Here is a 55247-nt window from a genome sequence, read left to right as displayed (position 1 = left end):
TTTGGCATTTTCCCATACTGAGTAATAAGAACCCCAGGGAGAAGTTAAAAGTTAAAAGTCATTAGCGGATCCGTAAGGTAGCGTAGCTATAGCGTGTCCGTAGTACATAATTCATTAGCACCTAGCGTAAGCGTACCGTAGGTTATGACGCTGTAGACACTGAAGTGCCTCACTTTGTGAACGCGTCACGCTGCGTTAATGCGTGTCCGCAGGACATAAGTCATTACCATACTGTGTCCCTAGGACATAAGTCATTAGCGGATCCGTAGAACATAAATTAAACAACTCCCGACTCCTGAACTCTTCACTCCTTACTTATTACTCCTTACTTATTACTTGTTACTTATTACTTGTTACTTATTACTCATTACTCATTACTTATTACTCATTCCTTCTGCACACCGACAACAAAATTCACAGTATAAGGTTCTTTTAAGGATTGCTGAGTACTTGCTTGAATTACATCTAAGTAGCGACGCAGACGCTCCAACTGTCCTAAATTTGGACGATAGGTAAGACTACCTTGTTTTTCAAACAAAGGTGCGGTCGCAATTGCTTTGTAATAAGGGTTTTGTATAGAACCTTGGGTAATCCATTGGGAGTTTTCTGCTTCCGGTATCAAACCTTGGGGTAATTCACCTTCAAGAAAAGCTAATAAACGTTGCTGACAACTACGAGTGTTAATTCCACGACCTTCAAATAACTGAATTAATTCGCCAAATGATACCGCTCGTTGGGGTAGTAACTGTAATAATTCTGTAAAGAGAAAATAATCGGTGTATTGTTGTCTGGGAATTTCCAATACTTGGGGATGTAAGGTTAATAAAGCTAAACCGTAAGCTACACGAGTACATTTAGGAGTATTATCTTCCCCAAGATAGGAATCTTGGATAATTTTGGCATTGGGAAGTTTTTGGCGCAACCAACGACTTACAGAACCCAATGAAGCAACACCACCAGTTAGAATTGCTTGGTCAACAGCTTCTGTGGGAATTCCACGAGCTACGAGCAATCGATTAATTTCCCGATTCAGACGTCTAACAAAAGGAACAAAGACTTGAGATTCTAAATCTCTACGCTGTAAAACCCATCTTTGGTCTGCTAATTCAATCTGAAAAGATTCTTGTTGTTGCAAAATTAATTTTAAAGCACCAGCAGCGTTAAGTATCGCTTGTCCTAATACAGAACTTTCTAATCGTTGTTGCAAACGAATCCGAGCTTTGATATCCGCTTCTCCAGGACGCGGTAACTCCAACTTATCCAGTCCTAAACTAGATAAGCGCATTTGCTCTAATCCAGGAACCGATGGTTTCCATGAAGTATTACTTTGGGTGCTTGCACTTTCTGGCTTGCTAAAACGAGATTCCCGCCATTTTTCCGGAACTAGTAACTGACAAACAATATCTTGCTCGATCGCTTTTCCTGCATAGAAGAAATTATGCAACATGAACTTGTTATGAGTTAACTCATGCAGGTTTTGGGGTATATCAACAAGTCCCATTTCTGTCGCACTAGCCCCGATATTAACGATTAAGGTGTTACCGATAAAAGTTTGGGAATTGCTTTTGGGGAACAAGGAGCGTTTAGAACCCTTAAATTTAACGGTTTCACCCCTTGCACCATCTAATTCACTTAGTAAACCAGCAACAGCTTCTTCCACAAAAAATACTTGTTGGGGGTGCTGTACCAGTTTACTCGTAAGTAAAGCTTCTCGAACATTGAAGCGATATTGTTCTGAGGAATTAGACGGACAGGTACAAATAACACCCGCAAGATTATTGATAACTAAATCGAAAGTTTCTGCATTTAAGCCATCTGCTGCTGCGGTTAAACCCAAAGTTGTACTTTTGCGATCTGACTTCAAAGTTAACAATAATTTCGAAAGCGATCGCACCACCCAAACCAAAGGAATGGTAGACAGTTCATTGAGTTGTAATAAGGGTTCCCATTTTTGTCGCCCTTTATTCAAAGAAATTTCGGAATGATTTTTGTAAGGTAAAGCGACCTGTAAATAAGGTTTTAAATGGGCTGAAAATAGATTGCGATCGAGGAGTGGCGATCTAGGTTGTTTCTCAGCAGCTTCATCTGGAGAACTTACTGAATTTTGTTCGGAAGCAGCGATTGAGGAAGGTAAATAAACTTCAGCAGGTAAACGAAAAGAACGTTGAACGGAATTTAGTGGGGGTTGGCTTGGAGCAGACCAATATAAAGGATAAACTTCTTGGGTCGAACGGTTTAATATTACAGCAGAAATACCCGTAGTACCCAAATCGATTCCCAAGTACCAAACTGAATTCCTGACTTTATCATCCACTTGAGCCTGATCTATATTTCCTGTACTGGAAGATAAATAATTGGCTTGTAAATCGCTACTTTGAGTATCGCTATTAGTAACATTCTGGGTGGAAATTTCCTCAGTAAGTCCTAGAGTAGGGCTTAAGTCTAACTGAGTATCAGCGCACTTTTCCGTAGGATTTGAGCCTGAATCTGGATCTGAATATTCAGGAGGTGTTTCCCAAGCAGAAATTTCTAATTTGGGTAGATCCTTTGCACTTGTGCTGACAGGAGCATTACTTTCAGGGTGGTTTTCTACTTGAGGTTGTGGAGCTTGCTCCGCATCAAAATTATTTAAATCCCGATCTAATTGTTGTCGCTGTTCGGGATTTAAGGAAATTTCAAGATTTGACCGATCAATTGCAGCTTGTTCTTGTGCTAGCAAATCTTCTTCTGGTGAAGCAGGAAGATAGTCATCTGACTTCTCCACTTCTTCTGAAATACTTGATGAGGTTTGTTCTTGATTGTCTGCTAAATTGACTGCATCAAGGGCACCGTGACTTCCTTGCTCCTGTATACTTTGCTTCTGAGTGAAAGTTTCAACCTCAAACATATCCCCTTGAATACCCAGTTCTGGCAGTAAGTCTGTCAAAGCTGTGATCATATCCCCGTCATTGGGAGCATTTTCCGGTTCTGGAAGTAATTTCGATTCAGGAAGTTGGGTTGAGTCTGGAATTATATCAGATTTCAAAGAACTATCGGAATTCAAAGTATCAGTATTTACAGCTTCCCCTGTGACAATACTTCCCTCACTTTCCTTCGTTTTTTCTACCTCAGTACCTATATTCTCTTCCAAGGGAAATGTATTCCACATATCCTCCATGACTTCTTCAGCGGTAACAATATCTGGGAGAATCTTACCCATATTTGGACTTTCGTACCGCTCGGTATCTGTGTTGGAGATAGCAGATTCTATACTTGATAGAGGAAAATCTTCTTCCGTATCAGAATTCAGGAATGTTTCGTCAGGTTCAGACGGTAACTCAATTTTGGGTGTAGAGGTTAGTAAATTTTCTTCTACCGTTAATTGTTCTGTTACGTTAGCAACATTTTGCCCATCAGAACTATTAAAATTTGTTTCTGTGATTGTTTTACTATCTTTTTCTTCACTACTTACTGCAGGAGTTTCACTAGAATAAGTATCAGTTTCAGAAGTAGCATAGGCGTCAAAATTAGCACCTTCTATCCTGCTTTCTTCATCTGTAATATTATCCAGAGATCGCGCACTATCTTGTGAATTAATATTCTCAGTAGTATCAACTAGGTCACCAGCACCGAATAAACTGGCATAGAGTTCATCAACATCATTGCTTGCAGATATCTGATTTTCTAGCTTATCTTGTGGCTCATACTGTACAGTTTGGGTATCTTCAAAGTCCAAACTTACTGGTTTTTCATGTATCTTATTACCCGAAGCCTTATCTATCGTATCATTTTTCATGCTATCCAGATTTAAAAGTATAGAATCTAAATCTGGTATAGAATCTGTACTATCAACAATATCTGTACCAGTATAATTACTAGTCATCAAAGTAGATGATTGAATATCTTCAGTTGGCGACACCAAAGAATCTACATTTGTAAAATTATTGCGATCTTCAAGTTTAGTTTCGTTTTGAGACCCATTTTGAATGGTATTATCAGAGCGCAGATGCTGACTTAAGTTATCAATTAAATTGGTCAGTAATGTCTCACCTTGCACTCCTTTAGAATGCATTCTGGAGAGTGATTGAGATAAGGAATCATGATAGGTGAGAATATTACGCTCTAAAGCGTTAAACACCGCATTGACGGTGCTGTCTAGCGCTAACAAGCGATGGTCTAAATCGCCAGTAAGTCTTGTTAGCTGCTGTAACTGATCGAGAGAATCTGATAAAGCCGGAGCGGATGAAACTATCAATGCTTCTGGATTTAAGTCACTGCTAGCCGTAGAGGAACTAGCAGCACCAAACTCAGGTAAAGCTTTTTGTTCTACTTCTTGTCCTACTTGTCTGCCGAAATCTTGTTGTGGTGCATCCGCTTTATAATTAACGCCTGGGCGAATACGATTCATCAGCACCTGCAAAAATTCGGAAATCATTCTTTCTTGATTTGCAACTTGCTGCGCTAACGAGTAGTTTTGTAATCGTTTTTGCTCTAAATGTCTAATTTCCTCAACCAGCTTAGCCCTTTCTTGTAACAAGGTTTGCATTTCTAACTTTAATGGCTCGAGCACAGTTCTCAACTCTGTCCTTGGCGATATTCCCAACTCACCTGATGTTTGGGCTTCTTCTCCAGGAGATAGTTGACTGCTTTGATTCACAAACCTTGATAATAATGGAGATAATTGTTGCTCGCCATCAGATTCTCCCGGGCTTCTAACTGCATTGCTTTCTTGTAAACTGACAAGAAAAGCACGAATTTTTTCTAAAATTTCTCGTGCGTCCTGCTCTTGAGCCAGAACTCGATGTAAGCGCTTGCCTTTATGGGCAAGTAAACCTTCAATATCTGCAATCAGCCTTTGGATGTCGGTTGTGCGGGAAGTCACAGTGGTGTACCGTTTTTTAAACTTTACGTCTGAGGATGTGGAAATTACTTTAACAATTACGACCTTTAACGACTACTACAGGTAAAACGATCGAATTGAACGCGTTAATTTAGTTGCCGATGATTCTGTTTTATATGCCTTAACTTTTCTTTTGGGTCACAACCATTTCCGGGGATACAGCAAAAGTTAATTTCAAGTTCTCGACACACAGTTGAGAATATTAGATAGCAACTGTTGTCAAGTCTTTATTTTGCAAAAGTTAATTACTCTGAGGAATGTAAACTTTATGTATTTATGTTACGAATCACTTAAACATGTATTTTCTTTAGTACAAGATAACGGAAGTAAACCAATTGTTGATATTAAGTTTCAAGGGAAAAATACAAAACTTATGTCCTAATAAATACCAAAAGGAAAAATAATGGATGATTTCTGTTGATACAGGTAGTCTGGGGCGTGAGCACTGTGATAGTAAAGGTTTAATCCCCTTTGAGGATCCTAATGTTTGTTTTGTTGTAACTCTCATGTCGGAAATAGGATATCAAAAACAGTATTATGCCGTGCAGCACTTATTCCGTCTACTAGATGAGGCAAAGTCTACTAGATGAGGCAAGATATGTTAACCGATTGGATACGTTTTGTTAAATATGGGTTGATGTAAAACATTTACTCAGTTTAAACCCATAAGTAAATATTTTTGAGTATTGAAAAAAATACCTTGCTTGTGAAAGTTATGTAACATAGTTTAGCTTTCTATTTAGACAACGCTGTGCTTTGATAGCTTAGGCTGAAAGTAGCTTTTTGTTTGTTGTGTATATTGCAGCTTTAGTAAAGACGCCGTAATGGATGACTCTTGGATTCGCCATGCTCCTTTCTTTGAAGGACTATCAGAGGAAGTTATAGGACCAGCACTCATACATCTTGTTAGTCGCACTCATCCATCAAACCAAGTAATTTTATTGGAAAATGATTGGGGCGGCTCCGTATATTTTATTGTGGATGGATATGTCAAAATTCGTACTTACAACTTAGAAGGTAGAGAAGTAACCCTTAATATTTTAGGTAAGGGAGAATTATTTGGTGAGATGGCCGCACTCGATGAAGTGCCCCGTTCTACTGATGTGATAACTCTTACACCAACCGTAATTGGTAGTATGCCATCCCAGGATTTTGTCACATTGCTGCATACAGAACCCCTTGCTGGAGTCAGGTTATCGCAGTTGATGGCAAGACGTTTGCGCCAAGTTAATCGGAGATTGCGCTTGCGAGAGTCTGACAGTCAGTCGCGAGTTGCAGATACATTACTATTTTTAGCCGAGGGTCAGGGTAAACAAGGAACATCAGGAACTGAAATTCCGAATTTACCCCACCGGGAATTAAGTAGTTTGAGTGGCTTGGCGCGGGAAACAGTTACACGAGTTTTAACCAGGTTGGAAAAGAAAGGTTTGATTAAACGGGATCATGACTTCATCTGCATTCCCAATATATCGGCACTAGAAAAAATGATCGTGTAGCAATTATTTTTGAGGTCACAAATTAAGGTGGTAAATTGAGGTAACAAATGAAAAATGACAAATGAAATTCAAACAGTTTGGTATGAGAAACAGTTACACAAGCTTTAACTAAGCTAGAAAAGAAAGGGTTGATCGAACAGAATTATGATTTTAATTTGATTCTTGATACATCAACCTTAGAAAAAATCATAGTGTAACAATTGTTCGGATATGAGCATTTCGGATTCTCTACCAGATGAAACCGAAGGTAATTCCAGGGGATCGTCCTCCGGAGATTATCTCCAGTCACAAATCAATTTGAATAAAAAGCTAAACAAACCAACCAACTTGATTCAACCGCAGTTATCCGTTGGAGCCCCGTTGCGGATGGTAGAAACTGCCTTTTTAGCTAGTACTGCTAGCTTGATTTGGTATCTCAACTACTACATTCCCTTGGGGCTATTACGGATGTTTTTCCCCTTGCCAATCGCCTTAGTTTATCTCCGTTGGGGTAAGCGAGCTTCGTGGATTTCAGCAGTAGTTTCGGGATTGTTGCTGTTGGTTTTAATGGGACCGACCCGTAGCTTATTATTTCTGATCCCTTATGGCTTAATGGGCGTACTGCTAGGGGTTACCTGGAATCGTCGTGTACCTTGGAGTGTTTCTATTCCTCTCGGTGCAATGTTGGGAGCCTTGGGAACCTTTTTCCGTTTGTGGCTACTATCCGTTTTAGCTGGTCAAGACTTGTGGATCTACACCATATCCCAGGTGACAAATTTGCTGGAATGGTTATTTTTGAAACTGGGTATTCTAGCAACTCCTTCAGAATTAATAATTCAAATTGGAGTTATGGGACTAATTATGACCAGTAATCTTGTGTATTTATTTGTAGTGCATATTGCAGCTTGGTTACTTTTCGACCGTCTGGGAAATTCTATACCCCGTCCACCTCGCTGGGTACAAATACTCATGGATTATGAGTAACCGGGAAATAAGGAAGGGGCCTCTTTTGACTTGTGACTTACCCGTAGCGCTATAAATATCAGTGATTCGTATTTATACTCAAACAGAACAAGCTAAAACATGGCTGCAACAATATCGCAACTGTCAGCCTACTTTTGCTTGTATTTTAGGATTTACGGAAACAGCTTTAATTCCGGGTATTTCTGCTGCGGGTAAAACCCCAGAAAGTCGAAAATATACAGCTTGTGCAGATGCTGAATTTTTATATTACGGCGCAAATCACCAACCTAAATACCCTTTACCGCCTTTAATTGCAGGAGCTTCTCCCGCACTTATTTCCAGGGCAATAATAGAATCACTAAATATACCGCTTCATATATTTAATACGGGATTACCTCAACCCCCCGCAGTGCCAGTAATTAATGTGTATGGCGTACCAGCAAGATGCTTGAGTCAAGGAAATGCAATGGAACTATCCAAGGTACGGCATTTACTAGAAAGAGGTTTAGTTTGGGGAGAACGCCTAAGTAAACAAATTCACAACAAGTATTTGATTATTGGTGAATGTGTTGTTGGTGGTACTACCACGGCATTAGCTATTCTAACAGCTTTGGGTGTTAATGCTGCTGGCAAGGTAAACAGCAGTCATCCAGTCTGTAATCACGAACAAAAATTACAGCTAGTGCAAACAGGTTTGGAGATGATGAATCAGAGAATATTCCCAGGAAGACAATTCTCTGACTTCCTTACTGATATTTTGGATCGCCCATTACAATTGGTTGCTGCGGTTGGCGATCCCATGCAGGTTTTTGCTGCAGGAATGACAATTGCTGCTAGTCGTAATTGTGGCGTGTTGCTAGCAGGAGGTACACAAATGCTGGCTGTTTATGCTTTAGCAAGCGCGATCGCTCGCGAAGATAATCTTGATTGGGAACCCAAACAAGTAGTAGTAGGTACAACACGTTGGGTTGCAGAAGATCCTACAGGGGGAACAGTTGAATTAGCAAAACAAATTGGTGTTCGCGAAGAAATTTATATTCGCGAACACCAAAATAAATACCAACATAAATTTATTCAAGAAACTATTGAAGAAACTATTAAAGAAATAGACTACAGCGAACAAACACCAGCACTTCTTGCAACTCAACTCTATTTTACTAATTCTCGTTATTCTCAACTGCAAATCTACGAACAAGGTTTTGTTAAAGAAGGTGTAGGTGCTGGAGGTCTTTGTATTGCTGCTTCTCTAGGTCATAATTGGCAACAAAAGCAATTTTTACAAGCAATAGAAGAACAACTTGAACGTTACTACGATCATCCCTGGAAAAATCACTAATTTACACAATCTTTTACACCTCAAATTTCTAATATCTCCAAGAAAAAATACTCTGCTAAAGTCTGCACTTGTCTTACACTCCTCTGGAATAGGATTTAGGCGTTTAGCAGAAATAATCTTTTAGGCTCATAGCTTCAATAATTGTTCACTTTTCTGATGCAGAATTCTATTGGGAAATACCTGTCTGTCAAATCCTATTTTGCTTGTAATCAAAAGAGAGTATGACGACCTAGACGAGATACATAAATCTCTATGAATATCAAATTCAAGGAATTAAAATTCAAATGCTAGAGACTTGGATTTATCTCCCCATATCCAATGTATCTAGCAACTTGCTTCATAAATATTTGGCGTTTATCTTAACCTGCACCAGATTGACTATCAAAATGTAAAAGATTTAGCATATTGGCTTTGTCATCCTTATTTCTAGACAATCTCTGGCTTAAAACCATGGAGCTTAAATTATTTTGTTTTTGTAAAGTCCTTTTAACTAAATTTACTTGTAATCGTTCACTATCTTTATAGTGACAAAGAAAAAATAATTTCTCTATTGTCCTACTTACAGATAAATACTTGAGATTTCTAGAAAAAATATATGCTATTGCTGTATTTCAAGATTTAATCCTCTTGAGCAATAATTGCTCTTCTAAAGCTGCAATACGGTTATATGCAGCAGTTAACTGAGCTGTTAGCCGTTGAATTTGAATCTCTGGAGTTAATTGCTTTTCTCCACCATCTAGATTTCCTTCAAGATACATACCATCAGTCAATACATCTTTGTGTTCCAGTTCTGGCTCAGTGTTAAAGCGTACATTGGATTGATGATAGTTTTCAACATCGATGTTTTCCCACAGTTTTTGTATTGATTGTTTTTGTTCTAAATCACAACCAGATATAACTTGAGAAAGCTTTCTATCTAGTACTTCAATTTTTTGACAGAGAGCGTCTAGTTTATAACTCAAAGTCAGAATTTGTTTTTCTACTGATTCCATCTAATACACCAGATTAAATTGATTTGTTTCTATGTTATTCAATTAACTGCTTAAATTAACTATACTTACGATTTTTTTAACTTTTAAAATTTTTTTTTGGATTTGATAATTTAAATCAGTAATTAGTGATATAAATTAATATTTTTCTTATCCTTTACTTTTATAAGTACTAAGCAAGATTAATTAAAGGATATTTCTTCAAAAAAACGAAAGATTATTTAACAAAGTTTTAAGATTTAATCATTATCTTTGAAAAAAAGCTTTACAACCTCCTAATAGAAAGCATTTTCAATTAATATCCACTATTTATAACCGAATATAGCTTTGGTTTATAAACCATGACAAATACAGCAACTTGTTCCACTCCTTCAAGTTCAAGCATAAGTAAATTAGATGTTGAAAGCTTTTAGCTTTCATAAAGCTTCCATAACAAAGTTTCTTGATTCTTAATAAATACACAAGTATTTTGAAATTAACTTTGGCATTCAATTATTTGATATTTGGGCTATAATTATGGATTGACAAGTTTTGAATTTTCACGTTTTTTCAAAACCAAATAAAATATGTACCGGTCTATGAAATTATAGTTAAGATATTTTTTGTCAAGATTTCATTAAGTTGTAATTAGATGAAATCAAGATTAATATTCCGACATTAAGACTCTGGACCCTACAAAGTCCTTGTTCTTGTCAAGAAAATATATTTAATTGAATACTGAGATTTCAAAATACTGAGTTTTAAGTATTAAGTAAAACTTAAGTAGTATGTTATTTTTATTGCAAACAGGTTGTTGTCCTCGCATAGAGACAATAAGTGCAATTCATCATTAAGAATGCAAAATTTATGCAAGGAGACTGAAAGAAGAATCTTAAATTTTAAACTATATTGTTATATAGTTTAAACCACTGACAATGCGATTAACATACAGAATTAATATTGTGTCGAAACTTAATGTTTTCTTAATTTCACTTCATGTCTAATATTATTTTTATAAATAATATTTGGTTGATGTGTATTACAGTTTTTTGTGCTTGCTAACTTTAGACTTAGTTATAAATTGATTTTCATAAATTTATTGCTGATAATTACCGCTCGGAAGAACTGTTGACTGAAAGCACACTTTATTGAGCGAGTTTTATTGTCTTTTATGTCAGATCCACTTTGGGATTAAACCTACGTATTAGGAAGTTATAAGTTTCTTAAAAGTCTTCCCACCACAGGGAAGTCAAATATTTTGACTTCAAAATTTCAAGCTTAGACTTTAAGACTTGAAGACACGTCTATACAAATCAAGTTCTATTGGTGAATTGGTAGTTTTTTCTACTAATGCTGACAAAATATAAAAACTGATAGGAATTTTCGCTAAACTACACAATTGGGAAACATAAATTATTGTTTATCTTTCCCACTGTCAGCTCCTCCACAACTATTAGCCTATATGAGAAAAATGCGTTTTATTGGTATGCTTCCACATCGAAGTTACCTCAAAAATTCAACATTCAAATTTATCAGTATTGCTTTCGTTGGTTTTTTGCTTTCTTTATGTTTCCTATCCAACCCAGCTTCGGCTTTATTGAATAACGATAAAACTGCTCCTGTTGTCGTTGATGGGAATAAACTTTTTAGACTTGCGGGTAGTGAGAATTTAGAACCCAAAGAAAGGGCTGAAGCAGTAAATCGGAAACTAGAAGAGTTTATTCAATCAGAGGAAGCACCAAGAGTTGAGGTTGAAACAAAAGATAGATCTCCCGTAATCACGATCAACGGCAAAGATTTATTTACAGTTACTGATAATGATACAGTTCCACCTTATAACGCAGATCGTAAGGCACAAGCCGATTCTTGGCGAAGAGAAATAGCTCAAGCAATTTATTCTGCTCGAAAAGAAAGAAGTGCAAGTTTTATTCGTGACGCCTCAATTATAAGTGCAGTAATTATAGTTTTGGGGGTTGTATGTCATAAACTTTTGGGTGGTTTATGGCAAATAATACGTAACAGGGTAACTCCACTATTAGGCTCAAATCAATCAGCTGATGGTGAATCATCTAATGATGAAAATGATGAGCAGCAGCACAAAACATTCAATTTTCTTTTAAAGTCCACCCTGCTGTTGGTACGAACAACTTTATGGGTCGGCATAATACTTTATATTAGCAACCTGTTCCCATTAACTCGTCGGTGGAGTTTCAATATCACTAACCAGATAATATATAGCCTTACAGCAAAGATTTTACCTTTTGGAGGAAAATCTTCTTCAGTTATTGAGATACTGATTCTGGTTTGCTTATTTTGTGGACTATTTATTGTCGCAGGTGCGGTTACTAATATATTACGCTCTCGGGTTTTACGATTATTGCGAATTAGTCGAGGAGCACAAGAAGCTACTGCAGTTGTATTTAAGTATTTGGTAATTGCAATTGGAGGAATTATTCTTCTCCAAATATGGGGTGTAGATTTAAGTTCTCTAGCAATTTTGGCGAGTGCTTTGGGTGTAGGTATCGGTTTTGGTTTCCAAGATATTGCCAAAAACTTTGGTAGTGGCATTGTATTAATTTTTGAACGTCCCATTCAAGTGGGGGACTTTATTAAAGTAGGAGATCACACAGGGACAGTAGAACAGATTGGTGCTCGTAGCGTGACAATTCGCACCTTAGATCGCGTTTCTATTATTGTTCCTAATTCTCGCTTTTTGGAATCAGAAGTTATTAACTGGAGTCATGGTAATCCTATTTCCCGCATCCACTTACCAGTAGGAGTATCTTATAGTTCTAATACCCGTGTTGTAAGAACAGCTTTATTAGAAGCTGCAGCGAAACACTCAGAAGTTCTCAAGGTTCCACAACCACAAGTGTTTTTTAAGGGATTTGGGGATAGTGCTTTAAATTTTGAATTACTTGTCTGGATAGATCAACCTCCCAGTCAAGAGTACATTAAAAGCGACCTCAATTTTTATGTAGAAGCTGCGCTAAACAGACATGACATTGAAATACCATTTCCGCAAACAGATGTACATGTTCGTTCGGGAGAGTTACCAGTTAAAGTATCCCCAGAAGTAGAACAACTTTTGAAGCGTTTATCACTGAATGTTAATAACGGCAATTCTACTGATAATCACAGAGATTCTGGATATTAAAGGATATATCTTCGAACAGCATCTAATTAGTTGGTACTTCTACGGAGGAAGAATTGAAATCTGAGTCTGATTTGGTTTGGGTGTTGGATGGTAGCGTTGGTACAACTACAGCATTAGAACCTGTTGTTTTGGATTTGACTTGGAACTTGGAATTTACATTTTTTTCCGGAGATGCTGATTTTTCTTGAGCAGATGGAGATTGACGAGATTCTCTGATTTGTCGCAGTCTTTCTATTAAGGATGGGGAAGGGGATGTTTTTGGTTGAATTGGGGACTGATAAGAACTACGAGGTTTGATATTTTTTGCTTCTGAATCTGTTGACCGAGATGAAGCATTTGTAGTGTTGTTGTAACTCGATTTTTCTGATGCTTCTGAAGTAACCTTATTAATTTGCAACTCTTGTTGGCTACTATTTGCAGTTTTTGTTGAACTTCTATTTGGCTTTGAGTTTCCTTCGTTATTAGTATTCCGTGTAACCTTTGTAGTGGGTTTTGTTTTCTTTGCTGGTAAATCTTTAATTTCTGGCTTTGATAATTTCGTTACATTTTTATGATTATTTTCTGATTCTCCTACCATTGGATTCGTAAAAGACTCAGAAGGCTGTAGTTGGTTTTGGTAAGCCATTTTAGTTACAGCAAAACTAGTGGTAGCAGTAACTACAGCTACTCCAGCAAAAATAAATACCTTAGGTGATAAATTTTTCTTCTTTTTGGGGCGAGTATTTCGATCTGGTTCTGATATTGGATAATTAACGGCAAGCTTACTATGTCTTTCTGGTTGGGGTGAATTTTCTGGTTGAGCTTTAGCAGATAAATCGATGGTTTGTACCATATGTGTTGGTACTGGTTGAGCAACATAGCTACTTTCGCTACTTGGTAGTAATTTTAGCCAGTCATCAACTATTTGGGGACGAAACTTTGCTTCTACAGCCATCCCACGCATCACCGCTTGATTTACTGCTGCACTTAAGTGAGGTTGTAATTCTCGTGGTGCGGGCATTTTTTCTCTATCCCGCAGTAATGCTGGTAGCGGTACACTTCCGGTTAAGAGTGCATATAAAGTTGCAGCTAAACCATAAATATCTGTGGCTGGAGTACGGGTCGCATGGGAGAGATATTGTTCGATGGGAGAATAACCCTCAGAAACCATGCCAGTATGTGTTTGTTTAACACCGTTATTAAATTCTCGAGCGATACCAAAGTCAATTAAAACTACTTCCTGAGATCCCCGGCGCAGAATAATATTATCTGGTTTGATATCCCGATGTAATAAATGATTCTTATGTACTACCTGTAATGCAGCAGCAATTTGCCGGATATAATGAACTGCTGTTTTTTCTGGTAAAGGAATATTGGGTAGAACAAATGCTTCTCCCAATGTCTCTCCATCAATGTATTCCATTACCATGTAAGGCAATTCATCTTCCACAAAAAAATCACTCACCCGGACAATGTTTGGGTGGCTGCAAGTTGCTAGTCTTCTTGCTTCATCTTGAAATTGGCGCTGAAATTTAGCAAAATCAGGATGTTTTTGCAGTTTTTGGTTGATTGTTTTTATTACTACCTCCTGATTTAAATATTCATGAGTTGCTTTGTAAGTAATACCAAAGCCACCCTTACCTATTTCTTGGTTTAGTGTATATTTTCCACCCTGCAAGGTTTTACCAACTAGCATAGTGATTTATAATGTTAGATTTGCAATTGATTTTAAAAGTTATTCTAGGCAGTCTATTTGATTTTAGAGGAGGGCTACCAGTAAGCCTAGTATTCTAAATTAAAATCCAAGATTAAAATCCAAAATTAAAGTTTACAGAATCACAGTTTACAGAATTAAGTCCTACAGAATCAAAATTTTACGAATTAAAATTTGCATCATCAAAATTTAATCATTGGATTCGTTGGTCGCTGAAACAGAAACTAGGATTGAAGATCCAGCATTTTTGGAATTTGTCACAGTAAGGTTTAAATCCTCAATTGTTAATTCATCCAATCGGGACAATTAGAATTACACGGGTAATTAGACTGACATCATATTACCTGCTTTTTTTATTACGGATATAAATTTAATATGATTTTTCAATCTAGATATTTACCAACATTATTTATTGTAGTTACCGAAAAATAATGCGCTAAAAAAGCGCACATAATCATATCTAAAATTAACATTTAAATCTGTATTCTGTATTAGAATCTGTGACCAAAACCAAAATGTAATTGGCTTTCTCCTTGATCGCTAATACCATAATCGGCACGAATTAAGCCCAAGGGAGAGTTAAGTCTAATACCTGCACCAACTCCAAAACCACTACCAGGTTTACCCCTTGTTCCTGCAGGATCTGCCAATACAGTATCCCCGGAACCAAGATCCGATGCAAAGTCAGCAAATACAACTCCACCGAGAGATTTTACAACGGGAAGGGGAAAACGATATTCAGCAGAAGCAAGTATATAACTGCGACCGCTACCAACCTTACCTCCACCGTAACCACGCACTGAGTGGGAACCACCTAAATTGAAGGTTTCATAAGGTGGTAAGTCGCCAATTACAGTACCTGCTTGGGCGTTAAAGGCAAAAACTTGGGTTTTGTCCGATTTGAATAATTTTACTGGTACGTACTGACTGTAATTGGCTTGCAGACGATTCATGGAAATATTACCTAGCCCCAAAGGAATAGATTGTTCGGAACTTAGGGTTAAAACGGAACCTTTTGTAGGATTGAGGCGATTATCTCTTTGGTCTTTTGTCGCACTTAAGGAAACAGTTGTTAAATCGTCTACACCGGTACCGCTTAAGGTTAATGGGTTATTGAGTTCATCTTTAGCGGTAACTTTACCTTTGCGATCGCGAATACTAGTGCGGGTGTAGTTTAATCCTAAGGTCGCATTCCAGTCATCAATTGGTTTTTGCAGTTGAAAGCTCGCTCCAAATTTACCTTGCCGTACTTTGTCCCCATTGGCTAGTTTGATTTCATCATCAAATGTTTCGGAAAGTCCGCGACGACGAAAAGCATTAATACTGTAACCCAAACGATCGGGGTTACTAGAGCGATAGGGACTGGTAAACTTAGCATCAAATCCTAAATGGCGTCTACCTGCTTGGACATTGACTCCTAGATTATCGTTGGTACCGCGAACATTTTGGTCGCGATAAGTAAAGGTACCCACAATACCTTGATCGGCGTTGAAATTACCACCCAAGTTGACGGAACGCGCTCCAATTTCTTTCAGTTTATAAATTACATCAACTTTATTTGCATCGCCGTCTAAAGCTACATTTGCACTTTCAAATAACCCTAAACCATAAAGTTTCTGTAAATCTTGTCGTACTACTTTATCTTGAAAAACTGCACCGGGCTTTAACTGCAGCTGTTGTCGCAAAAAATCAGGTTTTGTTCGACCTTTTACAGCTTTACCTTGATCGTTTACGGTTTCACCTTCGTCATTCACAAACTCAAATTTAATCTCACCTACTACCCCTTCTGCTACCTGTAGAGTTAAACTTCCTTGGGGATTGGGTTTGATTTCTAATACTCTTGCCAAACTGTAACCGTTGTCTTTGTACCATTGATTAATTTCTTTAACGGCATTTTTTAGTGTGGATGGACTAATGGGTTGACCTATTTGGGATTTAAATGGCTCAATCGCTACTTGATATTTCAATGCTTTCGCACCGGAAAGCTGCAAAGAGCGAACTATTAAAGGTTCGACTCGATATACCACCTTTAAACCAAACTCAGTTTCACCACTGCTAACATTGGCGTTACTAAATAAACCAGTATTCAAAATTGCTGTTACATCTTTTTGTAACTGACTTTGGTTTGTATCTCCACCAACTTGTGTTTTTATGACTTGGCGAATTATTGCTTCTAATTCTTGTGTTGTACCAACTATTCGTACTTCGACTGCTGGAACAACTAAATCATTATTGTTGGAAATTATGCGATCGCGTTGTATTTGAGGTGTTTGTGTAGTTTGTTTGATATCTGAAGTATTTTTCTCAGAATTATTTTTGTCCGAAGTATTTTGATTGGAAATATTTTGAGTTGAAGTGCTTTGATTTGAAATGTTTTGACTTAAAGTGCTTTGACTGGAAATGTTTTGACTTAAAGTGCTTTGACTGGAAATGTTTTGACTGGAAATGCTTTGAGTTGAAGTACTTTGACTTGAAATGCTTTGATTTGAAATGCTTTGATTTGAAATATTTTGACTTGAAGTGCTTTGACTGGAAATGTTTTGAGTTGAAATGCTTGGATTTGAAATATTTTTTTTAAGTGCTGGAGAAGAGGGGACGACAACAGGAGAATTATCTATTTCTCTAGATTTGTTAAATTTATTTGATTTATTAGAGTGACTGGATTTATTAAATTTATTGGATTTATCAGATTGCTTAGATTCAGGTACTTGTTTGTTTTGAATTTCTTCAACCTTATTCTGAATTCTCCCAATAATTGGCAAATTGTTACTCTTTCCACTTTCCACCCGAGAATGATTTTGGGAAAATTGTTGGACTTCTTCCGTTTCTGGTGCAGCAACATTTTCAACCTGCGGTGGTGTTTCTTCGGTTGTAGGAACCACAACACTATCAGCTGATTCTTTTTGGGCTTCATGATTCGGAGTTGCAGCATTTACTTTCGTTGTAATGTTGCTAGCCGCTAAAGTCGCCAATGTAAAAATTGTTGCCGAAGAAACTCGCATAGTTATAGTCCGATCGATTAGGAGTTAGTGATTTGAGGCTAGACAATGGGAATAAGACTAACTTCCTTAATGATTCTTTGATACCCGTTCTCTTCCTCTTACCCTTAAAGACACTTATTTTATAAACTTTGTTTCTTATGAGTGATTTATCGCCGTTACCCTTAGTTTCCGACCCACAAACTACATCATCTTCTTTGCAGTTATTGGTTTTGAGCAATGGTCATGGCGAAGATGTAATTGCCCGATCAATTTTACAAGAATTACAAAAACAATCCCATCCCCCAGATATTTACGCCTTACCTTTAGTTGGAGAAGGAAAAGCCTACCAAAAATTGGATATTCCTTTAATTGGTTCGGTACGCACCATGCCTTCTGGTGGGTTTATATATATGGATAATAAGCAATTAATACGCGATGTACGTGGGGGCTTAGTACAACTAACCTGGAAACAAATTAAAGCAGTCAGACAATGGGTTAAAGAGCAGCAAAAATTAGGTCAAAAGACCGCAATATTAGCGGTTGGGGATATTGTTCCCCTATTATTTGCTTGGGTTAGCGGTGCCAATTATGCTTTTGTTGGTACGGCAAAATCAGAATATTATGTCCGGAATGAAGTTGGTTTACTCGAACGCACTAAAAAAGGTTCAGCCCGGTGGGAAAACTTTTCTGGTTCTATTTACCATCCTTGGGAAAGATGGTTGATGAGTCGTCCCCGTTGTAAAGCGGTGTTTCCTCGAGATTCTCTGACAACCGAAATATTACATACTTGGAAAAATATTCCTGCTTTTGATGTCGGTAATCCGATGATGGACGGCTTAGAACCGAGATTTCCTACCCAAAATTTATATCGAGGCGATGGAGAACTCAAAGAAATGGAACGTCCTTTAATCGTAACTCTTCTTCCCGGTTCCCGTTCTCCCGAAGCTTATGCTAATTGGGAAGTAATTATGAATGCTGTCTCAGAACTAATGGATTGGTTCCGAGAACCTGAATTAGTTACTCATACTTCAAAAACAATCGTATTTTTAGGCGCGATCGCACCAAATTTAGATCTGAATACTGTATGTCAAAGTTTAGAAAATCAGGGTTGGCGTTCCTACACAGAATCTCCAATCCAAATTCCCGACTCCCATATTTTGACCTTTAAACAAAAAAATGCGTATGTAATGCTAACTCAAAATGCTTACAACGAGTGCCTGCATTTAGGAGACTTAGCGATCGCCATGGCGGGTACCGCAACAGAACAATTTGTGGGTTTGGGTAAACCAGCAATTACTATTCCCGGTAAAGGTCCCCAATTTAATCCTGCTTTTGCTGAAGCTCAAAGTCGTCATTTAGGATCGTCGATAATTTTAGTCGAACAACCAGCAGATCTCACAAAGAAAATATGTTCTTTATTAGAAGATCCCGATAAGTTTCATCTGATTGCTAAAAATGGTGTTCGTCGTATGGGTAAACCTGGAGCTGCAAAAAGAATTGCTGAATGCTTATTGGAACATTTCAGTTAACGATAACTAACTCTAAATTCAGGTAAAAATTGCCCCACGTTTAATTAGATCACACTTGATAGATTCAGAAATTCCCAGGTTGTGACCAAATTGGGCATTATTAACATTTACATTACTAAGGTCAGCGTTACTGAAGTTCGCACCTTGAAGCTGAGCGTTACTCAAGTTCGCATATTGTAGCTGGGCGTTACTGAGGTCAGCATCAATTAAGTAAATGCCTTCTAGTTTGGCATTAATAAGATTGGCATCTTGTAGTTGTGTGTTACTGAGGTTAGCACCACTCAAGTTTGCTTCTTCTAGCTGAGAAGCAACCAGATTTGCACCACTTAAATCACTATAAATTAGATTCGCACCCCAAAGTTGCGCCGCTTTGAGATTTGCAGAAGTAAGATCGGCTCCACTGAGGTTTGCACCAATTAGTTTAGCCCCAATTAATTTGGCACAAATCAGATCTGCACCTTCAATTAGGGCATTAGTGAGGTTTGTACCTTCAAGTTGGGCACCAATAAAATTAACATTTTCTAATAATGCATTACTGAGATTTGCATCTTGAAGCAGTGCTGTGCTTAGGTCTGCACCTTCAAATTGGACGTTGCTGAGGTCTGCACCTCTAAAGTCAGTATTACTAAAGTTAGTACCTTCAAGTTGAGCCCCAACAAGATTAGTGTGACTGAGGTTTGCACGCCAAAAACTACCCGCAGTAAGTTTAGTTGTGCTGAAATCGGTACTAACAAAATTCCTACTACATGAATCGCAGTTTATAAGATTTATTCTATTATTTTCATTTTCATTGCTACTCTTTTTCCCAAGAAAATTCAGAGCAACTTGAATATCTTTGGTAATCCGAAGATTTTCTTTATTATCCTTTGTCTTTGGGATGGGAGAATTCTGCTTTACGTAATTGGCGATCATTTCCATTATCTGCCAATAAAGTTGAGGTGAATCTTGAGCTAGAGATTCTAAGGCATGAATTCCAGATATTCTTGTATTAATATTTGTGTTTTGTAATTGTTCTAAATTTTTATGTAAGTCGTCTTGAATTGCTCCCTCATTTTTACCTGTTATAGCTTTATGTCTAATTTCTTTTGACTTATACATAATTTTTTCTATTTTTTTTCTATTTTTTAAAAAATCATAAATAATTCCAATAAATATACAAAGAAATATAATATTGATTGAATTTACAAAAAACATGAAGTAAATAACAATTGTAAAAAATAATAATAAAAACAAAATCTTTAAAAATTGAAGATTGAATAAATGCCTACATGATCCCGTATAAAAGTATGTTCGCCAATTTTCTATGTGGTTATTCATAAACTTTATATAATCAAAAATAGAATATGATTTTTATAAAATTACAGAAATCATAGAGACGTAAAGTATAGTTTTATGCAAATATAGGATAATTATTACTTATTCATAAAATCTTTATTTAAATAACATATTTTAAGATTATTTACCTATTGGAAATGATTAATTTGTAAAAAAAAAACTTGATTTATAAAGCATGTTTTTAAAAAATAATGAATAAAATCTAGTGAAAATTTATTAAATAGAAATCGAGTCAACATAAAATCGAGCCAATATATTTTAGATAAATCAATAAAATTTAGATAAATCAATAAAAACTTGAAAGATTATTTATGCATCCCGAGATATGATATGTATTTGTGAGCGAAAATCATTTACATAAAACAGAATAACTTTTCAGCGAGTAATTTTAAATTACGTTGTTTTAATTGCTCAATCAATATTTTTGAAAAATAAATAATCGTAAAAATCGGAATCCTGCGATCGTCGGTATTAAAAACTTCACTTTTATAATATTTGAGTAGTAGCGGACATAAATATAGGTTAGTAATTGCTGGCTATAACCAGCCTGCGTAAAATCCTCTATTAACTCCAACTATTCACTAATTTTCTTTATTTGTGTATTCAGCACACACTGTTCGCTCCAAATACAAAAATAAATAAATGACTTTAGAAAAACAAAGCCTCAACTTACTCCAAGAAGCTTTAGAAAAACTTGATTATGGTTTCCAAAACCTTCCCGAACTCGATCCAACTCCCGATCTAGAAACAATTAAACCTGTTTTGCTCCAAGTTGCAGCCCGCATGCAAGATAATTTTCCTTACCATCATCCTTTATATGTGGGACAAATGCTTAAGCCACCAACAGCGATCGCCCGTCTTGCTTATATGCTGTCATTGTGGATTAACCCCAACAACCACGCTCTTGATGGAGGACGCAGTAGCTCGGTAATGGAAAAAGAAGCTGTTGGGGAAATTGCTCGAATGTTTGGTTGGGAAACCCACCTGGGACATTTGTGTAGCGGTGGAACCATGGCTAACCTGGAAGGTTTATGGGTCGCAAGTTTAAAGCAAAATCCAAAAAGCAAAATACTAGCTTCTTCTCAAGCACATTACACCCACAAAAGACTTTGTAATGTTCTACGTCTTCCATTTCAAAGTGTGAAGTGTGATAACCAAGGACGTATGAATTTGAGCGACCTGGAAAAACTTTTAGATGGAGGGGATATTGGTACAGTTGTAGTTACAATGGGTACCACAGCCACAGGTTCTGTAGATCCGTTACCAGAAATTATTGAGTTACAGTCCCAATATAATTTCCGTATCCATGTGGATGCAGCTTATGGCGGTTATTTTACTTTAATAGATAATTTAAGCGATCGTACCCGCGCTATTTTTGATTCGATTTCACAAGTTGATTCTATTGTTATCGATCCTCACAAACATGGATTACAGCCTTATGGTTGTGGCTGTATTTTATTTAAAGACCCTGCGGTAGGTCAATTTTATAAACATGATTCACCCTACACTTACTTTAGTTCCCAGGAATTACATTTAGGAGAAATTAGCCTAGAATGTTCTCGTCCTGGTTCAGCTGCTGTAGCATTATGGGCAACTCAGAAATTACTACCAATGGTTAGAGATGGTAAATTCGCCATTGATTTGAGTAAATCCAGACAAGCTGCAATCAATTTATTTGAAAAACTACAAAGCGATCGCAAATTTATTACTGCTTTTCCACCCGAGTTAGACATAGTAATCTGGGTTCCAAAAGCTGAAAGGGTCAGTAAAGCTTCACTACTATCCCAAGAAATTTTTGAAAAATCTGCAGCCCAAAATTTGCATCTAGCCTTAGCTAAGTTTCCCATTGAGTTTTTTCAGCAGGGAGATCAAGTAGATATTGAATGGGATGAAAAGTACATTACCTGTTTGCGCTCTTGTTTGATGAAACCAGAACATTTTGATTGGTTAGACCGAATTTGGGAGATTTTAGACGCAGTAACAGATGAGGTATTGAAAACAAAAATATTTTGAGGATTTATGGCGTTAAGCACAATTAAATCCTTATAATAGGCACTTTTTGTAGATTTTTCTTGAGTCAACCTTGTAAAGATCTACATGTAATATTATTTTATGAAATTTATTTTCCCAAAATTTATCTTTCTACAGTTAATTTTTCTGGAATTGGTATAGAGCTTAACTGTTTTAATGTTTAAACTTGAGTGTTTGTTGAGTTTTTTATCAAATCAGACATAATTCTTAAAATTTAATCTTTTCTTTAGATTTGTCATCTAATATTTTTATAGAGATAGATATTAGGCAAAGATAAACTGATTTTTGTCTTTAAGAAGATCGTAAAAATTTATCCAAAAAATAAGTACTACTTTGCCCGATACAAACAGAAAAAATCAGAAGAGGTAGGTGAAGAATATACCCAAAAAAAGAAATATTATTTTCTCACTTTGGTAGCTTTGTTTTTTACTTTTTCAATAATTCTTGGCTTTTACTGCTCAAAATATCTCTAAATATAATTTTTGTTTTCTAAAATACTAATGCCATACATATATAAACTTCTTATGGCATCTAAAAATTAGAAACAAAGAAAAATATTTATCAAGATTTCTGTTGATTCTGACACAGTTATCTATCAATAGCAAAATTATACAAACTGCAAAAATTCAATATTTGCAGTGGGAGTAGGTCCCGTGAAACATTCATCATCAACATTGCGACATTTGTGGTCTGTAGTTGAAGAAACTCAAGCAAGTATCCTTCTTGAATTTAGCGACACTGAACTAATCGAACAACTGCTAGGACAACTTGAAGAAAAAAGATTAGATCGAGTAGAAACAACAACGATTAAGACATATATTCGTTCAAGACTTCCTTTGATCCGCGACATAGCTGCTTCGAGACAAATGAGCAGCGTATGAAGAATCAAAAATATGAAAAATCAAAAAATCAACCAAAAATAAAGTATTTCAGTCGAATTGCTTTAATCGAATTGCTTTAATAAAGTATCAATAGTAGCGTTAGGCTCGAAGAAAGAAAATAAGTGTTTGTAACGTAATTTTCTATCTTGGTCTAAAACAAATTGTGCTGGTAAAGGTGCCCCTAATGCTTGTCCAACTTCGTAAGAGCGAAATACACGACAGCTAGGATCGCTAAGTAAAGGCATTTGCAAGCCTAAATCTTGTACTACTATTTTGCTTTGTCGTTCGTCAATACTGGTAATTAAGAGAACTTCTATGCCCCGGTCTTGAAATTGTTCATAATTATCTTTCAAGGCTTTGATGTGAGGAAAGCAAAAGGGGCAATATTGGTTTTCTGTAAAAATACGTGTAAATGCCAGTAATACTGGCTGTTTACCTTTGTACTCTGATAATTTGACTAATTTACCATTAGTAATATCTGGCAATTTAAAGTCTGGAGTTGAATTTCCTAATTGAAATCTATTAGTAGCAGGAATAGGAAGGAAATTATCCAGAAAACGTTTGTTGAATAAACCGCTAAAATCACTTGGATTGGGCATAGTAAAAATATTTTTATTTATCCTGGCTATAAAATAATTTATTTCCGATTTTTAATTTTGATTATTAAGTCAATTCTTAATTTTGTAACTCTGTAAATATTAATCTTGAGATTTTATCGATTTTGGGACTTTTGTACTATTTTTACTATTTAATTTGCCCATACTTAACTTAGTTAGCTTTTAAAACCATATCTGGATACAAATTTTAGGATTTAGGATACTTGAAAACTTATAGTGATAAATTTATTTGCCGTCAGATTTTGCAGAAGCCAAACATAATAAATGACTTTATGGCTGACGGCAATTAGTCTAGTATTGAGTAGTCGTACTTAAATGGATGCAAAGTAAACTTTGGACTTCTGAGGATCTGGGTTCATAGTTTTCTCCCCAGGTTGCCAACCCGCAGGACAAACTTCATCAGGATGGCTTTGGACGTATTGAATCGCTTGCAATGTTCTGAGAGTTTCATCAACGTTACGACCGAAAGAAAGATTATTAATGGTCGCATGTTGGATTACGCCTTCTTTATCCATGATGAACAGACCGCGTAGTGCTACGCCTGCTTCAGGATCTAAGACGTTGTAAGCCGCGCTAATCTCTTTCTTAATATCTGAAACTAGGGGATAATTAAGATCGCCAACACCACCTTGTTTACGGTCAGTTTGAATCCATGCTAGGTGGGAAAACTCACTGTCAACAGAAACTCCAAGAATTTCGGTGTTCAGTTTTTTAAAGTCTTCGTAACGATCACTAAAAGCAGTAATTTCTGTAGGACAAACAAAGGTAAAGTCTAAAGGATAGAAGAATAAAACAACATACTTTCCGCGATAGTCGGAAAGCTTAACTGTTTTAAATTCTTGATCCACTACAGCAGTAGCTGTAAAGTCTGGGGCTTGTTGACCGACTCGAAGGCATCCTTCTGTTGCGTAAGTCAGAGGCATAGTAATATATCTCCTTAAAGCTATACAAGTTTTACTGCTTTGTGAAGATGGATCCGTCTATTAAATTTAGCTAATCCATCAACTGACAATTAAATTACGAACTGTTACGACTATATCATAGTCATAACGATTTTGAGTATAAATGGCTGATTTAGATACAAGAGAATGGTTGCTTACCAATGGCTTGGGGGGGTTTGCCAGTGGTACTGTTTCGGATGTTAGGACTCGCACCTATCATGGTTGGTTGTTTGCTGCAACTAGTCCGCCCTCAGGAAGAACCCTTCTGCTATCCCATTTGGAAGCTAGCTTGGAGATTGGGGGTGAGGTTGTAGTTGCGGGGACTAACTTTTGGGGTAGCGGTCAGATCGAACCAACTGGTTACGAATTATTACGTTATTTTCAGATTAATCCTGTTCCAAAATGGGTTTGGGGGGATAAAGAGTGGCAACTTACTAGACGGATGATAATGCCCTCAGGATTGGGAGAAAATTTTTTGTGCCCGACGGGTGGGATAGGAGAAGAAGCATCATTTTCCAAAACCCCTAACAACCAATATTGCCACCGAATTTTAGTTCATTATTTATATGAAGGCAATGATGTAGGGGTGTTAAGACTGCGCCTGTTAATTGCTGATCGGAATTTTCATCATCAACAAAAAGAAACTTCAGATCTACTGTTTTCACAAATTCTTGGAGAACGGGTAATCTGTCTCCAATCAATCAATGCCGGAGATTTTGGTACTCCTTGGCAATTGCGTTGGACCCGAGGAGAATATCAAGCAGAAGCCGTTTGGTACTGGAATTATGGGCTCCCAGAAGAAACGCGACGAGGATTAGGCGATCGCGAAGACCTTTACAGCCCAGGTTACTTAAATGTCGTTCTCCAACCAGGAGATACAGTTACTTTAGAGGCAAAAGTTGGTTTTCTAATCAACGATCACACTCCACTAAATTATGAAACTTTTTCCAAGGCTGTTGAGGCGGAAGAAAGTAGGTTAAATCAGATATTTGGCTGGAGCATGTCGAAAGGGACAGAAAAAGGATTAGAAGAAAATTTAGTTAACAACTCTAATCCTACTGCATATATACCACGTGATACTCTGTGGCAAAAAATACTCAGAGCTAGCGAACAATTTATTGTTTATCGTGCTTCTATTTCTGGACCAAGCGTCATTGCTGGCTATCATTGGTTTAATGATTGGGGACGGGATACTTTAATTGCTTTACCAGGTTTAACATTAGTAACAGGGCGTTTTAAACTAGCCAAAGGATTGCTTGAGACTTTTGGCAGATATTGTCGTCATGGGCTTATACCCAACGGTTTCCCAGATGTTGATGGGGAACCATCTTATAACAGCATTGATGCAGCCCTTTGGTGGATTGAAGCTTTGGGACTATATTTAGAAGCAACCCAAGATTGGGATTTTCTAGTTGCTCAATATCCAGTAGTACAACAAATATATAAAGCTTTTATTGGCGGTACTCTTTATAATATCCAAGTTGATTCTACCGATGGACTTATTAGTTGGGATGCCCGTGGAGTCGCATTGACTTGGATGGATGCTTTAGTTGAAGGAAAAGCTGTTACACCCCGACGTGGTAAACCTGTAGAAGTAAATGCCTTGTGGTTTTCGGCTTTATGTTGGTCTGCTCAATGGGCAAAACGTTTAAGTGAAATTCAAGTTGGAGATTCTTTAAAATATCTCAAACAAGCTCAAAGGTACAGTCAACAAGCACAACAAGTAAAAGAGTCTTTACAAAAGTATTGGAATTCCCAGTTGAGATACTTATACGACAGCATTGAGCCAGATGATCGTCGAAATAGTCAAATTCGTCCCAATGCCGTTTTAGCACTTTCCCTGTACCATTGTGGATTTTCCCAATCACAGGGGGAACAGATACTTGAATTAGCAGCTTCAAGACTGCTAACTCCTTACGGTCTTCGCAGTCTCGAACCCTCCGATCCAGAATATATTGGTAAATATGTAGGTGATTCGACTCAACGGGACAGCGCTTACCATCAAGGTACGGTTTGGAGTTGGCTTATTGGACCTTTCGTTAGGTCTTGGGAACGCTTTTTTCCAGGTAAACCATTGCCTTTTGATTGGGAGCCTATACTCAATAGTTTTTTGAATCAAGCTTGTATCGGTTCAATTTCAGAAATTTTTGATGGCGATCCGCCTCATAATCCCAGAGGTGCGGTTGCTCAAGCTTGGTCGGTAGCAGAAATCATTCGCCATTTTCCTAAGTAATACTGTTACCGCTGCGCGGAAGTCATTTGCGGATTGCACGCGGCTTGCGCCGTTAGCCCAGCCAGAGGCTAATCCGTAAGGTTACCGGAGGGAGCCTCTAGGCTATGCTGTAAGGCTTAACCGTAAGGTAGCGCCAGATCCAATCCGTAGGTAGCATAGCTATAGGTAGCGCAGCAATAGCTACAACGTGTCCGTAGGACATAAGTCAAAAGTAGTGTTTTTTATAGCTTTGACATTTTATAAACAGGTGCTTTATTTCCGCCGTGATATACCAAGCAATGCAATAGATAAAAACAAAAAATACCGATATTAAGAGCTACTTTATTGGTAACATCTATAAATATCGGTTACTATTTTTTTTATCTTTATTAAGTTTTTAGTGGCTCAGGTCAGACTCGAACTGACGACCAAGGGCTTATGAGTCCCCTACTCTAACCAACTGAGCTACTGAGCCATATATAAGCTGTTAAAGCTTTGCATTATTCATTAAGTTATCATACAAATTTACTCTTGACTACCCCTTGACGGAAATTTTTAATAAATCCTTAAATCAGAGTAAATTAACTGCTGGAAAAAGAGATAATAAATTACCACTCACCAATTATAGAACTAAGTACTTAGGTGAAGACATTGATGAATCCTTTTCATCGTAGACGTGCTAAAACTTATGAGTAATATAATTTTGAACTTTGTTAGCAAAGCGTGACCGCAGGTCATATTTTGAATTTTGAATTGCGTGTAGCGCTATACCTATTACAATTACTAGCGAGCAAAAAATAAATGAGGGAGAAAAACTCCCTCAACTGAACGGTATTTTATTCAGTTGTATTCGGAGAAAATTTACCTCTTTTTCGGTGGCAAGAAAGCCATTGGGTTTGTCGCCCGACCATTTGGACGAATTTCAAAATGCAAGTGGGGACCGGTACTAAATCCAGTACTTCCCATCAAGGAAATCTTCTGTCCTTGCTGTACTTGCTGACCCTTCTTAACTAAAAGCTTGCTATTGTGAGCGTAGCGAGTTATCGTACCGTCTGGATGACGAATATCTACCAGATAGCCGTAACCACCTCTGTTCCAGCCAGCTTTTTTAACCACACCAGCAGCCGCAGCATGAATTGGAGTTCCCGTAGGAGCTGCAATATCAATACCCCTGTGCATTCTTCCCCAACGTGGACCATATCCAGAAGTAAGAACTCCCTTCGCTGGCCAAATATAACCTTTGGATTTGGGTTGAATGTTTTCGATTGGTCTGGGCAAATATCTACCAGCCGCCGCTAAAGGTGGTAATGGCGTAGAAAGATTGTTTGTTCTGGGAGTAACAACTGAGTTATTCCGTTGAATAAACTGTGAATTATAGCGGCTACCGTAAATCGAAGATACTGATTTTGGTTGAGGTACTGGAATGGGCACTGCCCCATTATTTTGTGTAGCTAATGTTGAGCTACCTGCTGTGGGGACAGCAATTGGTACCGATACATTATTATTTTGCTTTATAGATCTTCTAGAGGTTGAAGCATTTTTGTTCTGAGGAAGTGTAACTGCTTCTACTTCAGATGCTTTACCTTCACGAGATTTTTGAGCGCGGTACTTTGCCCGTAATCTTTCAATTTCTGCTTTTAAACTGCGAAGACGTTGATTATACTTGGGATTTTTATCACTTGCTGCTTTGACTCTTGCCAAGCGCATTTCAGCAAAAACTAGGGGTGTAGCTTCACCACCCATACCGTAAGCTGCTTCTCCGGTAGAGGATTGATTTGTACTACTGAATAATTCTGAGCCAATAGTAGACTTTGGATCTACCCCAATTTCACTTGATGCAAGCGTAGATGCTTTATTTTTGCCACCGTGATCGTAGCCGTTTAATTTAAAATTAGGGTTAAAAGCAATTGTTGTTACACTACTAGTAATACGATCTTGCTGACCAGGTATAACTAGCTGTTGATTTACTTGTAGCTTATCTGGATCGTTAAGCTTATTGACCCTTGCAAGTTCGGTAACAGAAGTACCATAACTTTGTGCTATTTCACCTAGGGTATCCCCTGACTTAACAGAATAGGGTTGATTTTCTGCTGGTGTAACAACACCTGGGAGTGCTGGTATATTTGCAACTACACCAGGATTAAACCTTTTGATGGATTTTGCTTGTTCGGAAGCTTTTACATTATCCGAAATTTGCCTGCCACTCCGAGCAACACTGTTGACTGATTTTTCAGTTGAGTTTGATGACTTAACTGAGTTGTGGGAAATTGCAGATGGACTCTTGGTTCCCCCAGAACGCAGCTTTGCCAAACTTGCTCTTAGGTTATTAGATTTTTCCTGTAAGCGTTGAATAGCAAACTCTTGTTGAGCTTTAAGTTGAGCATTAACGTTTCCATCCAAGTTTGTCGTTGGGACTATTGTCTGTGGGCGACTGCTAGATGATACGGTTTGCTCTCCCGCCAATCCCTTCTGTGCTTTTGTTTGCTGCTTGGCTGTTTTAAGAGTTTCCTTGAGTGAAGCTGCATTCTTAACTGCACTTTGTGAAGAAACTACTTTAGGCAAAGGAAGTTTTGCTGACTTTAACGCTGCTATTTGTCCTTTTGTGCCAAGCCCTTTCCACTCAGGTATTGCCTTGATGTCTACCGTCTGTGGGTTATCCGGCACGCTTACATTAGAAAAGACTCCATATTCTGAAGTTTTTCTTGGAGCAAAATTTACATCGTTCTCAGAAGCAGCAGGAAGAGAAGAGGCTGCTTTTTGGCTGCCTACAGATTCTGCTGCCAGGGCTTGATCGCTTTGTCGAGTCACCAAAAGGCTGGTAGCTCCCATCGAGATAGCCAAACCAATCATGGCGGCTTTGGTACGTGCTCGACGACAAGCCTTGGAATTGTCTAATTCCTCTATCTGCCCCATCGAGACATCATCGCTGACAGTGTTTTCAACCACAGCATTTGCTCTCTTCTTTAATGCTCGTTTCAAAGACGACCTCCTATGATCGCTAGCGCTTAACTGACCTCGATTTCTAGTCGGATACTAGTCAATGATTTAGATCGCTAATAAAAATTGATCAAGATCACTTCCACTAGAGATGATTTAGGCAAGATTAACCTGCTTCTCTAGTTTTAGACAAGTTCACACCCTAAACACAAGAATAAATTTTTCTGTTTTTGGATAATCAGTTTCACAGTCCGCTGTCTTATCGTGTCTTTCTCTCTTACACCTGTCTTCATCTGTTTTACCCCTTCCAACCAGAACTAGACAAGTATATATTTGACGAGTTTACTGGCTATCCAAGGAAGCTTATGTAAAGACTTCGTAAAAGAGGTGTGTCCTTGCTGTAGTAATCCCTTAGATTTCTACAAGTTAACTTGCCTTCTCAAAAAGTGAATGTACGTTGATTTTGCTTGAGAATTCAACCGTATAAATTCGCAGGTGTTTCTGCGCTCCCAAATTGTCACGAGAATAGAATTTCTGGGTGCGTTCGCTCAAACTCACGCTCAGACAACTTTTCACCTTTTTTTGACCCTAGTCCGGAAAAATACGAAATCACTAAAATATATCATTCGATTCTCAGACTGAATCAGATGAATTATATAAATTACTTATATTTAGACCTGCTTACTTTGAAGTACTGTTGGCAGATTTGGCGATCATCAGGAAAATTACTATATAAATCTGTATTTTTTACACAGGCACAATATTAATATTAAGTATATTTTTTATCTTTGATTAATTTTAAACTTTTAATGAAATTTATTATGTATTTACACTTAAAGTAACAATCACCATAATAGTTTATGTGATTAATTAAATTTATTGAAGATATCCTAGTTGGCGACGAGCTTCAAATAACGCCACAGCAACACTGACAGATAAGTTTAAGCTGCGAACACCTTTTTGGCTCATTGGAATATGAACAGTTGCGTCACATTCGGAGATGACTGTGGGTGGTAACCCTTCGGTTTCACTCCCAAAGAGCAACCAATCATTGGGCTGAAATTCAAACTCAACATAGTTAACACTGCCGCGAACGCTGAATCCTAGGCATCTACCTCCATTTTTTTGATGTTCCCTACGAAAAGCTTCTATTGACTCGTGATAGTGCAGTTTAACGAATTCCCAGTAATCTAAACCAGCTCTTTTGAGATAACGATCACTGAGTTCAAATCCTAAAGGTCCTATTAGATGTAATTGTGTATTGGTCGCTGCACAAGTTCGAGCAATATTCCCCGTATTTGGGGGAATTAAGGGATTTACTAATACTACTTGAGGCATATATAATCAATTTATGTATTAAGAAAAACAATGTAAGATAAGTACGTAATCTACCTTAAGATAGTGTTATTTGATAGGTTTTGTTAATATTTCTCAATCCATCTTCATTGATTAGAATTTTTAAAGTCACAATAAATCTACCTCAAAGTGCTTGCAAAAGCGTAGTTTTACTCAATAGAACAAAAAATAGTATTCCTCACCGTAAGTAGATGTTTGAAATTACCTAAGTATTGTTAGGGTTTATTCGGGTAAAGAAAATTTATGATAGATGGACAAAAAATACAGGGTAGGAAATATTAAAAAACTATTTATTGGGTTTTGCGTGAGTAAAATTTTTGAGGTTGTGGGAGTAATTAAAAGATTAAATACTCAATGAAGTTGTTTAAAACAATTACTTGTTTATTAGAGCAATCCATTTATTTACAAGTGTTCGCAATATATTCTATGGGAAACACACTATTATGCGAACCTGAGATATGCCTGTACAATAACTGTCTGTCAGAATAATACTTAGCAGATAAGAGAAATTAATGAAAAAAGCAGTTAGACAGAAGCTAACTGCTCATCGGTTGATTTAATGTCGTTACGATTTAAGTTTCAATCCCAGGCATTTAATATCAAGCAGCCAAGGAAGAACAAACCTTATCTTCAAGTTCAAGTTCCCGTTCCCGTTCTTTCATCGTATCTATTGCTTGAATAAGTACATCCCTGGCGCTAAAGCCAACACCATGAAGTTGTAACCACTGTTGGGCTTCGTTACCACTTTGCAAAATCTTTAATAATTCAGAGAAAAAATGGCTAAAACCATTTTTTTCGGCTATTATGTCCAAATCTTGATGAAGATAGGTTATCCAATCTCGAGCAGTAATAGTGCTATCATCTTTCCAATGCTTTAATTGAGCATCAAGGCTAGAAGTTGCTGCTGCAATTTCATTTTTTCTATTTAAATCGATTAATTCGTCCGGGGATAATTGGGATTGGGTTAAAGGATCGATTCTGGGATTATCAATAATTTGTATTATACGAGCTTCAAGAAAAGCTGTAATTGCTAGCAAAGCAATAGGGTCTGTAACCAAGTCACAAATCCGCAGTTCCAAACGGTTGAGATCGTAAGGACGGTGATCGCCATTTGGTCTTACTGATGTCCATAGGTGGCGAACATTGTACATACTTCCATTCGCCAATTGATTTTCTATCCAATTTATATGATGAGCATGACTTTCAAATAAGGGAACAGGATTAGGTGTTTGGGGGAAAAGTCCCCATCGAGTGGAATGGAAACCGGAAGCTTTTCCCTTAATAAATGGAGATGAAGCACTCAAGGCAAGGAAAAGAGGTGCTTCAAGTCGAATTACTCGACAAGCTCGCATTAATGTTTCTGGATCATCAATCCCAATATTGATATGAACGCTAGCGGTAACGACTTTGGTTCCGTAAGCATTTTCAATGTGGCTATGGTAAGGATTAGTTGGGTCAGAACGGAAAAAGCGATCGTCCTCGACCAGTGACAAAGTACTTCCCGGTATTAAGGTATAGTTCCCTAAACTATGAAGATATTTCCTTAATTGCATCCGAGGACGTAACAAAGCGCATAATAGCTGCTCGTAATTGATAGATGGAGCAGTTATATATTCGACATTACGATTATCTGGTTCGCGAACAAATCCATCTAGAGCAGAGACAATCTTGTCGGAGAGTCCGACGACATCAGCTTCAGGCGTACCAGTATAAATTTCAATTTCAAAGCCTTTTGATAGCACCTTTTTTATTTCTCCTAGACTCTCCTATTAATTAAATTGTATCGGAGGTGACGACATACTGCATCTGTAGCATTAACTGAACCTTTCGATTTAATAAGATTCTTAATAAAAAATAAATTTATGTGAGTTATAAGTAAATTTGTTCATTGTTGTGATCTGGGAATGCTAATAAGACATCGCTAGGGAAATCTTAGGTTTGTGTAGGTTTATTTAGAAAAATAGCTAATAGCTAGCTCTTCGTTTTGTGTTTTCGGTCAAAGTCGATATTGTTGATAAACTTCTGTAGCCGCTCGATGTAGAAGTGAGTGACGCCAAACAAGAGATTTCATATCATCTGCATAACCACCACCAATGACGCAAGCAACTGGGTAACCCGCACCAACACATGTACTTAGGACTTGCATTTCTCGACGAAAAATACCACCATCAGTTAAAGCTAACTTTCCTAGGCGATCGCCAATATGTGGGTCAACTCCAGCATCGTATAAGACTAAGTCTGGTTTTACTTGTGAGAGTAATTCTGGTAGATAGTTGGCTAAAGTTTGTAAATAATCATCATCTTCCATTCCAACTTCCAAGGGAATATCTAAATCGCTTTGTTGTTTTGTACTGGGAAAGTTAATTTGACAGTGCATCGAAAATGTAAATATGCTGTCATCATTTTGGAAGATAAATGCTGTACCGTCCCCTTGATGGACGTCCAAATCCACAATTAAAACTTTGGATACAAGACCCAATTTTTGTAATACTCGGGGTGCGATCGCTAAATCGTTAAAAATACAAAATCCAGAACCGTAATCGGGGAAAGCATGATGGGTTCCACCTGCGGTATTACAAGCTAAACCATGACGCAATGCTAGTTTTGCTGTGAGGATTGTACCTCCGACAGCAGTGCAAGTACGATTAACTATTTCGGGTGACCAAGGTAATCCAATACGTCTTTGTACTTTGGGGTTCAAGGTTCCTTGATAATATGCTTCCACGTAGTCTGGAATATGAATTAGTTCAATTAATTCTTTTGTAGGACGTTCGGGTGAATAAAATTGTTTTTGATGTGCAACTCCATCATTTAATAGTAGTTCATAGAGTTTTCCAAATTTAGACATCGGAAAGCGATGTCCTGGAGGTAAGGGGGTAACATAATCCGGGTGATAAATTATTGGCAAGTCCATGTTTAAATTATGGAACGTTGAAGTGCAAGCCAGACAAGCAATCTTTACATTCACAATTTAATTTACTTTTCAGTGTGATGTTTGAAACACCATAAAACAAGACAAGTTTTGATAAATTAATTCTGTTTGTAATAAAACAGGATGCTTTTATGACAATTGAATGGATTCTGCCAGTTGCATTTATTTTAATTGGTTTGATCGCCGGATTTATTGGTGAAAAAATCGTTTACGGTAAGGTCAAACAAATTGTGATCAAAAAACAGATTCCAGGAAGCGATATTATTATTTCATCCCTACATCGGATGACCTTTACCTGGTTATTTCTTGCTGGTTTATTCGCAGCTATTATTAGTTATCAGTTAAAACCAGATGTGACGGAGGCATTGCGTAAGTTTATTACAATTGTTTTTCTATTCTCAATTACCTTAGTTTCTGCCAGATTAACTTCTGGATTTGTCAATTTATTTATTAAAAGAAAAGAGGGAATTTCTGCTTCTCTAATTTCTAATTTTGCTAAAACTACTGTTTTAGTTTTAGGAACATTAATTATATTACAAACTATAGGAATTGAAATTTCTGCAATTGTCACCACTTTGGGAATTGGTGGTTTAGCAGTAGGTTTGGCTTTACAAGATACTTTAGCAAATTTATTTTCTGGTTTTTATTTAATCCTTTCCAAGCAAGTTAAAACTGGAGACTATATCAAATTACAAGATAGTCAAGAAGGATATATCACAGATATTACATGGCGAACTACTACTATTAAAAGTCTGTCAAATAATGTGGTGATTATTCCAAATTCTCAGTTGGGTTCGGCAATATTTACTAACTACCATTTACCGATTAAACAACTAATGGTAACAATGGATGTAGGAGTAAGCTATAGTAGCGACCTGGAAAAAGTAGAAAAGATTACTGTAGAGGTTGCAACAGAAGTAATGCGGGAAATTTCCCCTGATATAACCGAAAGAGAACCTTTTATTTTATTCCACACATTTAATGATTTTAGTATTGATTATAAAGTTCATATTCCTGTAAGCGAATTTCTCAGTCAACGGGAAGCCAAACATTTGTTTGTTAAGAAATTACACAAACGCTATCTTCAAGAAGGAATTAATATTCCGTTCCCAATTCGAGATGTTAATTTGCAGAATAATTAGGGGGTTGGGGATTGGGTAGTTAGGGTTATTGGTTAAATGATGACCATTAACTGATAACTGAATCTAATGTCTGTCTCTAATTAAATCCTGGATAACTTTTTCCAAAATCCATTCTTCTGATTCGTCTGGGGTTTTGCTTTTTTGAGCTTCTATTAAATTTTGGGCTGTAGCGGAATTTCCCTGAACTAATCCTAAAAGCTCATCTTTTAATTGAGGTAGAGTTTTAGGAAGACGCTGTCGCATTCTCTCTGGAGAACCTGTAGGAATCGAAGCAATTAAATTGCGAGTATATTCTTTTTTGGGATTACGATATATTTCCTCTGCTATACCTTGTTCAACGATTTGACCTTGGTTCATTACCAAAATGCGATCGCTCATAAATTTAACGACGCTCAAATCGTGGGAAATAAATATGTAGGTTAAATTAAACTCTTCTTGAAGTTCCTTAAGTAAATTTAGTACCTGTGCTTGAACTGATACATCAAGGGCTGATACAGATTCATCACAGATAATAAATTTGGGATTTAATGCTAAAGCACGAGCAATACAAACCCGCTGACGCTGTCCTCCAGAAAACTGATGGGGATAACGATTCATTGCTCCCGCATCTAAACCCACTCTTTCTAAAAGATAAATAGCACGTTCTCGCCGCTTTTGCTTGGTTTTTCCAACCGAATGAATCACTAAAGGTTCCATGACAATATCTCCCACTTTTAAACGGGGGTTCAAGGAACTAAAGGGATTCTGGAACACAATTTGCATTTCTCGGCGCAATTGCTGTAAAGATTTCTTCTTGATGTCAGTAATGTTCCGACCTTCAAAAAGAACTTGACCTCCCATTGGTTTGACTAATTGCAACAAAGTCCTACCCAAGGTGGTTTTACCACAACCTGATTCTCCTACTAAACCTAAGGTTTCTCCTTGTTTGACATCAAAGGAAACCCTGTTAACTGCCATAAAGTGGTGCTTTGTGGAGCCAAATATTCCCCTCACAGGAAAACCAACTGTGAGATCTTTGACTTGGAGAACGGTTGGTTTTTTTTCTAATTCTGCTCGTCTTTGTTCAATTTCTGCTGACGTTAATTCCAATTCTTCAGGGTGTTCTTTGGGGTTAATTACCACTTCCCCTGTAGCTGTTTCCTCTACAGTCATGTAGTCAGCAACGGTCAGTAATTTCTGGGGATGACGATCTAAGGTGGGGCGACAAGCAACTAAACCTTTGGTGTAAGGATGTTGGGGATCGGTAAAAATTTCCCTTGCTGCGCCGGATTCGACAATTTTTCCTCGATACATAACTGCAACGCGATCGGCGACTTCAGCAATCAATCCTAAATCATGGCTAATAAAAATCATCGCCATGTTGCGACGTATCTGTAATTCCCGCAATAGTTCAACAATTGTTGCTTGTACTGTTACATCTAAAGCGGTGGTTGGTTCGTCAGCAATTAGCAACATCGGGTTACAAGAAATCGCCATTGCAATCATTACCCGTTGTAATTGACCGCCAGAAAGTTGGTGAGGATAGCGTTCGAGAATTGATTCTTTATGTTGCTGTACTAACTGAGCTAATCTACGCGTGTCTTCGGCTGATATACCTTCCTCAATATATTGTTGAGTTATTTCTTCATCACTACCGAGCAGTTTTACCTCTTGCAGACTTTCTATTACTTTTTGTTGTGCTGCTTGGGGAGAAATATTTTGATGTCTGGTAATTGCTTCAATCAGTTGAAAACCAATGGTGAATACTGGGTTAAGGGAACTCATTGGTTCTTGGAAAATCATTGCGATTTCTCCACCCCGGTATAATTGCATTTCTTCGAGGGGTAAATCCAGTAAATTTATTGGCGTACCATCTTCTTGGGGATTAAACCAAATTTCACCACCTGCTATTCTCCCTGGATCTTGTATCAAACGCATTATCGCCAAGGATGTGACTGATTTTCCACTACCCGATTCTCCAACTATTCCTAGGGTTTCCCCACGATGCAGTTCGAATCCAACACGATCTACTGCTTTAACAATGTTGCGATCGCTTTTAAACTCCACTTGTAGGTCACGGACATCTAGAATAGTTTCTCTCATACCAGTCGGGTAGATTTTGTTACTAAATTTGTCACTAAAATTATCTGGATTGTAGCAGCAGATTTAATATCTTAATTTATATTGTTATTGCATTGACTGCCAGTAGTGTTTCTTGATTTTTACACTCTGGAGTTTATTTTTTGTATTTTAGGTTATATTTATACACACATTTTTCTGTAATGTGTTGAACTTAAGCAAGATTTGAAAGCTTTTGACAATTAAAGTGATGAAAAATTTACTCGACTTCTTCCACCGCACCTAATGCTTTGAGGGTAGATTTTTCAGCTTCGCTTAAACCTTTGACGCCAGTGATATTCATGTGTTGGTAAGGTTTTTCATTTATCAGAGTTTTGAGGCACTTACCTGTTTTGACATCCCACAGTTTTATTGTTTCATCATCACTAGCACTGGCAAGGATTTTTCCGTCTGGACCAAAGGTCATTGAATTAATCCAATCATTATGTCCTTGTAAGGTGTAAATGCATTCACCATTTTTGACATCCCACAGCCGTACTGTTTGATCTACACTACCACTGGCAAGGATATTACCTTCAGGACTGAAGGCAACTGAATATATTCTATTGGTGTGCCCGTGCAAGGTGTAGAGACATTTGCCATTTTCGATATCCCATAGCCGCACTGTTTTATCTCCACTACCACTGGCAAGGATATTACCTTCAGGACTAAATTTAACAGAACCAATCCAATTGGAGTGCCCCTGCAAAGTATAGAGGCATTCTCCAGTATTTAGATCCCACAGTCTCACCATTCGGTCATCACTACCACTGGCAAGAATATCACCTTCAGGACTAAAAGCAACGGAACGAACCCAGCTGATGTGACCCTCAAAGGTGCGAAGGCATTCACCAGTTCTAATATCCCACAGTCGGACCATTTGGTCATCACCACCACTAGCAAAGGTATGACTTTGAGGGCTCAAGGCAACGGAAAGTACGCTATTAGTATTTAGCTTCAGGGTCTGTAAACATTCACCATTGCTAATATTCCACAGTCGTATAGTTTGGTCTACATCACTACTGACAAGAATGTTGCCATTTGGAATAAATCCAGTAAAAAATATCCAATTGGTATGTCCATATAAGCTGCGGAAGCATTCACCACTGTGAATATTCCACAGTCGTATGATTTGGTCTGCACTACCACTGGCAAGAAGAGTATTACCTTGAGTACTAAATGCAATAGAACGTACCCAATTGACGTATCCATGCAAGGTGTGGAGGCATTCGCCAGTGGCGATATCCCATAGCTTCACTGTTTGGTCTCTACTACCACTAGCAAGGATATTACTTTGAGGATTAAAGGCAACCGAATTTACTGTATTAGTATGACCTTGGAAGGTGCAAAGGCATTCGCCATTGCTGATATCCCATAGTTTCACAGTTTTATCCCTACTACCACTAGCAAGGATATTACCTTGAGGACTAAAGGCAACAGAATTTACTGAGTTGAAGTGCCCCTTTAGAGTATACAGACATTCGCCACTGATTATATCCCATAGCTTTACATTTTGGTCTGCACTGCCACTAGCAAGAATATTACCCCTAGGACTAAATGCAACTGGACCAACCCAACTGGTGTGACCTTGCAATATACAGAACGATTTTCGACTTCTGAGATCCCACAGTCGCACTGTTTTATCATTACTACCACTAGCTAGTTTTGTCCCATCTGCGCTGAAGTCTACAGAAAGTACCGAGTCAGTATGGCCTTGAAAAGTGTGGCAGCATTTGCCATTAGTGGTATCCCATAGCTTTATAGTTTGATCTCTGCTACCGCTAGCAAGAATATCACCTCGAGGGCTAAAGGCAACAGAAGTAATCCAATTGTTATGTCCTTGCAAAATATATAGACATTTCCTAGCGCTGATATCCCACAATCGAACAGTTTGGTCTCTACTACTACTAGCAAGAGTTTCCCCATCTTGACTAAAGGCAACAGAAGATACGCTGTTGGTATGTCCTTTAAAAGTCAAAATTTCTCGGTTATTGGCAGTATCCCATAAGGTTACTACACCATTGCTATCACCTGTAGCAAAAAGTCTGCCATCTGGACTAAATGCTACCGAGAGAATAATGCCGAATATTTTAGTAAAAACAGAATCAGCCAAGTTTCCCCTGGCAAAATTCACATTCTGCAAACTCGCGTTACTAAAATCTGCTTTCCTAATAACTGCACCACTAAAATCTATACCTTCCAATGCCCACTTATCAAACTTCACCGCCAAAGTTGCCGCATTTCCACCCACATAAGCGACCTCATCTTCATTTCTCCCCCGCGTCGCTTCAATCACTTTAATTAGCGCCTGATTATTACCCACCATTCCCAACATCAGATCCAAAACTGCTTTCGTGAGTGGCGATCGCCCAAAAGTTTCTCTTAATTTCTCTAAAGACTCCCTAGTAAATTTCTTTAGTGGTTTTATTGCAATACTCCGTCCTGTTTCATCCAATTGACGCGAGAAATAACCAGACCAAGTATACTCAACAGCTTCTGCACTTCCATCTAAACAAGATTGCGAACGCGCTAATTCAGTAAAATCATCAGCTAAAGTACCCAACTCAGCCGCAAACTTATACGCGACAAAAAACTCTAATAACGAACGATGGGCGGGAGTATAATCCCCATTGGCATTACGAATCAGCATTGTTTGCCCCATCATGTCATAATGCCAATGGTCTAAATCGGTTTGTTCCTGCACTATAGAATCAAATAAGCGCCGAATGCGATCGGGAAACAATTTATAATTTAAGCTCATTTGGTCAGTGGAAAGCATTTCCCAAGACAGTTCGCACAAAAAATACAGTTTCTCTGCTAAGGAAGTAAAAGTCCGTTCTGCTTTAATATCCCGTTCCATCTTTCGCCGTACCGCATATAAATAAATACGGGATATATCTAACTGTTTACCCGCTTGAATATCTGGTAAAGCTTCCAAAATTAAATCAGTCATCACCGGACGACGAGCCAAATCTAATAGTTGGGGACTACCCATAACTTGCTCAACTATTGAACTCTCAACCTGGAAAGATAAAACCTGTTTAATTTGTTCGTCATTGAACTTCTCCAGTTCTAAAACTTCAAACTGGGGTGTTTCGCCGGATAAATTTGCTGTTGAGGCTTGTAATTCGGCATTTAACAAAGCCCGTCCTTCTTGAGCTTCAGGAAAATGTTCAGTACGACAAGTAAGAATCACTTTTGCTCCAGGAACCACAACCTTAGCCAGTTCCCAAAAGTTATTGATCATTTGCTGGTGATCTACTTTCGCCGCCATTTCATCGAAACCATCGAAAATTAGCAGCAATTTACCCATGCGGTTGAGCTGGTCAAACACATCGCTATTGATGCGGATATTATGTTGAGTAAAAAAGAATCCTGCTAAAACATTTTCTACATTTAAAGCTTTGGCAAAGTCGCGTAGGGTAATTACTACTGGTAAACGAGGGCGTTCTAAACCCCTTTTTTCCGCGTCCCTATATCTTTGTAATGCTGTCCAAGCATAGTGGAAAGCAAACCAAGTTTTACCCGTACCGAATTCCCCCAAGATAGAAATATGTTCTTTTGCGGGATCATCTAACCAAAGGTCGATATAGCCATCAATCCAGCCGTCTTCTTCCTCATAACGACTTACCCCTATCCGTTGTTTAGTAACGGGATCGATTTCTTCTTTTATGCAAGCTAGCGGTACATATTTAGTATCAATTTCCCGGCGTTTAATTTCTGTTTCCAACCACTTTATATAACCGCTAAAATCAGCATCGAGGTCAATCAGTTCGTCAAATGTATAACAATCCAGGTCGCGATTTTCATTCTTTTTAATTTCATCCCGTGCTGCTCGGGAAATTCGCCGGGTAGTAACCAACCAACCTTCATCAGTTCGTTGCTCTTGTACTGATTTACGCAACGCCATAACATCACTTAGCCCCACTTCACCTGCAATCCCACGCACTAGGATGCGTTCAAAGCTTCGCCTCACTGGAATATTGATAATCAACTCAAAATATTCTTCCGCCCAAACTTCATACTTTTCAAAGTCATAACCCAAGGTTTTAAACCAACCGCGCATTTGTTGTGCTAGCGCTATAGCCCTACATTGGTTTTCAGATGGGACATTTTTATTAAAGGTGAATTCATCAGACGCGACGTGTCGCGTCTCTACATTATTTTCAGGTAATGCTAAATGTGCGATTTCTGTACGAATACCTTCGAGGGTTGGTAGTCGATTGAGTTGTTCTTGAATATTGGTGATGCTTCGGTGCAAAGAGCCAATTTGCTGACTCATCATTGTATCTGCTGGGTTGCGAGTACGTTTAGCAATTTCCGAAAATATAATGTAAAACGATGCAATTTCCCGCCTAATATCAATTCTCAAATCTTTGATCTCATCACCCAAAGCATAAGCATCAATAAAATCATCAACCTCTGAAAGCAATATTGAAGCGTTATTGCGATCGAATGCTTGGCGAAACGCTTTTTTAATTTCTTCTTTACGGAACAGTTCTAAAACAGGCTTCGGTTTCCAAACTCCATATTCTACAAGAGTATAAGCATAAACTCCCCTAAAATCAGCAGGTGGATGTTCTGGATCTATCTTAAACTTCTTAAGTAACTTGATTACAATCTCACTACGCTGTGCTTGGTTTTTAATCACAGGAATAGCGATACTAGTAATTGCCTTAAAAATCGGATCCAGAGGAATTGATGTCATTTTTAGAGGCTCCGGAAAACAAGAAGTATTTCAACAGCGATGCAGTTACTACTACTGCAAATAATAAAATTTTTTCACAAAGTCTGATTTTTTACTCCTTGGATTTCGGTCGCTAGCTTCTAAATCCTGCGATGTATATGCTTAATTTTTGATTACAAGCGCGAAGGAAATATTCCCGTACAATATTCCAGTAACTATGATGAGTTCTCAAGTAATAGAATTAGGCGCTTCCGAACAGCTTTAACCACTTGTCTTTCACAGATAAGAGCAAAACAAGTTCCTCAAGGTAGCCCGAAATAAAAGCTTGAGGACAGTGTCAACCTTTCCATTTAGAACTATTAGTTATAGCTCCTATGTCCTCAGCTCATTTGACATTAAATCTAACTGAAGGTTCTGTTTCCTTCAGCTTCTCACCAACAGCAGCACGAGAATTGAAAGCATCAATTGATGAGTTGATGAATCGTCTTAAGGCTGTTGCAAGTAAAACAACTCCCAGCAGTGGTAAACCCAACCCTCAAAAACCCATGGAATACCGCCATAAAGGAGAAGAAGTATTTTTAGAAGTTTTTTGTAACCCTAATATTTGGGCTAGTCCCTTTGCAGCGAAAGTTTTGCTGACTATCCGTGACTCTAATCTTCGTTTGTCTACAGAAGCCGAATTGACCCGGGTTATTGAAGATTTAAATCAGTATTTGGAACAAGTTGGGGATTAGGAACTGGCATCAGCATGGTGTTAGCTGTATGAAAAATGGGAAGATAATAAAAAAGACTGTATTCTAAATCAATCTTTACCGTACCTCATCACCAATCGCTAATCGCCAGAGGCTCCGCCGACGCCGCAGGCTCTATGCCGTAAGGCGGGCGGGGCGGCACGCAGTGCTATCCCCAGTCGCCAATCCCCTCACTCACAGAAAAATTACCGGAGCAATTGGAAATCGTAAATTGCTCCGGATCTTAATTATTATTATTCAACTTACTAAACAACCAAATAACTGAAAACACAGGGTGTGAGCCACTGCTAAAAGGTTGCACTATCGCGGTTCATTGAAATTTTTTCGATAAAAACTTTATTCAGGTCGTGCTAATTGACTGGGGAAGTTAAAAATTCGGATCTAAAATCAAAGACTAACATGAATGGTTTGGACTTAATATTGTAGTTTTAAGATTTACGTTTTGTTTCCAAATCCATAACTGCAAACCTACATCTCCAATTAGTCTACTTCCAATCCACAATTGCAAAGCTCGATACCGTATCAATTAATCATTTTCCCAAACTTCCCGACCAATCAGGTCTGCAATGCGATCGCGCAATAAAAATTCACACTTTTCTAATTCACACTCAATACAAACCCATTCCCTCGCAGGTATGTACTGACACAGGGTATAGATTGGCTGTTGACGACTAACTACTCCCTTCTGCACCAATCGACGTGCTTCGTCTTGAATTACCCCCAAAGAATAGTAGCTAGTAGAAATAGAAGGCACCGTATTTACACTCATTGTTTTGACTCACAAAGTAACACCTATTTAGTATTCCCAAAATATTTAGGAACAAATCACGACATCGCAATAAACTACCTGCTGTTTTTCTGTAGTTTGCTATACGGAACTATTTTCATTTTGACGCTATACATCCTGAAAATATGTAAAGTTATGTTAAATTTATCAGTAAAGCATAACATTTTGTTTGAATGTGTTTCGCAAGTAAAATCATGGTATCAATTAACACTGAGCTAATGCTTAAGGCATTTATTTTATATCGGTGGCTTTATTAAAAAGTTGCCGTACTACTCTTTGATATTTGAAATAGGAAATACCGATAAGAACTTACTTTACAGACCCACAAAAAATGATTGAATATGGTAAAAAAAGCCCCTAAAGCTTTGGTTGATAGTATTCATTGATCCCTGAGGAGATACAGCAAGTACATAAATCCTTGGCAGAGGTACAAGTAATTTCTTGATATAAGGGCTACCGTACACTAATAAGGGTTTAAGATTACTCGTTATTAATAAATTCTTAACTAAATAAACTAAATTTTGCACAGGTCTGGCGCTATTACGCAAGATAGTACCCCGAAGTAGTAAGTGTAGCAACGTTATACAAGTTAATTCTTGTCTACTGTTCGCTATAGCCCTATAAGCTAGTGGTGGAGTGAAACATAGCTGTATAAATACAAGTAATATAACGTACAAGTATAAGTGATTTATGTAACCCATTTTTTGGATATGTAGATATTAAGTCAATTTTTTGCTAATTAATTGATATTAATTTTTATTGAGTATTATCACTCAATCTTTTATGTAAAGCAGCGGAAGATGTAAGATTTTAGTTTACGATGCTTGTAGATTTGTTATGGTTTTCATAGAAATTTAAAGTGTTCGTATTGAGTAATATAGTTTGAATTTTATCTTTGCTTAACCTTCTTTAATTTAATAAAGTTGAAAACTCATTAATGAAAAGCAATAAGTAAAAAGCACAGTATTTGAACTGTGCATTATTTGTTACTATGAAGCGCTTTTAGCTACATGGAAATTTTCGCTTGGTTAGATAAGGCTAATTGGTGGCTGTATGATTGGTGATTTTTTATAGCTGATAGTTAGTCACAAGACAATAGTAACTTTTCTCTTGAATATTTACCATTAACTATTTGTTCTCCTCATACACATAATTAGTGTATCTGTTATCTTTGCACACATCACAGTGGAAAGTACACAATATGATGAAAAGGGTACTTAAGTAATTTCCTGATACTTCCTTCAGCTATGGTTTTATTTAATCAAAAATACATTTATGGTTTCTGTCAGATATTTTGCTAATTGTTTGAGGTGAATTGTTACTAGCTGACTTAAATTTTATGCTTGGGATTACGAAGCTTTTATTCTACAGTTAACTTACTGTAGCTGAATTCCATAATCTAAAATCTGCGGCTTAGACTTTACATGTTAAGCAAATCAGCAAATTTATTTAGTGAGACTGAACAGTAACAACTCACCTCAGCATTAGTCAAAAAATCTATGCTGGAAAGTCTATCTTGGAAAATATATCCTGATATTGACAGGTTAAATTTTATTCCCTTATTTCACCAACTTCTTGACTTTCCTCCAGCAAATCTTTTGGCGAGCGCTCTTGTTCCAAGCGATTTAATATCGATAGTACTTTACTACCACGTTCGATGCCAGTATCTTCAATAAATACGACCTCCGGAGTTCGACGCAAACGCACTCTTGCTCCAAGTTCGCTACGAACAAAGCCTGTAGCTGATTTCAAACCAGCCATTGTTTGAGCTTTTGCTTCTTCCGTTCCGTAAATGCTCACATAGATTTTAGCATGCTGGAGGTCGCCAGAAACGTCAACATTGGTGACGCTAACCATACCACTACCTACACGATCATCTTTAATACCGTTAAGTAGCAGTTGACTAACTTCTCGCTTAATTAATTCCGCAACACGAGATACACGGCGATTTGTAGCCATAAACTAATTCCTCCTAACAGAGGTTATACCACTAATATCCTCGCAAATGACGCGAGGTGTTTTTACTAAACCAGCTTGCTTGGAACACACTATAATGAGTATTTTTCAGCAACATCCATCTGTAGATCCATATATGAATCTATTCAGTTGTTGAGTTTGCTGTTTTTTATCTCAACCGATATCAATGATTAACGATTGAAACTACTATCTTAATACTTGTATAAGTGTTTAAATAGTCTGCCAGGGTCGCAACCAGTTCCCACTATATCACCATGATGGCTGTACGATATAGCGATTTTGGATGATGCTAATCAAACTTTAAAAGCAGCAACTGATTCACAGAGCATATGTGCTGCTCTGTAGTGCTAATTTAGTTTTAAAGTTAGGGATTTAAATTTAGGGATTTAAATTTAGGGATCTTTGAGCTAGCATGGGGGCAATTCGCCCCCGAACTATCAACTCCATCAAGTTGTACTTAAACCTAACATTGCTCGTAATGTAAAAGTTAAAAATACTAAAGTACCTACAAAGATACCCACAATGGCGATTGAGGTTACTGGACGTTTCAACAGTGGCATTACAGGGGCGAAAGTGTTTAACAACAAACCCAATAAAATACTGATGAAATAGCGTTGATAGCGAAGAACGTTCTCCCAAAATCCGTCAAACATGTTGACTTAGAGTTTATTTTTCTAAACAATACGGCTGTTTTTTTGATTTGCCAACAGCAGTTTTATTGTAATCTACCACTTATCACTTCCTAAGTTCAAACTTTCAGAATTAATAATCCTAATTATTAATTAAGTACAGAACTATAGCTAGGATTTTAATGGAGAGAATAAGATATTACGACGGTAAGATAATATATGATTCTCCAACTCTCAAATAAATATAGGTAAGTTTAATTACAATTTAATGTTACGTGAAGTATACAAACCATCTTTACCCCGTCCGTTTCTTAAATGGGCTGGGGGTAAAAGCAGACTAATAGGACAGTACATTAAGCATTTTCCCAGCAATTACCGCAATTATCACGAACCTTTTTTAGGGGGCGGTGCCGTATTTTTTCACTTACGACCTAGGTTATCTATATTAACAGATATTAATCCAGATCTCATTACTACTTATAGCTGTGTTAGGGATCGCCTACAAGAATTAATTTCGTTACTGAAAGAACACGAACATTATCATTCTAAGGATTACTATTATAATCTACGTGCAAAACCGGGCAAAAATGATGTAGAAATTGCGGCTCGATTTATTTATCTCAACAGAACCTGTTTTAACGGACTTTATCGAGTCAACTCTAAGGGCGAGTTTAATGTGCCTTTGGGTCGATACAATAACCCGAAGATTTGCCAGGTAGATTTGTTATTTTCTGCATCTGAATTGCTGCAAAATGCTGAAGTGAAAGTTGCGGATTTTGAGCAAATTTTAGATCGCGCTCGCAATAGTGATGATTTTGTATATTTAGACCCGCCTTATCATCCAATTAGTGATACCAGTTATTTTACCGCTTACAGCAGGCATCCTTTTGGTAAAACCGAACAAACACGGCTACGAGATAGTTGTGCTGAGTTAGCTTCACGGGGTGTAAAAGTTATGATATCTAATTCTGATTGCCAATTTATCAGGCAAATTTACGGTGAAGTAAACTTCAATATCTACCCTATTAAAGCTAACAGGGCTATTAATTCTAACGTTAAAAAACGCGGCACTATTGATGAGCTAATAATCACATCCTATTAACAGCAAAAATCCGGCGAAATACTGATACTAAATATGCTTGCTAGTCCAAGCGATAAAGCGATCTAAAGTATAAACGCCAACCAAATTGTGATTATCTTTAACTCTTGCTTTTAACCAGTCAATTGCTCCTCCTCGCATTCCTTCTCCACCAATAACTATGATGGTTGGAGCAGGATATGAATTTTGGATGTTTAAGTTTAGATAAGGAAATTTTTCATCTACAGACCCACCACTTTCTTGCCATTTACACTCAATGATTAAACCTTGAGGCATTTCAGGCAAACCAACGACAAAAAAATCAACATAAATATCCGTATCATAAATCCCCGTCCCAATATGAACTTGTTTGGCATAGCGTTTGGGCAAAAGAATTGAATTGAGAATAAATTCTCTTTGTTGTTTTTTAGGTAAATGGGGAGATATCTGGAAATAGTTGTACGTTCTTAATATATTTTCGACTTGATTTTCTAAAATTATTCCAGATTTATTTGCTCGCGCACCCTTTGTTAATACCATCTTTTGGGTCTCTGCTATTAATGCCGACTATTTTAAATTTTCACGGAAATAGCAGATTTTTTTCCTTTACTTAATATGAATTATTCATTTCTATTTGCAACCTCTGTAAAACATTAAAAATGAGAGAGTTTGATGGTACAGATGCACTCGAAAAATACAAATGTATTAATAGAAATGTCTGAATTCTATCGATAAAGAATCATAAATTAAATGAACTTTTTGATGAACTAATTAACTGGATATCCGAGAACTCAGGGAACAAATCTTAGCTTTTTTCTCACACAAATGATGATTTTGCTTGAATTATTGGGTCTGTGAAAGATTTTAAATTCTTTACTATTTCTTCCAAATTTGGAAAAGATAAGATGAAGTAGATTGAATATCGGCAGCTATCATGCTTAACTAACTATAATGAGCGACGAAATAAAGCCAAAAATGATGAATTACTTTAGGTTTTGCAAATAAAAGTTCATTAGGCTTTAACTTGTTAGCGCTTCCTGGCTAGTGTTACGGATATTCCATGCGAGTTCTAGTAACTGAGACCAACGTTTTTGTAATTGCTTGGGAGTACATTTGAGTTTTTTAGCAATAGTTTGGTCGCTTTCTTGGGTTGTTTTGAGTTGGAACATTTGCCGTTGTTGCTCGGAGAGTTGGTTCCAAAAGTTATCCCATTGGTTAGAAGACAATCCTAATTTTTGTTCTAGTCCAGCACCTAGCCATTGATGAACTAATTGCCAGTGATGGGTGCGAGCAAACTTTTCCACATGATATTTGAAACGTTGTTGCAAATAATCCCTTTGGCGACTAGTTAAACCAAGAATTTGATCGATCTCCGGAGCACTTAAATCTTGAAGTTTGAGAGCAAGATAATTTATACAGTCTTGTTGACCTTGGGACTCTAGGTATTTGACTAGTTCATCGACTACACGGCTGCGCTCCGCATCCTCTGCAATATCGTACTGAGATTGAGCGACCATTTGTGCTCTAACTTGCTGTACTGCGGAATTGCGCTGATAAGCCTCTGCATCTTCCGATCTCGCCGATTCAACAGCCATTTCAATATCTACGGTTGTTTCTTGGGGCTGACGACGGCTAAAGCCTTGAGCGCGCAAAATAATCAGCTGTTGATTACAACGTCCGGGTAAATTAATTCGACGCTTGGCATATTGTTCTGTAAATGCCATATATTCCGCTAGTTGTAGGCGAGTCCGGGGAGTGTAATCTTCAGGAAGTTCATTTTCTCTCCGGAAGGCTTTAATTGCTTCGATGTAGAACGCTTGTAAAAAATCTTCTATTAAGTTGTAACGTCCATCAAAGCTTAAATGACCATTGGGAGTTGAAATATGTCGATAAACCATTGCTCCCAAGCTACTATGTAATTCCACCCTTCCTCTTTGGGAACCGAGCTTATAGTAACGTAGGCACTTTTGTAACCTGTGACGTGCCAAAGTCATTTTCCAGGAACTGATTTCGCCTGAGGTTTGAATTCGAGAGCTTTTTGTACATATACGCTCTACTTCGTAAGCGATGCGCTTGGCTAAAGCTTCTACACCTTTATGAGATCCAACCTTAACTTGAGGCTGTATTTCCTGACACAGTAGTTTTACGAATGAATCATGAGATATGGGGGAAAATTCAGTGCTAGAAACTTGGGTTTCTGCTTCGGGTTTACAAGTTGGTAGATTAGCAAGGTTGACTTTCATGATTTTTTATGAGATTGGTATAGCACCATTAACTACAATTGATTAAGACAGTACCAAAAGCGTTCGGAATACAAAGTTAAATGTTTTCCTAGCCCGATGCTGCCATCCATTAGCTCTGCTTGTGGTTACCGCTTACATATATGACTGTAAAAAATCTAAAAAAGTTACGGTGATATTCATGTGTCGGTTTATTGGCAAGCAACTTTAATTGTGAGTGGCACACCACCCAAAAAATTAGGATAAATACATTCAAACCCTTGATAGAATTAAGTTTGCCGTGTTTAGTGGCAGACTTAACTTCCAGATTTTGAGTATGACAATCCTAAAACTGGAGCACCCCGGCTAGTGTTTTAAAAAACATTATTCTTGCTGTAGAAGTAATTTTCTACAGCCAGACTTCAGCTTCCTGCCAACCCAAGCCTTGTCGAATAATATTCGGTGGGTCTCCTGTTAAATCGATAATTGTGGATACCTCGATTGTTGGTTCTTTGCCAGTGTCTACAATGACATCAACAAATTTTTCCAAATGGTCAAATAATTCCATTCGTGTCATTGGTAGATTTATGTCTTCTGTTTCATTTGCTGGAAAGTGGGCGGAAGTGGAGATAATTGGATTACTTAGAGCTTCCAATAAAGCCAAGCACACGTTGTGCTTGGGTACCCTAATTCCAGTTGTTTTACGTTTGGGGTTTTGCACCAGCTTTGGAACCAATTTCGTCGCGGGTAATAGAAAGGTATAAGGACCGGGAATCAACCTTTTCATGATTCGATAAGCAGCATCACTCACGAAGGCGTAAGATGCAACATTAGAAAGAGAGGGGCATAGAAACGTTAGGGGTTTATCATTTGCTAGGCTTTTGATTTGCCGCACTCGCTCTACTGCCGACTTTACAGTCAAATCACAACCAATTGCATAGACTGTGTCTGTGGGATAAAGCATCAATGCACCACGCTGCAGCGCCGCTTTTATTTCTTCTATTCGGCGTATTTGCGGATTATCAGGATGGACTGTCAGAATTTTTGCCATAAATCACTGGAAGAATGGGACTGGAGTAAAAGTCAACAAAACTCTCAACAAACGCAGCAGTAAGTTTTAAGAGTTATTTATTAGTCTGAAGATTCTCATTCTTGGAATCAGGATATAAGAATCAGTTGTCAGCATTTCCTTACAGGAAATATTTTCGCTATCGTACCTCCCCCAGGGGAGTAACACCTAATTCATTCGTATATTTAACTGTTCCAAACAGGCATAATTTACCCTGAGGGCATAAAACTTCTCGATAGAGTTTCAGCCTAAAGCAATAAAGGCAAGTGTTTTCAGGAATTTTAACCATGAGTAAAATTATTTATCTTCAGTGTCCAACAGGTATTTCCGGTGATATGTTTTTGGGTGCTTTAGTCAGTTTGGGAGTACCTTTGGAATATTTAACAGACAAGTTGAATTTGTTAGGTATTGAAGGTGAATATCGCCTGAGGGCTGAACTTGTCCGCAGAGGAACTCAAGAAGCGACAAAAGTTGATGTTGATTTGGTTCATGACCATGTAGGGGAACAACACCACCATCACGGGCGTCATCTAACTCAAATTGAAGAAATCATTCTAGGGGCTCAATTACCTCAAAGAGTAGAAAAGTGGAGCTTAGCCGTATTTCGGAACTTAGCAATTGCGGAGGGATCGGTGCACGGAATAGATCCCCAAAAGGTTCACTTTCATGAGGTAGGAGCAGTAGATGCGATCGTTGATATCGTTGGGACTTGTTTGGGGTTAGACTGGCTGGGAATTGATAATAACGAGCGGGGATTTCCATTATTATTCTGTTCGGAGCAACCTACTGGCGGCGGGATCATTCGTGCAGCCCATGGTGAAATGACTGTACCGGTTCCAGCCGTACTAAAGTTGTGGGAAATGCGCGGTTGTCCAGTTTATAGCAACAACATAAATAAAGAATTAGTCACTCCTACAGGTGCTGCGATCGTGACGACTCTAGCGAGTGATTTTGGCGCACCACCATCAATGAGTATCAAAAAAGTTGGATGGGGCGCAGGTTCTATGGATTTGGCTGTTCCCAATATTTTACGTTTGTGGTTTGGGGATCGCACGACAGAACTAACTAATACCCATAATTTTGCAGAGACAAATATTAGCCCTAGTCTGGAAAAAGTTTATGTTTTGCAAACTCAAATAGATGACTTAAACCCCCAAGCAATTGGCTATATTTTTGAGGCTTTATTTAATGTGGGAGCTCTAGATGTCTTTACCCAAGCCCTTGGGATGAAAAAATCTCGTCCGGGAATATTACTAAGTGTGGTTTGTCATCCCGCAAAAGTCGCTGGCTGTGAAGCAGTATTATTCCGCGAGACAAGTACTTTGGGAGTGCGGCGTTTGCTTCAAGAACGAACTGTCTTACAAAGACAAATTCAACAGGTTGAAACCAAATATGGCGAAGTTCGGGTAAAGATTGCATGGGAAGGAAATGGAGAAGAAAAAGTAATTATCAATGTTCAACCTGAGTTTGAGGACTGTGCCGAAATAGCCCGTAATCAAAATATTCCATGGCGGGAGGTTCAACGTCTAGCCCTTCTGAACTGGTACCAAAAGCAAGCTTCAAAGGTATCGCAGTAAAAGCATATTCTTTAATTTGCTGTTAAGCAAAACGATTCCAACTAATATATCAATACGGCATGAATTTATTGTTAGAGACGCGGTCTTCAAGCGTGTTCACGCAGGGAAATATATCGTGTCTCTACAGTTTTATTTGTTTCAAAAACATTCTTAACTGAACTGCATTGACTTATATATCTATTGCTAGGGGCGATTCAAACCTTTGGGTTTAGCCCTAGAAAGCTGAAAAAAGATCAAATAAATTTATACTATAAACGCAAATATATCTAATTATCTAATTAAGTTAATTTTTGAGTACATTTATACAGATTTTTGTAATTTATATGTGCATTAATTTCGCGCAAATTTGATAGTGATAAAAAATATGCATGAGATGATTAATTCCCACGCATTCCATAATTTTTTATGATTGATTTAGAAAATCATCTTGGAGCGACGAAAAAAATAACTAAATCTGAGACTAAAACAAATGTTCTTGCTAGCACAACTGGGTGAATTGAGCAAACAGTCAATTGCTTAATTGACAATGTTTTGAGTGGGATTGCTAGCAGTTTCTAATAGTTGTTGAGTTGCTTCAGCTTCATATTCAACGACTTTACTAGCAGTTTCTGACTGTTCTTGAATGACTTCAGATTTTTTTTCAATAATTGTATTAGCAGTTTCTAATGGTTGTTGAGTTGCTTCGACTTTATCTTCAACAACTTTGTTAGCAGTTTCTAATGGTTTTTGAGTTGCTTCGACTTTATCTTCAAAAACTTTGTTAGCAGTTTCTAATGGTTTTTGAGTTTCTTCGACTTTGTCTTCAACAACCTTGCTAGCAGTTTCTAATTGTTTTTGAGTTTCTTCGACTTCGTCTTCAACTACTTTGCTAGCAGTTTCTAATGGTTTTTGAGTTTCTTCAACTTCGTCTTCAACTACTTTGCTAGCAGTTTCTAATTGTTGTTGAGTTTCTTCGACTTTGTCTTCAACTTTATTTTCAACTGCTGTGACTACTGTCTCTAATTTTTCGACTGTAGGTTGGATATCTTGGCTGACCTTATTTTCTATAGTGTCAGAAGCTTTTTCTAATGTAGTACTGGTAGTTTCGATATCTTCACCGACTTTAGTTTCTAGATTACTTGCAGCTTCCTCAACTGTTTCTTGTACTTCTTCCTGTACTTCAGTAGTTACATTGCTAGCACTATCTTGAATCAGGTGCGATAAATCTTCAGTACTTTCTTTGAGGTTATTTGCAAAGTCACTTGCACCTTTAATTGCTTCATCAAAAATTTCTTTGGCGTTTGTACCTAAATCTTCACCTACAGATGGAGAATTTGTATTGTAAGCGGATATAGTACTACAAGCTTGTGTAACAAGCAAAAATATTCCCGCAATAGCAGTAATTAGAATTTGCTTGAACTGAATTTTTCTTAACCAAGTAAATAAACTATTCATACTCTTGAACACTCCTATATTCTATATATGTTTGACAATCTACATAACTTCGCTTTGACTAAAACCAAAACGAAATATTCTTAATCAATGAACTGATTTCGATAAAATTTACGATTAGTATAAGAGCAAATGAAACAATATGATTTTTTTTGAATAAATACTTTTTTGAGAAAACTAATCTATACCTTGTTTAAATCTACTTCTTAGATCTAATGCTAAGAGCAATATATATGAACTGATATATATCTATTAGCTGTTAGCAAAACTGAGTGAGAAACTAGGAGATATAGATCATATATCTATTTTTGTCGATGCTACTGACATAAATTAGTAAGATTACAATAATTTTATCTAATATATAAATATTGCTTTAAATACAAATTTAACACGGAAATAAACATATAAAAATATTCAACTTTAGTAATTAAATTTTCAGCAATCAAATAAAACACCTAAAATCATAAGAAAATATTAATAAACTTTATAAGCTAGCTTATATTTAAATTATATAGATAAACTAAATTGACAATATCTACAATCTACTACTAGATTGGCAAAATATTTTTCGTCAATAGTTTTGGAAATATTGACTATGTGAGACACAATCGCAATCACCTCTCCTAAATAACGAAAAAATAAATTTTAAATCTCACAAATAGGAAAATAACATTATATTCAACAAAAAGCTATATTTTTCTGACTATCTTCTGGCAGATTATGGAACGCTATTTTCTGTCTTCAGACAGAAATTGCTTATTCTGTACACAAATTAACACATACATTAATATTACTTATACTAAATGTGTCTCCAGCCATAGTTCTTCCATCTAATTAAATTATCTTGCTTGCACATTGCTTGCACATAAATGGGAAGTAAAAAAATTAGAGTTAATAACATAGCTAGTTTTGCATTGATACCTTATGGAATAGTAATACAAAACATTTTTATATTTTAGGCATCAATAGCTAATAGATAAATCTAAAAAGAAAAGATGAATTAATATTAAGATTAAATTTTAGTTAAATTATCAAGATATAAAGTTGTTAAGCACATAAATCGTGAAAATTTTGGATCTGTGAAGTAACTTCATACCTTATTTAATATTTTTTTGCATATCAATCAAAACTATGTATTCGATTTAAATGAGTCTGATATTTAGAAAATTCAGATATAACTTAATATGAAACATCAGTTTTTTGCAAGTCGTGCAATTTTTTTCTGTAAAATTTTTCTTCTCAGCATAAGTTTGGATTATTTTTAATCGCGAAAAGTAATAATCATCAAAAATAAAAGTTGATATCTTAATTAATTAACATAAACAAAAAGTTAAATTTAATACTTGTAGTGTCTAGAACATAAACTCAAATCTAAATTAATAAAGTTGTCCGTAAACTTGGTGAATAGATATATTTTCCCATATGATTTGATGTGGTTATTCCTAATTATAGTTGTTGTTTAAATTACTAAAATGAAGAAAAATATTATTCCCTTTTTAAAATACCTGATTTTAGGTATAACACTATTTTTTTTGTTTAAAACCCTAGCCAGTAATTGGGATAAAATCACTCTGGAAAT

The 55247-nt window shown here is 37.3% G+C and carries 32 protein-coding genes and 1 tRNA gene; 12 read left to right on the top strand and 21 right to left on the bottom strand.

Annotated features, from left to right (window positions below; all coding sequences use genetic code 11):
• Positions 1-385 precede the first annotated feature (385 nt).
• Complete coding sequence (locus tag QNJ50_RS11550; protein WP_300635406.1) at positions 386-4861, bottom strand: hypothetical protein; 4476 nt, start codon at positions 4859-4861, stop codon at positions 386-388.
• 842 nt (positions 4862-5703) lie between these two features.
• On the opposite strand from QNJ50_RS11550, the gene QNJ50_RS11545 reads away from it, so the two are divergent.
• From QNJ50_RS11545 to cobT, 3 genes are all read left to right on the top strand, one after another.
• Entirely contained in the window at positions 5704-6375 is a 672-nt protein-coding gene (locus QNJ50_RS11545; RefSeq protein ID WP_027844366.1) for a Crp/Fnr family transcriptional regulator, read from the top strand.
• Between the two features lie 210 nt (positions 6376-6585).
• Entirely contained in the window at positions 6586-7338 is a 753-nt protein-coding gene (locus QNJ50_RS11540) for a DUF2232 domain-containing protein (protein ID WP_300635405.1), read from the top strand.
• Positions 7339-7399: 61 nt separating this feature from the next.
• A complete protein-coding gene (cobT, locus tag QNJ50_RS11535) occupies positions 7400-8653 on the top strand; it encodes a nicotinate mononucleotide-dependent phosphoribosyltransferase CobT (RefSeq protein ID WP_300635403.1) in 1254 nt (417 codons plus the stop codon).
• Between the two features lie 611 nt (positions 8654-9264).
• On the opposite strand, the gene QNJ50_RS11530 is transcribed toward cobT, so the two are convergent.
• Entirely contained in the window at positions 9265-9645 is a 381-nt protein-coding gene (locus QNJ50_RS11530) for a hypothetical protein (protein WP_300635402.1), read from the bottom strand.
• A gap of 1438 nt (positions 9646-11083) precedes the next feature.
• On the opposite strand from QNJ50_RS11530, the gene QNJ50_RS11525 reads away from it, so the two are divergent.
• Positions 11084-12778: a mechanosensitive ion channel domain-containing protein gene (locus QNJ50_RS11525; protein WP_300635401.1), complete on the top strand. Its 1695-nt coding sequence runs from the start codon at positions 11084-11086 to the stop codon at positions 12776-12778.
• A 22-nt stretch (positions 12779-12800) separates the two neighbouring features.
• Here QNJ50_RS11525 and QNJ50_RS11520 read toward each other — a convergent pair whose 3' ends face one another.
• Positions 12801-14453, bottom strand: coding sequence for a serine/threonine-protein kinase (locus tag QNJ50_RS11520; RefSeq protein ID WP_300635399.1), 1653 nt, complete (start codon positions 14451-14453; stop codon positions 12801-12803).
• Positions 14454-14962: 509 nt separating this feature from the next.
• Entirely contained in the window at positions 14963-16873 is a 1911-nt protein-coding gene (locus QNJ50_RS11515; protein WP_300635408.1) for an outer membrane protein assembly factor, read from the bottom strand.
• A gap of 737 nt (positions 16874-17610) precedes the next feature.
• On the opposite strand from QNJ50_RS11515, the gene QNJ50_RS11510 reads away from it, so the two are divergent.
• The gene (locus QNJ50_RS11510) at positions 17611-18981 is read left to right on the top strand and encodes a lipid-A-disaccharide synthase-related protein (protein ID WP_300635397.1); all 1371 of its coding nucleotides are present in this window, start codon (positions 17611-17613) and stop codon (positions 18979-18981) included.
• An 18-nt stretch (positions 18982-18999) separates the two neighbouring features.
• Here QNJ50_RS11510 and QNJ50_RS11505 read toward each other — a convergent pair whose 3' ends face one another.
• Positions 19000-20079: a pentapeptide repeat-containing protein gene (locus QNJ50_RS11505; protein WP_300635394.1), complete on the bottom strand. Its 1080-nt coding sequence runs from the start codon at positions 20077-20079 to the stop codon at positions 19000-19002.
• An 879-nt stretch (positions 20080-20958) separates the two neighbouring features.
• On the opposite strand from QNJ50_RS11505, the gene QNJ50_RS11500 reads away from it, so the two are divergent.
• Together QNJ50_RS11500 and QNJ50_RS11495 are read left to right on the top strand one after the other, a co-directional pair.
• Positions 20959-22329, top strand: coding sequence for an aminotransferase class I/II-fold pyridoxal phosphate-dependent enzyme (locus QNJ50_RS11500; RefSeq protein ID WP_300635392.1), 1371 nt, complete (start codon positions 20959-20961; stop codon positions 22327-22329).
• A gap of 671 nt (positions 22330-23000) precedes the next feature.
• Positions 23001-23228, top strand: a complete 228-nt coding sequence (locus QNJ50_RS11495; RefSeq protein WP_300635390.1) for a hypothetical protein — start codon at positions 23001-23003, stop codon at positions 23226-23228.
• Positions 23229-23290: 62 nt separating this feature from the next.
• On the opposite strand, the gene QNJ50_RS11490 is transcribed toward QNJ50_RS11495, so the two are convergent.
• A complete protein-coding gene (locus QNJ50_RS11490) occupies positions 23291-23827 on the bottom strand; it encodes a redoxin domain-containing protein (protein WP_300635388.1) in 537 nt (178 codons plus the stop codon).
• Between the two features lie 329 nt (positions 23828-24156).
• Positions 24157-24768 carry a peroxiredoxin gene (locus QNJ50_RS11485; RefSeq protein ID WP_300635386.1) on the bottom strand — a complete coding sequence of 204 codons (612 nt, stop codon included), beginning with the start codon at positions 24766-24768 and terminating at the stop codon, positions 24157-24159.
• A gap of 142 nt (positions 24769-24910) precedes the next feature.
• Between QNJ50_RS11485 and QNJ50_RS11480 the strand changes: the two genes are divergently transcribed.
• Positions 24911-27019: an amylo-alpha-1,6-glucosidase gene (locus tag QNJ50_RS11480; protein WP_300635384.1), complete on the top strand. Its 2109-nt coding sequence runs from the start codon at positions 24911-24913 to the stop codon at positions 27017-27019.
• A gap of 380 nt (positions 27020-27399) precedes the next feature.
• Here QNJ50_RS11480 and QNJ50_RS11475 read toward each other — a convergent pair.
• The 5 genes from QNJ50_RS11475 to QNJ50_RS11455 all read right to left on the bottom strand — a co-directional run bounded on the left by QNJ50_RS11475 (position 27400) and on the right by QNJ50_RS11455 (position 34205).
• Positions 27400-27473, bottom strand: a tRNA-Met gene (locus QNJ50_RS11475).
• Between the two features lie 386 nt (positions 27474-27859).
• Positions 27860-29977, bottom strand: coding sequence for a peptidoglycan DD-metalloendopeptidase family protein (locus tag QNJ50_RS11470; protein ID WP_300635382.1), 2118 nt, complete (start codon positions 29975-29977; stop codon positions 27860-27862).
• Between the two features lie 834 nt (positions 29978-30811).
• Entirely contained in the window at positions 30812-31273 is a 462-nt protein-coding gene (trmL, locus tag QNJ50_RS11465; RefSeq protein ID WP_300635380.1) for a tRNA (uridine(34)/cytosine(34)/5-carboxymethylaminomethyluridine(34)-2'-O)-methyltransferase TrmL, read from the bottom strand.
• 617 nt (positions 31274-31890) lie between these two features.
• Entirely contained in the window at positions 31891-33033 is a 1143-nt protein-coding gene (gshA, locus tag QNJ50_RS11460) for a glutamate--cysteine ligase (protein WP_300635378.1), read from the bottom strand.
• A 254-nt stretch (positions 33034-33287) separates the two neighbouring features.
• Positions 33288-34205 carry a histone deacetylase gene (locus QNJ50_RS11455; RefSeq protein ID WP_300635376.1) on the bottom strand — a complete coding sequence of 306 codons (918 nt, stop codon included), beginning with the start codon at positions 34203-34205 and terminating at the stop codon, positions 33288-33290.
• Positions 34206-34354: 149 nt separating this feature from the next.
• Between QNJ50_RS11455 and QNJ50_RS11450 the strand changes: the two genes are divergently transcribed.
• Positions 34355-35365: a mechanosensitive ion channel family protein gene (locus QNJ50_RS11450; protein ID WP_300635375.1), complete on the top strand. Its 1011-nt coding sequence runs from the start codon at positions 34355-34357 to the stop codon at positions 35363-35365.
• A 63-nt stretch (positions 35366-35428) separates the two neighbouring features.
• On the opposite strand, the gene QNJ50_RS11445 is transcribed toward QNJ50_RS11450, so the two are convergent.
• Together QNJ50_RS11445 and QNJ50_RS11440 are read right to left on the bottom strand one after the other, a co-directional pair.
• On the bottom strand, positions 35429-37447 hold the full coding sequence (locus QNJ50_RS11445) for an ABC transporter ATP-binding protein (RefSeq protein WP_300635374.1): 2019 nt from the start codon (positions 37445-37447) through the stop codon (positions 35429-35431).
• 235 nt (positions 37448-37682) lie between these two features.
• Entirely contained in the window at positions 37683-42170 is a 4488-nt protein-coding gene (locus QNJ50_RS11440; RefSeq protein ID WP_300635372.1) for an NACHT domain-containing protein, read from the bottom strand.
• Between the two features lie 353 nt (positions 42171-42523).
• Here QNJ50_RS11440 and QNJ50_RS11435 point away from each other — a divergent pair, with 353 nt between their 5' ends.
• Positions 42524-42883 (top strand): hypothetical protein, encoded by a 360-nt coding sequence (locus QNJ50_RS11435; RefSeq protein ID WP_300635370.1) that lies wholly within the window; start codon positions 42524-42526, stop codon positions 42881-42883.
• Between the two features lie 544 nt (positions 42884-43427).
• Here QNJ50_RS11435 and QNJ50_RS11430 read toward each other — a convergent pair.
• From QNJ50_RS11430 to QNJ50_RS11420, 3 genes are all read right to left on the bottom strand, one after another.
• Positions 43428-43670, bottom strand: a complete 243-nt coding sequence (locus QNJ50_RS11430) for a DUF4327 family protein (RefSeq protein WP_058183431.1) — start codon at positions 43668-43670, stop codon at positions 43428-43430.
• 1569 nt (positions 43671-45239) lie between these two features.
• Entirely contained in the window at positions 45240-45647 is a 408-nt protein-coding gene (rbfA, locus tag QNJ50_RS11425) for a 30S ribosome-binding factor RbfA (RefSeq protein WP_300635365.1), read from the bottom strand.
• A gap of 464 nt (positions 45648-46111) precedes the next feature.
• The gene (locus QNJ50_RS11420; RefSeq protein WP_300635363.1) at positions 46112-46318 is read right to left on the bottom strand and encodes a DUF751 family protein; all 207 of its coding nucleotides are present in this window, start codon (positions 46316-46318) and stop codon (positions 46112-46114) included.
• Between the two features lie 244 nt (positions 46319-46562).
• Here QNJ50_RS11420 and QNJ50_RS11415 point away from each other — a divergent pair, with 244 nt between their 5' ends.
• Positions 46563-47396 (top strand): DNA adenine methylase, encoded by an 834-nt coding sequence (locus QNJ50_RS11415; RefSeq protein ID WP_300635361.1) that lies wholly within the window; start codon positions 46563-46565, stop codon positions 47394-47396.
• Between the two features lie 27 nt (positions 47397-47423).
• Here the strand turns inward: QNJ50_RS11415 and QNJ50_RS11410 are convergent, their stop codons facing one another.
• The 3 genes from QNJ50_RS11410 to QNJ50_RS11400 all read right to left on the bottom strand — a co-directional run bounded on the left by QNJ50_RS11410 (position 47424) and on the right by QNJ50_RS11400 (position 50642).
• The gene (locus QNJ50_RS11410) at positions 47424-47912 is read right to left on the bottom strand and encodes a PD-(D/E)XK nuclease superfamily protein (RefSeq protein ID WP_300635359.1); all 489 of its coding nucleotides are present in this window, start codon (positions 47910-47912) and stop codon (positions 47424-47426) included.
• 479 nt (positions 47913-48391) lie between these two features.
• Positions 48392-49615, bottom strand: a complete 1224-nt coding sequence (locus QNJ50_RS11405) for a HetZ-related protein (RefSeq protein WP_300635357.1) — start codon at positions 49613-49615, stop codon at positions 48392-48394.
• A 385-nt stretch (positions 49616-50000) separates the two neighbouring features.
• Positions 50001-50642 carry an L-threonylcarbamoyladenylate synthase gene (locus QNJ50_RS11400; RefSeq protein WP_300635355.1) on the bottom strand — a complete coding sequence of 214 codons (642 nt, stop codon included), beginning with the start codon at positions 50640-50642 and terminating at the stop codon, positions 50001-50003.
• 305 nt (positions 50643-50947) lie between these two features.
• Here QNJ50_RS11400 and larC point away from each other — a divergent pair, with 305 nt between their 5' ends.
• Entirely contained in the window at positions 50948-52237 is a 1290-nt protein-coding gene (gene larC / locus QNJ50_RS11395) for a nickel pincer cofactor biosynthesis protein LarC (RefSeq protein WP_300635353.1), read from the top strand.
• A gap of 516 nt (positions 52238-52753) precedes the next feature.
• Here larC and QNJ50_RS11390 read toward each other — a convergent pair.
• A complete protein-coding gene (locus QNJ50_RS11390) occupies positions 52754-53671 on the bottom strand; it encodes a hypothetical protein (protein ID WP_300635351.1) in 918 nt (305 codons plus the stop codon).
• Between the last annotated feature and the right edge of the window lie 1576 nt (positions 53672-55247).

Source organism: Mastigocoleus sp. MO_188.B34, from assembly GCF_030065675.1.
Classification (GTDB): domain Bacteria; phylum Cyanobacteriota; class Cyanobacteriia; order Cyanobacteriales; family Nostocaceae; genus Mastigocoleus.
The sequence above is the reverse complement of the archived record's forward strand: the minus strand, read 5'-3'. Positions and strand labels throughout refer to the sequence as shown.

What these genes read in the sequence shown, in the direction of transcription:
- QNJ50_RS11545 (WP_027844366.1), top strand. Translation starts at nt 5,704, where the DNA reads ATGGATGACTCTTGGATTCGCCATGCTCCTTTCTTTGAAGGACTATCA.
- QNJ50_RS11540 (WP_300635405.1), top strand. Translation starts at nt 6,586, where the DNA reads ATGAGCATTTCGGATTCTCTACCAGATGAAACCGAAGGTAATTCCAGG.
- QNJ50_RS11530 (WP_300635402.1), bottom strand. Translation starts at nt 9,645, where the DNA reads ATGGAATCAGTAGAAAAACAAATTCTGACTTTGAGTTATAAACTAGAC.
- QNJ50_RS11525 (WP_300635401.1), top strand. Translation starts at nt 11,084, where the DNA reads ATGAGAAAAATGCGTTTTATTGGTATGCTTCCACATCGAAGTTACCTC.
- QNJ50_RS11520 (WP_300635399.1), bottom strand. Translation starts at nt 14,453, where the DNA reads ATGCTAGTTGGTAAAACCTTGCAGGGTGGAAAATATACACTAAACCAA.
- QNJ50_RS11510 (WP_300635397.1), top strand. Translation starts at nt 17,611, where the DNA reads ATGAGTGATTTATCGCCGTTACCCTTAGTTTCCGACCCACAAACTACA.
- QNJ50_RS11505 (WP_300635394.1), bottom strand. Translation starts at nt 20,079, where the DNA reads ATGTATAAGTCAAAAGAAATTAGACATAAAGCTATAACAGGTAAAAAT.
- QNJ50_RS11500 (WP_300635392.1), top strand. Translation starts at nt 20,959, where the DNA reads ATGACTTTAGAAAAACAAAGCCTCAACTTACTCCAAGAAGCTTTAGAA.
- QNJ50_RS11490 (WP_300635388.1), bottom strand. Translation starts at nt 23,827, where the DNA reads ATGCCCAATCCAAGTGATTTTAGCGGTTTATTCAACAAACGTTTTCTG.
- QNJ50_RS11485 (WP_300635386.1), bottom strand. Translation starts at nt 24,768, where the DNA reads ATGCCTCTGACTTACGCAACAGAAGGATGCCTTCGAGTCGGTCAACAA.
- QNJ50_RS11480 (WP_300635384.1), top strand. Translation starts at nt 24,911, where the DNA reads ATGGCTGATTTAGATACAAGAGAATGGTTGCTTACCAATGGCTTGGGG.
- trmL (WP_300635380.1), bottom strand. Translation starts at nt 31,273, where the DNA reads ATGCCTCAAGTAGTATTAGTAAATCCCTTAATTCCCCCAAATACGGGG.
- QNJ50_RS11455 (WP_300635376.1), bottom strand. Translation starts at nt 34,205, where the DNA reads ATGGACTTGCCAATAATTTATCACCCGGATTATGTTACCCCCTTACCT.
- QNJ50_RS11450 (WP_300635375.1), top strand. Translation starts at nt 34,355, where the DNA reads ATGACAATTGAATGGATTCTGCCAGTTGCATTTATTTTAATTGGTTTG.
- QNJ50_RS11445 (WP_300635374.1), bottom strand. Translation starts at nt 37,447, where the DNA reads ATGAGAGAAACTATTCTAGATGTCCGTGACCTACAAGTGGAGTTTAAA.
- QNJ50_RS11440 (WP_300635372.1), bottom strand. Translation starts at nt 42,170, where the DNA reads ATGACATCAATTCCTCTGGATCCGATTTTTAAGGCAATTACTAGTATC.
- QNJ50_RS11435 (WP_300635370.1), top strand. Translation starts at nt 42,524, where the DNA reads ATGTCCTCAGCTCATTTGACATTAAATCTAACTGAAGGTTCTGTTTCC.
- QNJ50_RS11430 (WP_058183431.1), bottom strand. Translation starts at nt 43,670, where the DNA reads ATGAGTGTAAATACGGTGCCTTCTATTTCTACTAGCTACTATTCTTTG.
- rbfA (WP_300635365.1), bottom strand. Translation starts at nt 45,647, where the DNA reads ATGGCTACAAATCGCCGTGTATCTCGTGTTGCGGAATTAATTAAGCGA.
- QNJ50_RS11420 (WP_300635363.1), bottom strand. Translation starts at nt 46,318, where the DNA reads ATGTTTGACGGATTTTGGGAGAACGTTCTTCGCTATCAACGCTATTTC.
- QNJ50_RS11415 (WP_300635361.1), top strand. Translation starts at nt 46,563, where the DNA reads ATGTTACGTGAAGTATACAAACCATCTTTACCCCGTCCGTTTCTTAAA.
- QNJ50_RS11410 (WP_300635359.1), bottom strand. Translation starts at nt 47,912, where the DNA reads ATGGTATTAACAAAGGGTGCGCGAGCAAATAAATCTGGAATAATTTTA.
- QNJ50_RS11405 (WP_300635357.1), bottom strand. Translation starts at nt 49,615, where the DNA reads ATGAAAGTCAACCTTGCTAATCTACCAACTTGTAAACCCGAAGCAGAA.
- QNJ50_RS11400 (WP_300635355.1), bottom strand. Translation starts at nt 50,642, where the DNA reads ATGGCAAAAATTCTGACAGTCCATCCTGATAATCCGCAAATACGCCGA.
- larC (WP_300635353.1), top strand. Translation starts at nt 50,948, where the DNA reads ATGAGTAAAATTATTTATCTTCAGTGTCCAACAGGTATTTCCGGTGAT.
- QNJ50_RS11390 (WP_300635351.1), bottom strand. Translation starts at nt 53,671, where the DNA reads ATGAATAGTTTATTTACTTGGTTAAGAAAAATTCAGTTCAAGCAAATT.